The organism is Ruegeria sp. AK11, from assembly GCF_056541095.1.
The window spans coordinates 391,005-448,675 of record NZ_JBQFXU010000001.1; the positions used below are offsets into that span (position 1 = coordinate 391,005).

A 57,671-nucleotide genomic window follows, 5' to 3' on the forward strand; every position below is an offset into this window, starting at 1 on the left:
CGCGGCGGGATAACGGCGTGGGCACCCCGGTTTGCGATGGCATCGTGGCATTTGCGCGTGTCATACGCCCCGTCTGCGGTGACCGAGGCGATCTCGACATCGACCGGGATCTGGCTGAGTAGTTCAGGCAGCATGGGCGCATCACCGATGTTGTTACCGGTGATTTCGATGGCGCGGATCTCCAGCGTCTGTTCGTCAACGCCGATGTGGATCTTGCGCCAGAGACGGCGTTTCGCGCGGCCATGCTTGCGGGCATGCCATTCGCCTTGGCCCTCCGCCTTGAAGCCGGCGCTGTCGATCAGAAGGTTCAGGGAACCTTGCTAGCCGCGATAGGGTATGGAAACCGCCAGGGTCTTCTGGCGCCTGCTCAGCGTGCTGAAATCCGGCACCGACCAGTCGAGGCCGACCAGGCGCAGCAGGCTCTCCACGAAGTCCGTGGTCTGCCTGAGGGCCATGCCGAAGAGGACCTTCATCGTCGTCAGGCATGTCTGAATCGCAGCGCCGCTATACTGCGGCTACCGGCCTTGCTTACCGGTCGGCGGTGGTACCCAAACCATGTCCGGATCAAATCAGATCGCCAGGGAGCCACGTTGCTTGAGGGCTTCATTGTAGGCTGGCCAGTTCTTGGTCTTGTAGCTCGGCGGGATAGGTCTGCTCATGCAGTCCTGCTACCACGCTGGATTCACAAGATGAATCCCTCACCCAACCTTTGCGCAACAAAGCCAATCAACAGCTAAAAGAATATCTGACGGCCTCTTCTGACAGTTTGAGGTACGAACCTCAAAAAAATCTGGACATGAGGTGCGTACCTCAAATAGCCTTGGAAGTATGCCGCGATTCGCACATCCTCGATTGACGGCGCAAAAAGGGAGGAATGGATGACTTACACAAAACTGGCCTCGGCCAGCGCAATAGTCCTTGCCGCTACTACTCTTTCTACCAAGGCAAATGCTGAAGATCTGACGCTATGTTGGGCTGCATGGGACCCGGCCAACGCGCTTGTCGAACTATCAAAAGAATTCGAAGCAGAATCCGGCCACACGATGAACTTCGAATTTGTTCCCTGGCCAAATTTTGCGGACCGGATGCTGAATGAGCTGAATTCCGGTGGTAAGCTCTGCGATCTGCTTATTGGTGACAGCCAATGGATCGGCGGTGGCGCTGAAAATGGCCACTATGTCAAACTGAACGACTTCTTCGATGCTGAAGGCATCAGCATGGACGATTTCGCGCCGGCCACTGTCTACGCCTATTCAACTTGGCCCAAGGGCACACCCAATTACTATGCCCTGCCTGCGATGGGCGATGCGAATGGCTGGTTCTATCGCAAGGACTGGTTCGAAAATCCTGAAATCCAAGCCGCATACAAAGAAGCAACTGGTCAGGATTTACGTGAGCCTGAATCTCAGAAAGAACTATTACAGATCGCCCAGTTCTTTCAGGGTCGTGAGATCGACGGCAAGACAGTCTACGGCGCAGCTATCTTTACCGAGCGCGGCTCGGAAGGGATCACCATGGGTGTGACCGGAGCACTGTATCCTTGGGGCTTTAAATACGAAAACACCCCGGGCTCATATGACATGGAAGGCGCCGTAAACTCACCCGAAGCGGTAGAGGCGCTGGAATTCTATAAGGAATTCTACGAAACGGCGACGCCTCCGGGATATACCAACTCTTACATGGGTGAGAGCTTGGACGCCTTCAAGTCCGGTCAGGTCGCCATGGCCATGAACTGGTTTGCGTTCTTCCCAGGTCTCTATGCTGACCCCAATACCGGCGGTGACAAGATCGACTTCTTTGTGAACCCACCGCAAAATCAGGCAGGTTCGACGCTGGGCGGACAAGGTATCTCTGTTGTCAGCTACTCTGACAAACAGGACGCTGCACTTGAGTACATCAAGTGGTTCGCACAGCCTGAAGTGCAGGCCAAGTGGTGGGAGCTAGGCGGCTACTCGGCGCATAACTCAGTGCTGGAAGATCCTGGTTTCGTGGACAGCCAACCGTTTGCCGGTGACTTCCTGGAAGCAATGGCTGGGGTTCAGGATTTCTGGCAAGAGCCTGCCTATGCAGAACTCCTGCTGGCCATGCAGAAACGCATCCACGACTACGTCGTTGCTGATCAAGGTACAGCTCAAGAAGCTCTTAATCTTTTGATCGAAGATTGGACTGAAGTCTTCGAAGACGAAGGCAAGCTGTAGTCCGGACACAGGCAGGAGCGGGCGCAATCCCGCTCCACCTTCACCCGTGAGTCCTAAACCAACAAGAACTGGCAAAGAGATGTCTGACCGGACCGTAGATCGCGTTGCCCAGGCAACGCCCGAGCGAGTTGCGCGAAAAATCCGAGGGTTATCCGACCGCGCGATCGCCTGGATATTCATCTCCCCGACGATTTTTCTATTGCTGGCGATCAACATCTTTCCGTTGATCTGGACCATCCAACTGAGCTTTACCAACTACAAGGCCAACCGGATCGGGCGCGAAGTCAAAGATGTCGGGCTCAGGAATTACGAGCGTATTCTGACAGACTCGGACACCTGGCTAAATATGCAGGCGACGGCGCACTTCCTGTTCTGGACGATCTTTTTCCAGGTCTTGATCGGGTTTACTTTGGCCTGGTTGATCAACAAGAAATTCAAGGGCAACGATCTTTGGACCACGATCATCGTGCTGCCGATGATGCTGTCTCCTGCAGTCGTCGGGAACTTCTGGAAGTTCCTGTATCAACCTCAAATCGGGCTGTTTAACTACATCGTGTCATGGTTCACAGGCAAAGATCCATCGAGCTTTGAAATGCTGGGATCCGTTACTTTGGCCCCTTGGGCGATCGTTATTGTCGACACCTGGATGTGGACCCCCTTCGTGATGCTAATCTGTCTGGCCGGGCTGCGCAGCATTCCCGATTACATCTACGAGGCGGCTGAGATCGACAGGGCCAGCAAGCTGCGGCAGTTCTTTACGATCACCATCCCGATGGTCCTGCCGTTCCTGATGCTTGCCGTGCTGTTTCGAGGGATCGAGAACTTCAAGATGTTCGACCTGGTGGTTCAGCTAACCGGCGGAGGGCCCGGTTCTGTAACGGAACTCACCTCAATCAATCTCAAGCGGGAGGCGTTTGAGAAGTGGCGTACGGGCTACGCCTCGGCCTATGCGATCATCCTTTTCGTCACCGTGTTCGGCCTTGCGTCGATCTACGTCAAAGCCTTGAACAAGGTGAAACAGAGATGAGCAGTTTTTCCGTAACCGAACCTTCGAACCGTTCCAAGTGGATCGCCGGTTTTCTGGTCATCACTTATGCGCTGATCACAATGATCCCGCTGGTTTGGATTTTACTGACAGGTTTCAAGTCTCCAGCCGATGCGATCAGCTACCCACCCAAAGTGGTCTTTGACCCAACGCTTGAAGGGTATGTAAATCTCTTCACCACGCGCACGCGGCAGACGCAGGAGTTTTTGGAAGCGAACCCGCCGCAGAACTGGGCCGATGAGATCGTCCGCCAATACGACATGGTGATTGTCGGGCCATCAAAGTTTGGCGAGCGCTTTATGAATTCGGTTATCATCGGATTTGGCTCGACGTTCTTGAGTATCTTCCTTGGTACGCTGGCCGCCTATGCGTTCAGCAGGTTCAAGGTCCCGCTCAAGGACGACCTTTTGTTCTTTATCCTGAGTACAAGGATGATGCCACCGGTCGCTGTCGCCATCCCAATCTTCCTGATGTTCAGAAACCTTGGATTAAGCGACACGCATCTGGGGATGATCCTGCTGTATACGGGCGTGAATATTTCCTTGGCGGTCTGGTTGCTAAAAGGCTTCATCGACGAAATCCCAAGAGAGTACGAAGAAGCCGCGCTCATAGATGGCTACACGAGGTTTCAGGCGTTTTACAAAGTGGTGCTGCCGCAAGCCGCGACCGGCATAGCCTCAACAGCTATCTTTTGCCTGATCTTCGCCTGGAATGAGTACGCGTTTGCCGTGCTGCTGACATCCGCGAACGCGCAGACTGCACCACCGTTCATCCCAACCATTATCGGTATTGGCGGCCTGGACTGGCCTGCAGTGGCGGCAGGTGCCACGATCTTCCTGATCCCTGTCATGATTTTCACCATCCTGATGCGCAAACACCTGCTGCGTGGGATCACATTCGGAGCCGTGCGCAAATGAGCGAGTTTCTTACCGGATTGATGCGTTTTCGCCGGGGCCCATGGGAGATGATCGCGACCATCCTCATCGCTCTGGGTGTCTTCATGCTTATGCAGCCCTTTGTCCTTTGGGCCTTCACATATTCTTTCATCGTCACGCTGATCGGAACCGTCATGTTCATCATCGTCAGCCATTTCCCGGAGCAGAAATGGCCCAGATCGTAGTTAAAAACGTAAAGAAGATGTTCGGCGATTTCACGGCTGTCCGCGAAAGCTCGTTCACGATTGAGGACGGTGAGTTCTTCATGTTGCTAGGGCCATCCGGCTGCGGAAAGACGACGACGCTGCGGATGATCGCAGGCTTGGAACTTCCGACGTCGGGTGAAATCTACCTGGACGGCGAGGAGATCAGCCAGCGCCCCCCATCGGAGCGAGACATTGCCTTCGTGTTCCAGATGTTTGCGCTGTATCCGCACATGAACGTGCGAAAAAATATCAGCTACCCCCTGATATCGCAGGGCATGCCGCGTGCTGCTGTCAAAGCCAAAGTAGAAGAAGTCGCGGGAATTCTGGGGATCAAGGACATCCTCGATAGCCCGGTAGGTGGGTTGTCAGGCGGCGATAGGCAGCGCGTGGCGCTTGGACGCGCGATTGTTCGCGAACCCAAGGCGTTCATGATGGACGAACCTCTTGGTGCCCTGGATGCCGAATTTCGTGAGCACATGGCCGAAGAACTGCGCGCGCTTCATGATCGCATGGGGGCGACCACTGTTTACGTCACACATGATCAGCTGGAAGCCATGCAAATGGGGGACAAGATCGTGGTGATGAACAACGCTGTGATCGAGCAATTCGGCACACCTCAGGAAATCTACGACAAACCAGCTACGATGTTCGTTGCAGATTTTATCGGGTCTCCTTCGATGAACTTCCTGCCGTTTCAGGGAAAGGTCGCGCCTGGCTCGGAAACGGTGCGACTGAATGGTCACGACGAAGCCGTACCCACACTGTTGGAAGGGGCGGAAGGTGACTTGGTTTTCGGTGTTCGCCCTGAGCATGTTTTTCTGTCGGATGCCAGCGCCTACCGAGCCAAGGTCCTGGCCGCAGAATATCTTGGAACCACCCAGATCGTGACGCTGCAAAGCCCGAACGGAGAGCTGAAAGCCCGCATTGATGCGCGCGAAACCGTTAACCCCGGCGAGACGGTTGGCTTGAAGTTCCGCTCATCCGCAGTGACCCTTTTCGAAAATTCTACCGGACGCGCGTTGAGGTCCGCTCTGAACGACGAGGTACTAAGCAATGGCTGAAGTCGTTCTGGAAAACATTTCGAAGTCATTCGGCGAAATCAAAGCGGTGGATGATATCTCAATGACGATCCCCAACGGTGCCTTTGTGGTTTTGTTGGGTCCGACGGGCGCGGGAAAAACAACGACGCTGAGATTGATATCCGGGCTTGAGAAACTGGATTCCGGAACGGTGCGCATTGCCGGGCGTGACGTTGGGATAGATACACCTGCCCAGCGTGATGTGGCGATGGTCTTCCAGCAATACTCGCTGTACCCCCATATGACGGTGCGTGAGAACCTGTCCTTCCCTCTGAGGTCACCGATCCTGAAGACGCCAGAGGATGAGATCGCCAGGAAGGTCAACGAAGTCTCGGAGATCCTGCAGATCCCGCACAAGCTGGACAACAAAGCCACTGAACTGTCTGGCGGCGAAATGCAGCGCGTTTCAATTGGACGGGCACTGGTGCGCGATCCCCAGATTTTCCTGATGGACGAGCCGCTCAGCTCTTTGGACGCCAAGCTTCGGGCGGATTTGCGGGTCGAACTGAAAAGGATTCAGGCCGATCTGGGATCAACCTTGCTTTACGTGACCCACGATCAGGTCGAAGCCATGACAATGGCTACGCATATCGGCGTTTTAGAGAACGGCCGGTTGGTTCAATACGGGACACCCCGGGATATCTACGAAAACCCGGGCAGTGTTTACGTTGCCAGCAGGTTGGGTCTGCCGCGAATCAACATCCTGCCGTCCGAGTTGTTCGGAGGCGATCACAAAGGACCACAGATTGGTCTTCGCCCGGAAAACATCATTGAAGGCGAGGGCAGTGAAGCGCGTGTCATACGTGCCGAACATCTGGGCGACCAAACACGGCTGCACCTGGACCTGAATGGCCACCCGGTTGTCACCCTGATTGATGTTCATCAGGATTACCCCTCTGGAAAAATTATAAAAATTCGCCCCCATAACCCGTTGTATTTTGACGCGTCTGGCGCGCGCGTGAATTAAGGAGCAAAAGCATGGCCCAGTTCCTCAACACAAAAGAAACCCTGGTAACCGAGGCGATAGATGGCCTTTTGGCTTCCTCAGGCGGGCAGCTTACACGGCTGGACGGATACCCGCATATCAAGGTTGTCTACCGGTCGGATTGGGACAAGTCGAAAGTCGCCTTGGTTTCTGGCGGAGGGTCTGGTCACGAGCCCGCCCATGCAGGTTTCGTTGGCGCCGGTATGTTGACAGCCGCGGTCTGCGGCGAAGTTTTCGCCTCACCCTCGGTCGAGGCAGTTCTGGCGGGCATTCTTGCGGTCACGGGTGAGGCCGGGTGCCTGCTTATCGTCAAAAATTACACCGGTGATCGATTGAATTTTGGACTGGCGGCTGAACGCGCCCGTGCATTGGGCCGCAAAGTAGAGATGGTCGTAGTTGATGATGACATCGCCTTGCCCGACCTTCCGCAACCACGTGGCGTGGCAGGTACGTTATTGGTGCACAAAATTGCCGGAGCGCTTGCTGAAGGGGGTGCCGATCTGGACACCGTTACCAAAGCAGCAAGAAGTACCATAGCAAAGGTTGTCAGCATCGGAATGAGCTTGGACACCTGCACTGTTCCGGGCTCTCCAAAAGAAGACCGGATTGCCCCTGGCAAAGCGGAACTCGGCTTGGGCATCCACGGCGAGCCCGGTGTACAACAAGTCGAATTTTCAAATGCTGTATCGGCCATGTCCACAGTGGTGGCGAAACTAAAGCAAAGGGTGAGTTCAGGGGATTGTGTGGCGCTGGTCAACAACCTCGGCTCTACAACTCCGCTAGAAATGGCTGTCCTCACGCATGCGTTGTCTGAAACTGGTATTGCCCAGCATATCATTGGCCCGGCCCCCATGATGACTTCGCTGGATATGCACGGGTTTTCGGTTTCCATTCTGCCTGTGGATCAGGACGAATTGTCAGCTCTTGAAGCACCCGTTGATCTGGCCGCATGGCCCGGCGTCAATTCCATTGACCCGATCAAAGTAGCCCCGTTGCCTGATGGCCTGACTCCAATCGATCCAATCCCTTCGAACAATCCCACCACAAGGGAAACGATCACCCGGTTGTCTGAACTGCTCATTAACGCAGAGAAGAACCTGAACGAGCTGGACGCGAAATCCGGAGATGGCGATACAGGAAGCACATTGGCCACTGCCGCAAGAGCATTGCAAGGTAGCCTTGACCACATGCCGCTTGCTGATCTGACACAATTGTTCCCGGCATTGGGCAATGAATTGAGCCAGACTATGGGTGGTTCTTCCGGGGTGATACTCGCAATCTTCTTCAACGCAGCCGGAGATGCTTGTGCGAGCGGCGCGTCTGTCCCGAAATCCTTGATCGAAGGTCTGAATAGGGTCAGCCAGGTTGGGGGGGCCAAGGTCGGCGACAGAACGATGATTGACGCTCTGGCACCCGCACTTGCCGCTCTCCCGTTTGGCCTAACCGATGCGGCCAAGGCTGCTCGCGAAGGCGCGGACAACACGGCAAAAATTCGTCGTGCGAAGGCGGGTCGTGCAGCTTATGTTCCCGAAGAAAATCTAGTTGGACATAACGATCCGGGGGCTGAGGCCGTTGCCTTGTTATTTGAAGGCTTGGCGCGGGAGATTGAGGACTGAAGAACACGTGGAAAACCAAAAACAAAAACTAGAATTGGTGAAAAAGCCAACCGTCAACGACATCGCGCGCGTTGCGGGTGTCAGTCTGGCGACTGTTGACCGGGTCTTGAACAGGCGCCCCGGCGTGCGGGCAGTGACCGTGCAGAAAGTCCAAAAGGCGATTGATGAGCTGGGATATGTGCGCGATACGGCCGCGGCCAACCTAGCGCGAAACCGAGTTTACAACTTCCTCTTTGTTTTACCCGACACGGACAACGAGTTTGTTGAGGCAATCAGCAGTCGGATCGCAGAACAATCCCGTGACCAATTTATCGAGCGGACCCGCATTGCGATAAAGAAGGTCGCTCCGTTCGAGCCGCAAGAAATCGTCTACATTCTGGATGCTGTCGCCAGTTCGGATGTTGATGGCGTTGCCGTTTTCGGGCCTGAAACGCCTTCTGTCCGCGACGCCGTAAAAAGGCTCAGGGACAAAGGCGTTCCGGTGGTTGCGTTGGTGTCTGACTTGCCGAGTTCTGAGCGAGACCACTTTGTAGGAATTGATAACGTTTCGGCAGGGCGAACCGCAGCTCAGCTGATGGGACGATTTGTGCATCGTGACGGCAAGGTTTTGGTACTTACAGGATCCCGTTTGGCACGTGACCACCTAGAGCGCCGTCAAGGCTTTGATCTAGTTGTAGCTGAGGAATTTCCACACCTCGAAGTCGTAGCGTCTGTCGAGGGCCGGGATGACCCGGATCTGATTTACAAGATGATGCCCGAGATCTTTGAAACCTACCCGGATCTGGTTGGAATTTATTCCTCCGCAGCAGGCAATGCAGGACTGATTCAATTTCTTTCAGAAAACAAGCTCAGCAAAGATCTGGTGATCATAGCTCATGAGCTTACTCCGCTTAGTCGTGAGGCGCTTACGCTCGGTACATTTGACGCTCTTATCTCGCAAGACACTGGGCACATTGTTCGTTCAGCCGTCCGTCTGCTGCGTGCAACTTCAGACAAAGTGCCATTCAACAAAGCCCAGGAACGTATCCGTATCGACATCTATCTGAAGGAAAATTTACCGCCATAGAGACTCAGGTTTTGGGGAGGAAATTCAATGAAGACAATCAAAGGTCCAGCTTTGTTTCTTGCACAATTTGCCGGGGACGAAGCGCCGTTCAATTCGTGGGGCGCGATCACTAAATGGGCGGCTGACTGTGGATACAATGGCGTTCAGGTTCCCAGTTGGGATGGCCGGTTGTTCGACCTCGAACAGGCCGCATCCAGCGTCGGTTACTGCGATGAGTTCAAAGGCAAGGCCCAAGAAAATGGCGTCGAAGTCACCGAGCTTTCAACGCATCTTCAGGGTCAGCTTGTTGCCGTTCACCCAGCCTATGACAGTGCGTTTGATGGCTTTGCAGCGGAAAGCGTCAGAGGAAACCCTAAAGCCCGTCAAGAATGGGCCGTAGACCAGGTCAACAAAGCGCTGTCCGCTTCGAAAAATTTAGGCATTTCGGCACATGCGACATTCTCAGGCGCGTTGGCATGGCCATATGTCTATCCTTGGCCGCAGCGCCCTGCCGGTTTGATTGAAACGGCATTTGATGAGCTTGCGCGCCGTTGGGTGCCCATCCTGAATCACGCCGATGAATGCGGTGTCGATGTCTGCTACGAAATTCACCCCGGAGAGGACCTCCACGATGGTGTGACCTACGAGATGTTTCTGGAAAGGACGGGAAATCACCCACGGGCCTGCATGCTATACGACCCGTCGCACTACGTGCTACAATGCCTCGACTATCTGGACAACATCGACATCTACAAAGATCGAATTCGGATGTTCCATGTCAAAGATGCCGAGTTCAACCCGACCGGGCGGCAAGGTGTTTATTCCGGGTATCAAAGCTGGGTCAATCGGGCCGGGCGGTTCCGCTCACTGGGCGATGGTCAGGTGGATTTCGGTGCAGTTTTCTCAAAAATGGCCGCGAATGACTTTGATGGCTGGGCTGTGGTCGAATGGGAATGCTGCCTCAAACACCCCGAGGATGGAGCGCGTGAAGGTGCTCAATTTGTGTCAGATCACATCATCCGTGTGACCGAGAAAGCCTTTGATGATTTCGCCGACGGTGGCGCTGACGAAGCCGCCAATCGTAAAATGCTGGGGATTGAGTGATGGTCACAGGACGCAGTGAAGAAACCTCAGGACGCATTCGGCTTGGCATGGTTGGCGGCGGAAACGACGCCTTCATAGGGGGTGTTCATCGCATCGCCGCGCGATTGGACGACAAGTTCGAGCTGGTTGCCGGTGCTTTGTCTTCGACGCCAGAGAAATCTCTTGAAAGTGGTCAGGCATTGGGGCTCGAACGGGTCTATGAAGACTTCAAACAAATGGCGATTAGGGAAGCCCGACTGAAATCTGGGATCGAGGCAGTCTCAATTGTCACGCCAAATCACGTTCATTATGCAGCCGCACGTGAGTTCTTGAAACGCGGTATTCATGTAATTTGTGACAAGCCACTCACCTCGACCCTTGCCGATGCGAAAAAGCTGGTCAAAGCAACAGAAAGTGCGAATGCCCTATTCATTTTGACCCACAATTACACAGGCTATCCAATGGTTCGGCAGGCGCGTGAAATGGTTGCCAACGGCGACATTGGCAAGATCCGCGTGGTTCAGGTTGAATACCCACAGGATTGGCTGACCGAGCAGCAGGATTTCAAACAGGCGGAATGGCGAACCGATCCCGAACGCTCGGGCGCGGGTGGATCAACCGGTGACATCGGAACTCATGCATACAACCTTGCCTGCTTCGTGACCGGGCTAAAAGCGGAAAGCCTTGCGGCAGACTTGCAGGCCTTTGTGCTGGGGCGCAAAGTCGATGACAACGCCCACGTCTTGCTTCGCTTCAAAGGCGGAGCGCGCGGTATGCTGTGGTCTTCTCAGGTGGCTCCCGGCAACGAAAACGCACTTCGTTTGCGCGTCTATGGCGAAAAAGGTGGGTTGGAGTGGGCTCAGGAAGATCCCAATTACCTGTGGTTCACGCCATACAACGAACCAAAGCGTCTAATCACACGAAATGGAGCTAGTGCTGCTGATGCAGCCAACCGGTTGAGTAGAGTTCCTCCGGGACATCCCGAGGGATATCTTGAGGGGTTCGCGAATATCTATGGAGAGGCTGCTGAAGCGATCCAAGCTTTCCGAAATGGTATTTCACCTGACGCTTCGGTTGTTTATCCAACAGTCTATGACGGGCTCAATGGCGTTAAATTTGTGGCCGCGTGCGTGCAAAGCTCTTCAAGGAATGCGGCTTGGATCGACTTAGCTTAGAATCTGGTTGTGGGCATAGGGCAGACGGGGGTTGTCACGTTAACTTGCCGTTTGATGAAAGTGTCGCAAACTCTTGGAACGACCAAAGGAAAATACGAGCGAAAAACTCTAACTACAAACGGCAGGAAAATCGGGTTTCAGAGCAGGCCCAAAACCGAAGTTTTTTATCCCGGCCATGCAAAAGTCTGCGAAAACCTCATCAGCGCATCGAGAGCCGGCGAGTATTTTCGGCCAGGGACTGTAAAGGCCGCGATAGTTCTTGAAACTTCTGGCTCCACAAGCGGGCGCTGCAACAAGCCCGGCAGAGTAACCGAATACTCAGGCATGAAAGCAAAACCAATGCCTGCAGCGGTCTTGTCAGAAGAACTTTGCTTGAGCGGAGCAGGGCGGTTGCGTAGCTTTTTCCCATGACCAGACCTGCCTCATTCAAATACTTCAAAACCAGCCCCGAGATCATCCGCCTTGCGGTGATGCTGTATATTCGGTTTCCACTCTCGCTTCGAAATGTCGAAGATCTGCTGCACGAGCGAGGCATCGACGTGAGTCACGAAACTGTCCGATATTGGTGGAACAGGTTTGGCCCTATGTTTGCATCAGAGATCCGAAGAAAGCGTGATCAGCAACTCAGAGCCTTTTCAAAATCGAATTGGCACGTTGACGAGGTTTTCGTGAAGGTGAATGGCAAGCGGCACTATCTTTGGCGGGCTGTGGATCATGAAGGCGAGGTGCTGGAAGCCGTTGTCACCAAACGCCGAAACAAAGCTGCAGCGCTGAAATTCCTCAAGAAATTGATGAAGCCACATGGTTGCGCCGAAGAGACCGTCACAGATCGCTTCGCTTCCTACATGGCTGCGCTCAGAGAAATGGGCGCGCTCGAAAAACAACAGACGGGAAGGTGGCTCAACAACCGCGTCGAGAATTCGCACCTGCCGTTTCGACGACGCGAACGCGCGATGCAGCGTTTCAGGCGAATGCGAAGTTTGCAGAAATTCGCCTCCGTCCATTCCTCTGTCTACAATCACTTCAACCAGGAAAGATCGCTAGCCAGTCGAGACACCTTCAAGCTGACCCGCACCGCCGCTCTCGCCGAGTGGCGTCAACTTTGTTCCGGATAGGTTCGCGGTTTCCGCGGCAAACTGAGACTGGTTCGAATTCGTCTGACAGCACCGCCACTCATACCGTCTTTGTTCAGCGGTTTTTGCAGAGAATTGAACTGCCGTTCCGGTCAGATGCCGACAGCTTCCCGAGCAAAGATGACGCGATGCACGCGGGGTCCCAGTCATCCACTCAGTCCACGTGAAGTTCGGGTATGTTGGCCTGACTTCACCCTCTGCAAAACACATGGTCCGTGAAAACACACAGAAATTGCAAATAAGTTATATTGCGCCTACAGCTTTTGCCGGAGGCACGCATGAAACTGACATCCTATTCCAACTATGCGCTGCGGTCTTTGCAGCTGGCCGCGCTCAAGGCCCCAGATCGCATTCGCGTTGACGATGTCGTGCGGGTGCATGGCCTTGCCCGGCCGCATATCGTAAAAATCGTGCACGAGTTGGGTCGGGCCGGGTATCTGGAAACAGCACGCGGCAGAGGCGGCGGTTTCCGGTTGGCGAAACCGGCGGAACAGATCAAAATCGGCGATGTAATTCGCCTGACTGAAGGGCCCCTGGATGTGGTCGAATGCTTTAACCCTGAAAAAAACACCTGCCCTTTGATCGGGATATGTAAACTGTCTCAAGCGATCCAAAAGGCAACACGGGCATTCATGGCTGTGCTTGATGATCTGACGCTGGCTGACATCGCCTCAAACAGAAACGAGTTGTTGAACCGTATCGCGCCGATTGAGGAGGGCATCGTGGCACCCATGCGCAACGCAAGATGACAATTTTGGACTGGACTGAGCGATTTCACGGGACATGTCGCCTTCCGAAAGCTGTGCGGGATAGGTTGCGTACGGCGGCCCGTATCGTGCGGTGTCCTAAAGGTGGCCAGGTTTTCGGACCAGACAACGTCCCCGACAGCCTGTTGTTCTTGTATGACGGACGGATTCGCGTTTCTCAAAGTTCGGATTCGGGCCGTGAGATCGTGCTCTATCGGGTCGAGGCGGGGGAAGGCTGTGTACTGACGACGGCCTGTATGCTGGCAGAAGAAGCATATAACGCTGAAGGAATTGCCGAAACCGACGTAACGGCGGTGACCTTGCCGAAACATGCCTTCGATCGTCTGGTCTCGGAGGAAGACGCATTTCGCGAGTTTGTATTCGAGGCCTACTCGCGTCGGCTGATTGATCTGTTGCGGGTGGTCGATGACGTGGCATTCGGGCACCTGGATATTCGCCTGGCTGAACGTCTTCTGGTTCTGGCCGGGGGACGGGAAGACATTCAGGCAACGCATCAGCAACTTGCCAGCGAACTGGGCACCGCGCGTGAAGTTGTCTCGCGGATTTTGCAGGACTTTCAAAAGCGCGAGATGATTACCCAATCGCGGGGGCGCATTACGATAACCGACAAGGCGGCATTGGAACGCTTGGCGCAAAGCACCTGACCATTTCAGGAAATTTTCCGGTTTCGTGACTTTGTCACTGAAGTCAGGATTTCAAAGTTATATTTACTCCTCAACTTTTCATGCCGCCAAGGTGATTGCAGGTCTCACGCGAAGGCCGGATATGGGCTGGCAGAAACGGAGGAGACGAAGATGAATGAGCGCAAACCCGCCCGGACGTTCGGCGGCATTGCCATTGCGTTGCTAGTTGCTGCTTTGGTCGGCGCGGCTGGCAGTTACATCTTTCTGATGTCCGGGCCCGGGCATCGCCAGGGCATGGCCGGTGAACGGGCAGAGCATCGTCACGGTGCAGATGGGCAAGGCCACGACGAGGTCAACATGCCGGGGCTGCGGGGCGAGAACGCGACGCCCGAGGAAAGCGCCGAGCTGGCTGTGATGTTCCGCAATTTCGATACGATCACACGCGAGGTTGAAAACCTTCCCAACGGTATTCGCACTGTCACACGATCTTCCGACCCGGATGTCATGGATGCTCTGGTCTCCCATGTTGCCGGGATGATCGATCGGGTGGGCCGCAAGGATGATCCGATGATCATCATTCAGAGCCCGACCCTCGACATATTTTTTGAACATGGCGACAAGATCACCTCGGATATCGAAGTGACCTCTGAAGGGATCGTAGTGGTGCAAACATCCGACGATCCGGAAATAGCCAAAGCCATGCATATCCATGCGGCCGAAGTGAGCGCGATGGCGGATCGCGGCATGGACGCCGTCCACGAAATGATGATGACACGCGGCGGAAACGGGTAACGGATCCGCGCCAGTTAGGAGGCAAGATCATGAATGATCAGAAGTCTATCGAGATACACAACCAAAAGATGGCCGACGCGATAGCGACGCCGATTGGAAGCTACCCAGTGGATCTGAGCGTGAAGCCCGATGTCCAGGGTTTTTACGACGAGGCGACCGCGACAATCAGTTATATCGTTGCAGACCCGACCTCGAATGCCTGTGCGATTATCGACAGTGTCATGGACATCGATTATGCCGCTGGCCGCATTACGCTTGGCCATGCCGACATGCTGATTGCAGAGGTTGAAAAGAGGGGGCTCAAGCTGGAATGGATCATTGAGACCCACGCCCATGCCGACCACCTGTCAGCGGCGCCTTACATCCAGCAAAAGCTGGGCGGTAAGATCGGCATCGGTGAAAACATCAAGATCGTGCAAGACGTGTTTGGCAAGATCTTCAATGAAGGCACCGAGTTTCAGCGGGACGGCAGCCAGTTTGACGCCCTGTTCGTCGATGGCATGACCTACAAGATCGGCAACATGACCGCCTTTACCATGCATACGCCGGGCCACACACCCGCCTGCATGGTGCATGTTGTCGGGGATGCAGCCTTTGTGGGCGACACATTGTTCATGCCTGACGGTGGCTCGGCGCGGGCCGATTTCCCCGGTGGCGACGCGGGGACATTATTTGACTCGATCCACAAAGTGCTCAGCCTGCCGGACGAAACCCGGCTGTTCATGTGTCACGATTATGGTCCCAACGGGCGTGACATCCAGTGGGAAACCACGGTGGCCGAGGAGAAGGCTCACAACATTCACGTGGGCGGCGGCAAGACAAGGGACGAGTTCATCAAAATGCGGTCCGAGCGCGACGCGACGCTGGCAATGCCGACACTGATCGTACCCTCGATTCAGGTCAACATCCGGGCGGGTGGCATTCCAACGGACCAGGATGGGAACCAGATGCTCAAAGTTCCAGTCAACAAGCTCTGAACGCAAGAGGCACCCATGGACATCAGGAAGATATCAGGCGCAGTTTCGGTTTCACCGCAGATTACGCCAGGTGACATAGAGGCCATAAAAGGCGCGGGCTTTCGTGCCATCATTTGCAACCGCCCCGATGGCGAAGGTGCCGATCAGCCGACGTTCGAGGAAATCGAGGCAGCAGCGAAAAAACTGGGTCTCGAGGTGCGCTATGTTCCAGTGCAAACCGGTATCGTCAGGGATGCCGACGCCGAGGCCTTTGGCAATGCACTGACCGAGTTGCCGGGTCCGGTTCTGGCATATTGCCGGACCGGCACGCGCTCGGCCACTTTGTGGTCGCTGAACGAGGCGGCGCACAAGCGTCCGGTATCCGAGATTCTGTCAGCCACAAAGGTAGCCGGTTATGACATGAGCGGCGTTGCCCGCCGCATTGCCAATGGTGGGAAAACCCCGACCGACACGGGCGACGCATCCTTCGACGTGGTTATCGTGGGCGGTGGGGCAGGCGGTATCGCCACTGCGGCCAGCCTGCACGCGCGCAAATCCGACCTGTCCATTGCCATAATTGATCCGTCTGACGTACATTATTATCAGCCCGGCTGGACTTTGGTGGGCGGGGGTGTCTTCTCAGCAGAACAGACCGCCAAGACGATGGGGTCGCTGATCCCGCGCGGGGTGAAGTGGATCAAGGCGGCAGTTGCGGCCTTCGAGCCGCAGAACAATGCCGTAATTCTGGATGGCTGTCGCGTGGTGAAATACGACCGTCTTGTCGTGTCTCCGGGGCTCAAGCTGGATTGGGGCGCGGTCGAAGGGCTGGAAGAAACCTTGGGCCGCAACGGGGTGACTTCGAACTACCGTTATGATCTGGCGCCCTACACATGGCAGCTTGTCGAAGGGCTTAAGGAAGGCCGGGCGCTGTTCACACAGCCGCCAATGCCGATCAAATGCGCGGGTGCGCCACAAAAAGCGTTGTACCTGTCGGGCGATGCGTGGTTCCGGCGAGGCGTTCTGAAGGATATCGACATCCAGTTCATGAACGCGGGCGGCGTGCTGTTCGGGGTCAAGGACTATGTCCCGGCGCTAATGGAATATGTCACAAAATACGACGCCTCGTTGAATTTCTTTCACAATCTGGTGTCGGTAGATGGGACGGCAAAAAAAGCGACCTTTAAGGTCGCAGTGCCCGACACCGAGCCCGAGTTGGTCACAGTCGAGTTTGACATGATGCATGTCTGCCCACCACAGGTCGCGCCGGACTTTATTCGCGTGTCGCCGCTGGCGGATGCTGCGGGCTGGGTCGATGTTGATCAGGCGACACTGCGCCACAAGAGTTTCGACAATATCTGGTCGCTGGGTGACGTGATGAACGCGCCCAACGCCAAAACCGCTGCGGCGGCGCGTAAACAGGCACCGACCGTGGCCGATAATATCGTGGCAGACATTCAGGGCCGCGGCCCAGTTGCCGCCTATGACGGCTACGGTTCGTGCCCGTTGACGGTCGAGCGCGGCAAGATCGTTCTGGCCGAGTTTGCCTATGGTGGGGTGATGACACCCAGCTTCCCGAAACTCCTGATCGACGGAACCCAACCCAGCCGGTTGGCGTGGCTGTTGAAAGAGAAGCTGCTGCCACCGATTTACTGGTCCGCGATGCTGAAGGGCAAAGAGTGGTTGGCCAAGCCCGAACCACTGAAGGTGGCGACCGATTAACTCCTTTCGAAACTGACACCGGAAGAACCGGTGTCAGTTCTGGCCTGTCCCGCCTCCGCCAAATGTGCAACGGGCCGCCGCTTTTCAGGACGTGAACCTATGCAGAGCCTTTTACGTTTCCTTCCAATTCTGGACTGGGGTCGCCAGTATAGCCGTGCGTCGCTCTCGAATGATCTGATCGCCGCTGTGATCGTCACGATAATGCTGATCCCACAGTCCTTGGCCTATGCCTTGCTGGCAGGGCTGCCGCCCGAGGCCGGGATCTATGCTTCGATATTGCCGATAATCCTTTATGCGGTTTTTGGCACCAGTCGGGCGTTGGCGGTGGGGCCTGTCGCGGTTGTGTCGCTGCTGACAGCCAGCGCCGTGGGGCAGGTGGCCGAGCAGGGCACGGCCGGATACATGGTGGCGGCACTGACGCTGGCTTTCCTGTCGGGTGGGTTTCTGGTGCTGTTGGGCGTTTTTCGACTGGGCTTTCTGGCCAATTTCCTCAGCCATCCTGTCATCGCAGGTTTCATTACCGCATCGGGCATCCTGATCGCGACCAGCCAGTTAAAGCACATTCTGGGTGTCAGCGCCCATGGGCATACTCTGCCAGGGATGCTGGGCTCAATCTTCGAAAATCTCGGGCAAACCAATTGGCTGACGGTAATCATCGGCGTGCTGGCCACTGCGTTCCTGTTTTGGGTGCGCAAGAACCTCAAGCCCGCGTTGCGGCGCATGGGGGTGCCGCCCCTGCTGGCTGACGTGCTGACCAAGGCTGGACCAGTTGCCGCCGTGGTGGTGACCACGGTTGTCGTCTGGGGCTTCGGGCTGGATGCGCAGGGCGTCAAGATCGTCGGCGAAGTGCCTCAGAACCTGCCGCCGCTGACTTTGCCGGGGCTGTCCCCGGACCTCATCGGTGCATTGCTGGTGCCAGCGATCCTGATCTCGATCATCGGTTTCGTCGAAAGCATCTCGGTTGCGCAGACGCTGGCTGCCAAGAAACGCCAGCGCGTGGACCCCGATCAGGAGTTGATCGGTCTGGGCGCAGCCAACCTGGGCGCGGCATTTACCGGCGGCTTTCCGGTCACCGGTGGGTTCTCACGCTCGGTCGTGAACTTCGATGCGGGGGCGGAAACCCCGGCGGCAGGCATCTATACCGCTGGTGGTCTGGCGATCGCCGCACTGTTCCTGACACCGCTGGTGTACTTTTTGCCCAAGGCCACGCTGGCCGCGACGATCATTGTTGCGGTGCTGAGCCTTGTGGACCTGTCAATCCTGAAAAAGACCTGGGGATATTCGCGCGCCGATTTTACAGCGGTGGCCGCCACCATCGTCCTGACTTTGTTGGCCGGGGTCGAAACCGGCGTGGCCAGCGGCGTGGCAATTTCGATCCTTCTGCATCTCTACAAAACCTCGCGCCCACATGTGGCCGAGGTCGGGCTTGTGCCGGGTACGCAACACTTCCGCAACATCAATCGCCACAAGGTCGACACCGAGCCGTCACTGGTGACGCTGCGGGTGGATGAAAGCCTGTATTTCGTGAACGCCCGTTTCCTCGAAGACCTGATTCAGGCGCGTGTGACCGAGGGCTGCGAAATCCGCAACGTGGTTTTGATGTTCTCAGCGGTGAACGAAGTCGACTTTTCGGCCCTCGAAAGCCTTGAGGCCATCAACCACCGCCTGCGTGACATGGGCGTTGGTCTGCACCTGTCCGAAGTCAAAGGCCCCGTCATGGACCGCTTGAAACAATCGCATTTCCTCGACGACCTCAACGGGCAGATCTTTCTGGCCCAGTACGACGCTTGGCAGCGGTTGACCGCGCCGGAGAGGGTGAGAACGGCGGCAGAGTAACAGGAGCCGCCGCATTCAGATAAGCGCCCCTTGGGTTATGCTGATCGTGGTGCAGATCACCTCAGCGCATAACAAAGGGGTTCGACATCGGTTTGTCCGATGTATTCAGCCAAACGGTCTTGGTCCGCGTGTAATCGTGAATGGCCTCTATTCCCGCTTCCCTGCCATAACCGGATTGATTGAAGCCGCCAAAGGGCGCGATGGGTGAGACCGCGCGGTAGGTGTTGATCCAGCAGATGCCCGATTTCAGGCGGGATGAAACACGGTGAGCACGGGCGACATTTTCGGTGAAGATACCCGAGCCAAGCCCGAACGGTGTGTCATTGGCCAGTGTGATTGCCTCTTCCTCGGTGTCGAAGGGCAGCAATGACATGACGGGGCCGAACATTTCCACTTTCAGAGTCTCTGTCTCGGCACTGGCGCATTCCACCAGCGTTGGGGCCATGAAATGACCTGACCGATCCAGTGGCGCGCCCCCGAAACGAATACGGGCACCCTGTTCCCTGGCCTTGGCCAGTGTCGCCTGAATTCTGACAATCTGGGCATTGGTGCACAGCGGGCCAATATGGGTTTCAGGTTCCAATGGATCGCCGATGACTATACCCGTCATCTTTTCTTCGATTTTGGCGATAAGAGATTCCATAAGAGGACGATGGATCAGCCCGCGCGATCCTGCGACGCAGCTTTGACCTGAGGCGCCGAAATTGCCCGCGATCAGTCCGTTGGCCGCACCATCCAGATTGGCATCATCGAATACTATGATCGGGGATTTTCCACCCAATTCCAACGTGGTTACGGCAAAGTTCTCAGCCGAGTTGCGCACCACATGACGCGCCGTTTCCGGGCCGCCAGTGAATGCGATCCGGTCTACGTCAGGATGTCGGGTGAGAGGGATCGCACAGTTTTCTGCGTCCCCGGTAATGACGGAAACGACGCCGGGTGGGAATCCCGCTTTGTCGATCAAGCGGGCAAATTCCAGCATTGGGGCGGGCGCAACCTCTGACGCCTTCAGCACAACAGAGCACCCCGCGGCCAGAGCTGGCCCAAGCTTGGTAGCCGTGAGAAACATCTGCGCGTTCCAGGGGACAATTGCGACCACCACGCCAATGGGCTCGCGCCGCGTAAAGACATGCATGTCCGGTTTGTCGATCGGCAGGACCGCGCCTTCGATTTTGTCCGCCAACCCCGCATAGTAGCGGTAGTAATCGCCGACATATGCCGTTTGGGTCGCGGTTTCCGCCAGTAGCTTACCACTGTCCTTCGTCTCGATCTCGCCAAGGCGTCCTGCGTTCTGTTCGATCAGTTCTGCAAGCCGGAACAACAGTTTGCCACGTGCAGTTTGCGTCATGTCCCGCCACGCCGGATCATCAAGTGACCGGCGCGCTGCAGAAACGGCGCGCTCTACGTCTTCGGCTGCGGCACAGGCGAAACTGGCCCATTCCTCGCCCGTTGCCGGATTCAACGAGGCCATCACTTGCCCACGTGCCCCTTCGGTCCAAGCGCCGTCGATAAATAGCTGGTAATGTGGCTTCTGGTGCATTGCGGCCCCTCACTGAAACTTTGGCATTACATCGTCGATGAAACGGGCAAGCGAAGCGCGTTTGCGTTCGAAGCTCATGCCGCTGTCGATCCAAAACGAGTATTCATCATATCCAAGGTCTTCATAGCGTTTCAGACGTTCTGTTACCCCGTCCGCCGTGCCGATTGTCAGATCGCGCGCCAGATTTTCGGGTGCCATCATTGCGTTGGCTGCCATTTCTTCTTCGGTTAGCGCCTGAATCAATCCCTGTCGGACTGGTCGCTTGTTTTGGAACCACGCGCCGAAATAGTTGTAAAACCGGGACAAATCCCGCGATGCCTGATCCAGTTCAGCGTCATCGCTCCCGACATAGGTGTGGTGAAGCAGCATGATCTTGGGGCGCGCTCCATCGTGATTGGCGCAGGCGGTCTCAAAACGGGTCATCAGTGTTTCGATTTCTTCGATGCCTTGCCAGAGCGGGGTGACCTGAATGTTGAATCCGTTCTGAACGCCGAACTCGTGGCTGTTCGGATCCCGCGCGGCAATCCAGATGGGCGGGCCGCCAGGTTGAACCGGCTTTGGGGCCGAACTGGTGGCGGGAAACTGAAAGAACTCTCCGTTATGCGCGCAGTCGCCTTCCCACAATTTGGGCAGCAGAGGAGCGATCTCTCGCATTCGCTGACCAGCGGTCCATGCGTCCAGACCGGGCATAAGCCGCTCGTATTCATAAGAGTAGGCCCCGCGCGCTATGCCCAGCTCGATCCGGCCGCCGGTCATGAGATCCGCTGCGGCTGTCTCGCCCGCCAGTTTGATCGGGTGCCAGAACGGCGCGATCACAGTGCCGGTGCCAAGGCGCACGTTTTTGGTATGATGCGCGATGTCCACCAGCGACATCAGCGGGTTGGGTGCGATAGTGAAATCCATCCCGTGATGTTCACCAGTCCAGACCGCACGCATCCCTGCCTGATCAGCCATCTTGCACAGCTCGATGAACTCTTCATACAATTTCTCATGCGGCTCTTCGGGGCCCAGCCGTTCCATATGGGCAAAAAGGGAAAACTCCATTCTTCAGGTCCTTTCCGACAGGCTGTGCACATCGCCCCGCTGGGCGTCACCCAGATAAAGCGAGAAATTGCGGGTTCGGCTTTCCAGCGCAAAACGAGCCATCATTGTGGCGATGGGTGCTGACGCGTATGGCAGGGTCGCCAGTTCTTTGATTGCGATCTCCTGAAGCGTGCCATGCCGGGGCAGGGACGGCGCAGACGCAAGAATGTAAACATGATGCGTGTTGGCATCGTCATAGACGGAATACGCAACCCCAAGGCGTGCATCGACACCTTTAGCCGTCAGGTCTTGCACAAGGCTGTTTCGCAAATCTTGCCGATCTGACAGCGTGACTTGCGGCGGACGGAAACCGGCTTCTGTTCTCTCCAGCAAGACGTGCCCGTCCTGTTCGATGATTGCGCCGCAGACCACGTTTCGCCCGGATGGTTCCAGCGCGCCACGTTCCAGCCCGAGGCTGAAATACTGCCCGTTCGCATAGCCAAGCCCGGGGGCATCGTCCTGAGAATACGTTTCGACCTGACCGATCAAAACGCAATGGTCCCCGGCTTCGACAACCTGATGAGTACGGCAGGAAAACGTTGCGACTGCCCCTCTGATCAAAGGGACGTCGTGCGTATCAAAGCAGTGATCGACTTTGGCAAATCGATCACCTTTGAACCCGGCAAACGTATTGGATACATCTTCCTGCCCCTCGGCCAGAATGTTCACCGCGAAACGGGCGCAGGTTGCGAATTCGTGATAAGAAGACAGGTTTTTTCCCGGACAAACCAAAAGCAGCGGCGGGTCGAGAGAAACCGAAGTGAAGGAATTGGCCGTGAAGCCGAGTGGATTGCCTGTGTCATCGCGCGTCGTCACAACCGTCACACCGGTCATGAACCGTCCAAAAGCACGACGAAGGTCACGAGGATCAAGCGCGGTCATTGGCGCAGCTCACTCAGAAAGCTGGAAATGGCGGCGTTGACCTGAGGTGCATGCGTCATTGGCATCATATGTGCAGCGCCTTCAATGATTTGCGCGCGTCCGTTCATTGCGGTGTCCGCCATGGCGCGTGACATCTCCGGGGTCGAATTGGGTTCAAGACTGCCGGTTAGAAAAAGCGCCGGGCAGCTTAGTTTCTCCAACGCGTCGCGCTGAGGGCTCTGACTGTGGGCGAAGACGGAATAGGCCGTTTTATACGCAGCCGGGTCCATCGCCGTCAGCCAACTACGGCAGGCATCGCGCTCGGCCGAGGCGACGTCTCCGAACCATCGATGCAATGTGCTGGTGGGATCAGCGATCGTCTTGCCATCCAGCTGCGCCGCACGGTCGCGCACGGTCTGTGCCGCATTCGCGTCTCTCTCAAAAACCGCGTTCAATGCGACGATCCCACATACCCGGTCTGACGCTTTGGCGGCAAGATCCAGCGCGATCATGGTCCCCATCGAGTGGCCCACCAAAACGACCGGACCACTCAGGCAGTCCAGAACACCCCGTGCCGCTTCGGTGTACGCCGACAACCCCAACCTCATGTCAGCCAAAGGGCTGTTTCCATGTCCGGGCATGTCCGGAGCGGTCATGCAACCTTCAGAAGCCAGCCCGTCCAATTGCGCGCCCCAGGCTTCAGCCCGCAAGCCAACACCATGCAACAGAAGGATATTCTGACCCGAACCGGTCTGGATGGCCGCCAGCCCGCCGATCTCAGACCGCGGCCGGGTTGTCCAGGTCATGGCCCAAATCCTTAAGATCCTGATAGCGGTCACCGATACGGTGGTGCGGTCTGCCCGAGGTTGCTGCGCCTAATACGACCACAACTTCGTCATCGCGCGGTGCGTCAGAAATCGAGAACTGAATTGTCAGGTAGTGCGACCTCCGCCCAGCATCGTTTTTATCCATCAACGGCACCATGATCGGTGCGTTTGCCGGGCCACGTGTGTTGGTGAACGCCAGATAGGATTTCGCGCCGACGGCCTCTCGGTAGTGATTACCAAATCGCAAGGTGTGAATAAGGCCCGAAGCGTGCTCGACCTCACCATTCAGCCCGACCACAGCGGCTTTGCCATAGGCTTCGATTGCCTCTCCACTCCCGGCCAGTTTGATCATGCGTTTCGTCATCATCTCACCCAGAACAGGGCCATAGGCTTGTATCTCGGGTTTAAGGTCTTCCACAAACCGTCCTGCCCAGGGGTTGTGAACCACTGCGGCCACGGCAAACATGCGCCATGGGGTTTTGGCGGCTTGGAAGCCCTCGACAAGGACCTCCTCATCGTAGGTGACAATCTTACGTATTTCCGGTTGCATCAAAGCTCTCCTGTCGCGCTCGCAAACGTTAAAAACGGACAGGGTTTTTGACAAATGATTGAATTATGTGCTTTGCCATTAAAAAGACTAATGGACAGCTTGACCAAATGGGTAAATCTCTTCCACCACTGACCTGGTTCCGATCCTTCGAGGCGGCTGCACGAACGCTTAGCTTTACGGCGGCTGCCGAAGAGATTGGGTTGACGCAATCGGCGGTCAGTCAGCAGGTGAAATCGCTCGAAATGCGTTTGGGGACAGCTCTTTTTGTGAGGCACCCCAGAAGCTTGGCGCTGACGGATGCGGGGCGTAAACTATTGCCCGAGGTTGGCAGCGCGCTTGAAGCGCTTGCCGCGGCTGCCGGGCGCGTGGACGCCAGTGCCTCCGGAGACATCTTGACTGTCGCCACGTCTGTTAGCATCGCTCATTGGGTTATTGCCCCATACCTGTCAGATTTTACCAGACGCCATCCTGAAGTACGCGTTCGGCTTCTCAGTGCGATCTGGCCCGATGATTTCCACGCGTCTCACGCTGATGTTCAGGTTCGGTTCGGGTCAAAGAAACAGGTAGGGCATGGCGCTGTCCGACTGATACCTGACCGGCTGGTTGCTGTGAAATCCCCGGCAGTCGCAGGAGACGTGTTTGACCTGCCGCTGATCGAGGCTGTCGGGACATCAAGTGGGTGGGGCACATGGTTTGAAAAACAGGGCTTGCGCCGCCAACCCGGTGTTTTTGTCGATACATTTGGGATGGCCCTGCAACTGGCCGTTCATGGTAGCGGTGTCGCCTTGGTCAGCGAATTACTGACGACCCATGCGATTGCCGCGGGTCTGGTCGTACGCGTGGATGAATGTTCGGTGGACAGCAACGAAGGGTACTACCTTTCGTCCAACGCTGCCAATCCGGCTGCCCGGTTGTTTCACGACTGGCTGTTGGCGTTGGTTGCAGAACAGGCCTCGAATACCGTCAACGTCCCTGATTGACGTCAGACGTTGGTTGACAGTGTTCCACCGATGGGATCACGTCAACGGGCCTAAACTCAGGGGAGAAGTATGCAGGTCATCACCAATCCACATCGGGCGGGCCAAAAGCTTGCACCGTCTGCGCCGTATCCTTCTACAAATGCTGCCCGTGTTGAAGATTTGCTTTCTCAGTGCCCTGTCGCGAAAGAAACGCCATTGGTGGATGTTGGGAAACTGGCCCCTGTAGCCCAGCTTTGGGTGAAGGATGAGCGGGCGCGGATGAACCTTGGTTCGTTCAAAGCTTTAGGGGCGGCCTATGTAATTGCGCGTCATGCGGCCGAGAGGACAGGTGAGCCGGGTGAACAAACTCTGGCAGGCGCAACCTATGTGACCGCCAGCGCCGGGAACCACGGCATGAGTGTTGCGGCGGGTGCCAGAATTTTCGGTGCGAAAGCTGTTGTTTACATTGCTGAAACTGTGCCCGAAACCTTTGCGGAACGTCTCAAAGGCCAAAAAGCCGAAGTTGTTCGAAGTGGTGCTGACTATGCCGCCAGCATGGAGGCCGCGAGAATGGCTGCCGACGAAAACGGTTGGATATTGCTGTCGGACAGTTCGTGGGAAGGATATTATGACCTGCCATGGACGCTTATGGAAGGCTATCTGCAAATGGCGGCAGAGGCTGTCAGGCAGTGTCCCGAGGTTCCGACGCATATTCTGTTGCAGGCAGGCGTGGGCGGGCTGGCCGGTGCCGTTGCTGCCTATGCACGAAACATCTGGGGCGACGCACCGAAGATCGTTGTGGTTGAACCCGAAGCGGCACCCGCGTTGCAGGCCAGCATAGCCGCCGGAAAATGTGTTTTCGCGGATGGCCCTGACAGCATTATGGGGCGTCTGGACTGCAAGGAACCATCGTTGATCGCGTTAAACGGATTGGCTCGCGACGCAGACCTGTTCCTGACCCTGTCAGACGACGATGTGGCGGCAAAGCTTGACGCAATGGCAAAGGCCGGGCTGGCCACCACGGCGTCCGGCGGGGCAGGCCTTGCGGCAGTGATGAACGAAACCGCGCGGAAAGCCATAGGGATCGACGAACACTCACGCGTTTTGTGCTTTCTGTCGGAGATCGCGGAATGAGGGGGTTCGATCAGGCAGAATTCGAGGCGCGTACCAAACGCGCGCAGGAGTTGATGCGAGTCGCGGATTTATCGGCGCTGCTGCTGACGACAGAAACTGATGTGCGCTACTTTACCGGCTATCTCACCCGATTTTGGGAAAGCCCAACCCGGCCATGGTTTCTGGTCGTGCCTGCCGCGGGCAAACCGGTGGCCGTGATCCCTTCGATCGGGGCCGCGCTCATGGGGCAGACCTGGATCGATGACATCCGAACCTGGAGTGCGCCCGACTTGCAGGACGACGGTATCTCGCTTCTGGCCGACGTCCTGGCCGAACTGACACCCGTTTCGGGCAATATCGGGGTGCCGGATGGTCATGAGACACATGTGCGGATGCCTATGGCGGACATTGAACGCTTGCGCGGCGCTCTCGGTTCGCGTCGCATTACCGGTGATCAGGGTATCCTGCGCCGGTTGCGCATGGTCAAATCCGAGGCTGAAATTGCGAAGATCCAAACAGCCTGCGATATCGCTGGACGCGCGTTCGCCCGCGTGCCCGAGGTTGCCCGCGCAGGAGTGCCTTTGGACATGGTTTTTCGCCGGTTCCAGATGCTCTGCCTTGAGGAAGGGGCCGATTGGGTGCCGTATCTTGCAGGCGGGGCAGAGCAGGGCGGTTACAGTGATGTAATATCACCTGCAACTTCGGCGCCGTTGGAACCTGGCGACGTGCTTATGTTGGATACAGGTCTGGTTTGGGATGGCTACTTCTGTGATTTTGATCGCAATTGGTCCGTCGGCCCAGCCCGGCCCGAGGTGAAATCAGCGCACGCCAGACTGGTAGAAGCCTCGGATGCCGCGCTCGAGATCGCACGGCCCGGTGCTACTGCCTCGGATTTGTTTCATGCCATGAACACGGTTCTGACCAAAGAGGCCGAAGGCACAGATGCGGGGCGGTTGGGTCATGGGTTGGGGATGTCACTGACAGAGTGGCCGTCCCTTATCCCGGCAGACCAGACCGTGCTGGAACCCGGCATGGTTTTGACGTTGGAGCCGGGCATCGCCGTTGGTACAAAAATACTTGTCCATGAAGAAAACATTGTCATCACCGAAGGCACCCCACGTTTTCTAAGCCCACGCATCGGGCCAGAGGTGATCGAGATATGACCCGGATCCATTACGCCCTTGATGAAGACGATCCCAAGTCCACCCCGCTTGGTCTGATCGTGTTGCAGACAGATGAAACGTTGGAGCCTGAGTTCAGTTCGTATTTTTCGGACCACAAGTATCCAATCTACGTGACGCGAATTCCCAGCGGGATCGAGGTGACGACGGAAAGCCTTGCGGAAATGGAGAAGGCGCTGCCAGCCGCCGCCGCATTGCTACCCAGTGCGCGACCTTATCGCGTTGTCGGGTACGGATGCACGTCTGCAAGCTCGGTTATCGGGTCCGACCGAGTGGCAGAACTTGTCAAACAAACATGCCAGACCGCCGAGGTTACAAACCCTTTGCGTGCGGCAACGGCCTGTGCGCGACACCTGGGCGTTTCGAAATTCGCGCTGCTGTCGCCCTATATTGAAGAGGTAAACCTTCCCCTGCGCCGGGCCTTTGCCCAAGGTGGAGTGGAGATGGATGTTTTTGGGACATTCGGGGAATCAGAAGAGGCCAAAGTTGTTCGGATTTCGGTGCAATCCGTCATTGACGCTGCCACAAAACTGGGCTCGGACCCGTCGGTTGATGCGGTTTTTCTAAGTTGCACAAACCTTCGCACGCAACAGGCTATTCCCGAGATTTGCGCGCGTATCGGCAAACCGGTTCTGTCCAGTAATCAAAGTCTTGCGTGGCATATGCGTGCTCTGAACGAAGCTGGGTGAGCTGTTAAATCCCGATATTGTGTAACAAAATCAGGATTCACTGTTGCAATGTGAACATCGCTTGGTCTTAACTAACGGCTACAGATCAATGAAATCCGCAGAAGACGGATAATCATTTGACGTAACAGGGGGTCTTGTGGCCGATACAATGAACGACGCCGCGTTTGTCGAATTCCAACGCGTACAGAAGTCTTATGACGGCGAGAACCTCGTCGTAAAAGACCTAAACCTTGCAATGCCCAAAGGTGAGTTTCTAACAATGCTTGGGCCGTCAGGCTCGGGCAAGACGACTTGCCTTATGATGCTCGCCGGATTTGAAACCGCCACGCATGGTGAAATCCTCTTGGGCGGCAAGCCCATCAACAATATCCCGCCGCACAAGCGCGGTATTGGCATGGTTTTTCAGAACTACGCTTTGTTCCCGCATATGACGGTGGCCGAAAACCTGTCGTTTCCACTGGAAGTCCGTAAACTGGGCAAGTCGGAGAGGGATGAAAAGGTCAAGCGCGCACTGGATATGGTTCAGATGGGCGCCTTTGGTGGCCGACGTCCTGCTCAGCTGTCGGGCGGGCAACAACAGCGGATTGCTCTGGCTCGTGCCTTGGTATTCGAACCCGAACTGGTCTTGATGGACGAGCCATTGGGGGCATTGGACAAGCAGCTGCGTGAACATATGCAGTTCGAAATCACGCGTCTGGCCCATGAGCTTGGGATCACAACAGTCTACGTGACCCACGACCAGACCGAAGCGCTGACCATGTCAGATCGGGTGGCTGTATTTGATGACGGCCGCATTCAACAGCTGGCGCCGCCTGATCAGCTTTACGAAGAGCCGGAAAACAGTTTTGTCGCGCAATTCATTGGTGAAAACAACACGTTGGAAGGTGTTGTTAAATCAATTGACGGCGACACTTGCGTCGTACGTCTGGATGATGGCTCGGAAATCGACGCGGTTCCGATCAACGTCCACAGCGCAGGCGACCGGACCAAAGTTTCGATCCGCCCTGAACGTGTGGAATTCAACAAAGACCGACTGCATGCTGACGCGCATACTTTGAAAGCAAGGGTCGAAGAGTTCATTTACATGGGCGACGTATTCCGGTTCCGCATGTCCGTTGCCGGAAACAACGAATTCATCGCCAAAACTCGAAATGCGCCTGACGCCGTACGCCTGACCCCAGGTCAAGAGATCGAGATCGGCTGGCTGGCACAGGATTGTCGTGCGCTCGACGCATAGACCAAACCGCGCGGGACAAGCGCGGTTAAGCTGAGGGACCGGCCGGTGAAAACCCGTGCATCGGCTGACCACCACATAAAACGGGATGAACTGGGAGTAACACATGAAACCAACCAAGATCATGCTCACTGCGGCTGCGATTGCGACGGCTGCGGGCACTGTTTCAGCCGAGGAGATGACCATCGTTTCCTGGGGCGGTGCCTATTCAAAGTCGCAGTTGAAGGCGTATCACGAGCCCTATTCGGAAAAGACCGGCATCACCATTCTGAACGATGACAGCTCGGCCGAAGCCGTTGCCAAACTGCGCGCAATGAACGAAGCGGGCAACATCACATGGGATGTGGTAGATGTTGTGGCCGCTGACGCGATCCGTCTTTGCGACGAAGGTCTGGCCCTCGAGATCGATTTCGACAGCCAGTTGGCCGCAGCTCCGGATGGCACGCCCGCCTCTGAGGATTTCGGCGACCTGCTGGTCAGCGACTGCTTTATCCCGCAGATCGTCTATTCGACCACATTCGGCTACCGCACTGATCTGGTCGGTGACACCCCGCCGACCGACATCTGTGCAGTGTTCGATCTGGAAACCTATCCGGGCAAACGTTCGCTGGAGAAGCGTCCGATCAACAACATGGAATGGGCGCTGTTGTGTGATGGTGTCGCCAAGGATGATGTCTATGACGTTCTGGCGACTTCGGAAGGTCAGGATCAGGCCTTGGCCAAGCTGGGCACCATCAAAGACAGCGTTGTCTGGTGGTCTGCCGGTGCGGACACGCCACAACTGCTGGCTGACGGCGAAGTCATCATGGGTTCGACCTATAACGGCCGTCTGTTCAGCGTGATTGAAGAGCAGAAACAGCCGGTTGCAATGCTGTGGGACGCGCAGGTGTTCGATCTGGATGGCTGGATCATTCCTGCCGGTCTGAGTGATGAGCGCAAGCAGCGCGCGCTGGACTATATCATGTTCGCAACCGACACTCAGCGTCTGGCGGATCAGGCCAAGTACATCTCGTACGGTCCGGCCCGCGCCTCGTCGGCTCCGCTGGTTGGTCAGCACGCCGATCTGGGGATCGACATGGCCCCGCATATGCCGACCGATCCGGAAAACGCCAAGAACACGTTCTTGTATAACTACGAGTTCTGGGCGGATTACCGTGATGACATCGACGCCAAATTCCAGGCGTGGCTGGCGCAATGAGCGTCTGATTTCATGACACAGTCGGGGGCGGTGCGCCGCCCCTGAACCAAGACAGATCCAAGGGGCTCCAATGACTGACGCAAGCCAAAATGCCGGACCCATGCTGGCAGCGGATGGAACACCGCTCAAGCTATCGCTGGCACGCTCGTTGCGGCGGCAAAAGCTGCGTGCCTTGCTGTTGATCGCTCCTTTGCTTCTGTTCGTTCTGTTTTCCTTTATTGTTCCAATAGCTGCGATGCTATTCCGTTCAGTAGAAAACAACATCGTCTCTGACACTCTGCCTCTTACCGTCGAGGCGCTTCAAAACTGGGATGAACAGTCTGGAGAATTGCCGGGCGAGGGCGTGTATGATGCCTTTGTGCGGGACATGATTGTTGCGATTGACAATAAAGAGCACACACGGCTTGGTTCGCGTTTGAACTACGAAGAAACCGGTATGTCTTCGATGTTCCGCAAGTCAGGTCGTCAGATCAAGAAACTGGATCCTGAAACGGATGGTCCGTTTAAAGAGCAACTAATAGATATTCACGACGGATGGGGCGATACACAAACGTGGCGCGTGATCAAAACCCATTCGCCGAAGATCACCAACGGGTATTTTCTGAACGCGGTAGATATGCGCAGAACCCCCGACGGCGCGCAGGCACAACCCGAAGACAAGCAAATCCTTGTTAAGCTGTTCGGTCGAACGCTGTTTATGTCTCTGGTAATAACGGGTGCCTGTATCCTGCTGGCTTATCCGGTCAGCTATTTGCTGGCGACGTTGCCGATGCGTGTCTCAAATCTGCTGATGATCCTTGTGCTTCTGCCGTTCTGGACGTCACTGTTGGTGCGGACGTCGGCGTGGAAGGTGATGCTGCAACAGCAAGGCGTGATCAACGAAACGCTGGTCTGGCTGGGGTTAGTGGCTGACGATGCGCGACTGGTGATCATCAATAACCAGATCGGTACGATCACCGCAATGACGCATATCCTGCTGCCATTCATGATCCTGCCCATGTATTCGGTGATGCAGACCATTCCGGAATCCTACACGCGTGCCGCGAAATCCATGGGTGCGACCAACTGGACGACGTTCTGGCGCATCTACTTCCCTCAATCCATTCCGGGTATCGGCGCGGGTTCAATCCTCGTGTTCATTTTGGCGATTGGCTACTACATCACGCCTGAAATCGTGGGCGGTACCAAAGGTGTCTTCATCTCGAACCGGATCGCCTATCACATCTCGTCCTCACTGAACTGGGGACTGGCGGCGGCGCTGGGAACGATACTTCTGGCGGTCGTTCTGCTGCTCTACTGGGTCTACGACAAGATCGTGGGCATTGATAACGTGAAGCTGGGATAATCGACATGGCCGCACTTACTCCGATATCCCGTAAACCTATGTCGATGGTTCTGCCCAGCGTTGCATTGGCCGGAGCGTTCGCTGGTATCTTTGTCGGCGCCGGAAACGGCTCGGTCCTGCTAGGGATCGTGGGCGGTGCCATCGTGATTGCCGGACTGGCATGGACTTACATCAACATTCTAAAGAATGAGCAGTTGGCCCGCTGGATCAATATCCTCGGCTTTGGCATCGCGGGCTTTTTGATGTCCGGCCCAATGGGGGGAGTACTTGGCCTGCTGGGGGGCTGGTTCTTCGCCTGGTTTACTTATTGGTTGTACGAAGGGCGATACCGGCGCAAGCTGTTGCCGTACCTGACCGCGCAGCAGGTGTTTTACCACTACCTGTTCCGGGTGATCTGCGGTGCAATCTTTGTCTTCCTGATCACACCGATCCTTGTGGTCTTGCCGCTGTCGTTCAACGCACAGGACTTTTTTACCTTCACGCCCGAGATGTTGCGGCTTGACCCTGAAGGGTATTCGCTGAAGCACTACCGCGATTTCTTTACCAACAATGAATGGCAACGCAGCTTCAAGAACTCGCTGATCATTGCCCCGATTGCCACAATCATCTCGGTCTCGCTTGGCACCTTGGCGGCCATTGGCCTCAGCCAGAGCCACGTCCCCGGCCGCCGTGCTATCATGGGAATCCTGATTTCGCCGATGATCGTTCCGCTGATCATCTCGGCCACTGGCATGTTCTTTTTCTACAGCGATATCGGTCGGTTCCTTGAAGGGACCCTGGGCATGAACAAGAACTTTGTGGGCTATCTGAAAGTCATCCTGGCGCACGCCGTACTGGGTATCCCGTTCGTGATCATCACTGTGACCGCCACGCTTGTGAGCTTTGATCGTTCACTGACGCGTGCGGCTGCCAACATGGGGGCAGGGCCGGTGCGGACCTTCTTCAAGATCCAGATGCCGCTGATCCTGCCGGGTGTGATTTCGGGTGGTCTGTTCGCCTTCATCACCTCGTTCGACGAAGTTGTGGTGGTTCTGTTCGTGGGCTCGGCCAGTCAGAAGACTCTGCCGTGGCAGATGTTCACGGGCCTGCGGGAACAGATTAGCCCGACCATTCTGGCGGTTGCGACGATCCTTGTGGTTCTGTCGATTGCGTTACTGACCACGGTTGAGTTGCTGCGTCGTCGGTCCGAACGTTTGCGGGGGCTTTCACCCGCTTGACGGAGCATTCTGTCTGATCTAACGATTCTCGTGTTCATCTCCGCTGCGATGGCGTCGCGGCGTTTAAGGGGATGATCGGCTCTCGGACCCCGAGACCGCCTGTCCTGAACGCCGGGACATGTGGCCGGGATTTGTCGCCCGGCAAAGATGAGAGACCAAGTGATGACCGACACAACAAAACGCCCCGAATTCTTTACCTGTCACAATGGTGACAAAGCGCCTTTGCCGTTCAGCAAGGGTGAGTATGATCGCCGTCTCAGCAGGCTTCGCAGCATTATGGCCGCACGTGATATTCCTGCGGTTCTGCTGACATCAATGCAAAATATCGCCTACTACTCGGGCTTTCTGTATTGTTCCTTTGGCCGTCCGTATGGCTGCGTGGTCACCCAAGAGGCCTGCACCACCGTTTCGGCCAACATCGACGCCGGGCAACCGTGGCGCCGGTCAGTCGAAGACAACGTGATTTATACTGACTGGAAGCGCGACAACTATTGGCGTGCGGTTGCAAGTCTGATCGGCAACGCCAAGCGGATCGGCATTGAAGGCGACCACATGACGCTGGCCGCCCGCGACACCGCCCTGCGGATGCTGGGTACCCCCGAGCTGGTTGACATCGCGCCGGATACAATGACCGCGCGCATGGTCAAATCCGCTGAAGAGATTGAATTGATCAAGGGTGGGGCTCGCACCGCGGATGTTGGCGGGGCGGCGATCCATGCCGCCATCCGTGAAGGCGCAACTGAGATCGAGATTGCCATGGCGGGCCGTGACGCAATGGAAGAGGAAATCGCGCGCGCTTATCCAGACGCCGAATATCGCGACACCTGGGTTTGGTTCCAGTCCGGGCTGAACACCGATGGCGCACATAACCCGGTTACAAAACGCGCTCTGCAAAAAGGCGATATCCTGTCGCTGAACACTTTCCCGATGATCTCAGGCTATTACACCGCGCTGGAACGTACCCTGTTTCTGGGCGAGCCGGACGCTGACAACCTGCGCCTTTGGAAGGCCAATGTGGCGGCCCATGAACTGGGCCTGAGCCTGATCAAACCCGGTGCGACCTGTTCAGGCATCACCGCCGAGATCAACCGTTTCTTTGCCGATGAGGGGCTGCTGCAATACCGCTCGTTCGGGTATGGCCACTCGTTCGGCATTCTCAGCCACTATTACGGGCGCGAGGCCGGTCTGGAACTGCGCGAGGATATCGACACCGTGCTGGAACCTGGCATGGTCGTTTCAATCGAGCCCATGCTGTGGATCCCCGAAGGGCAACCCGGTGCAGGGGGCTACCGCGAGCATGATATTCTGGTGGTTGGCGAAGATGGGGCCGAAAACATTACCGGCTTCCCATATGGGCCCGGCCACAACATCATCGGTGCCTGATACAAAGAAAGGGGAATATACGTTCCCCCTTCATTTTTCGCGACCGGCGCGTTCGTGAAAGATGAAACCCAGGAAATTCAACAATAGCTGCGCAGCCAGAATCTGCGTGCTTTCGCTGGGGTCATAGGCTGGTGCCACTTCGACAAGGTCGATGCCGACGACATTGCCGCGTTTAGCGAGGCCTTGAAGGATTTCCAGTACGTCATAATACAGAAATCCGCCATGGCTGGGTGTCCCGGTCCCCGCCGCGATAGAGGGGCAAAAGGCGTCGATATCTATTGTCACATAGTACCGAGCACCTTCAGGAATGCGTTCAAGAACGCCCCCGGTTCCCAGCTTTCTCACCTGACGCACGGACAGGATGTCTGATCCACGTGCGCGTGCGTCCTCGTATCCTTCCTTGGCGGTTGACGAGACGTTCCGAATGCCCAACTGGGTCATCCCCGAGACATAGTCTTTCTCGATCGCCCGTCGCATGGGGTTGCCGTGGCCATTGGTGACACCGTGACGCTCGTCCACGAAATCCAGATGCGCATCGATTTGAACCACGTGGATCGGGCCATTTTGTGCACAATCATATTCAAACGCGGAAATGCAGGGAATGTTGACAGAGTGATCGCCGCCGATCACAAGCGGCAGCGCCCCGGCGAACAGAATTTTGCGAACACCATAGGCGATGTTTTCGTGGCTGACCTCGGTCTTTGTGTGGACGATATCTGCATCCCCCAAATCCACGATGCGCACGGAACTGTCCAGATAGGTAGCATCGTCTTCGTGGTCATAAGCACCGGCATGTCCAAAACTGAACAGGGTCGAAGCCTCGCGCACGGCCCGAGGGCCGAATCTTGCCCCGGCGCGCCATTGGGTGCCGAAATCAAAGGGGGCACCTAGGACACAAACATCCGCATCAATTTTGTCCCAATCCTCGACATACGGAGATTTTCCAAAGGTCGATATTCCAACGAAAGGTAGGTTCAGTCGTCCTGACGCATATCCATGATCCTGCATTATCAATCCTTTCGCTGGTCATGCCGCCTTGCGTGCAATTGAACATGAGAAGGCGGTGCAATGAAATTAATTTTCTTCGATCAAACCATGTCTGGCGTTCAGACAGGTCTGATCCGGTGCATTCTTTCCGTTTAGCTGTTGGTCGTTTCGCCACAAACGAAAATTCAGAGGGGCAAGCTGTGGTCCCGCAAAATCGTTCACGGCAGCGCGTGATTTTGCGAGCGATACACAGGCCCGGCGAAACGCTGTTGTCATGGGCGCAGGTGTTCTATTTCCGACGGCTCATACATTACACCTGCCGCACAAGTTGCGAGCCGGGCGCAATCGTTGGCGGTGCACTGTTCAGGGCGTCACGCGCGAAACCGGCGGCAGCTTTGTATTTGGCCATGAAACTGGCCCTTTCAGCCAAGGGAATGACCGTTTCAATATCGTCGAACACACCGGCACAGCGGTCGTTGACCAAATTCAACAGGCCAAAAGGCCCGGCACCCCGATTGCGAAGGACAAGGTCTGACACCGGACCGCACAGCGTGTCATCATAAGCCACCAGCGCGGTTGAACCCACGCCATGCTTGAGCAAGCTGGCCCCCAAAACGCGGGCGTCCATGATCGCCTGGCTGGCCCCATTCGAACCGGTGGGGTACATCGGATGGGCGGCGTCTCCGATCAAGGCAACCGGCCCGTCAACCCACGTTTCAACCGGATCGCGGTCGATCATCGGGTTTTCGTATGTCACACCCGCACCGCGGATCAGAGCTGGAACATCCAGCCAGTCATAGGTCCATCCGTCAAAATGGTGCGCAAAATCCTTGGCCTCAACCTGCCGGAACCATCCGGTTGCCGCATGCGCGGCCGGGTCATCGTGGGTGACTTCGGCAATCCAGTTTATCAGCGCCAAGCCGGTTTCGGGGTCGGGGTGCGAGATCGGGTAGATCACCATTCGTTTCTTATGCGTACCCAGTCCGACAAAGGAGGAACCCGTGCGCACAGGCTTTGCCAGTGTTGTGCCGCGCCACATGACGGCACCTCCCCAATGGATCGGAGGTTGGCTTGGATGCATTTGGGCGCGGATGGCTGAATGGATACCGTCGGCACCGATCAGAATGGCACCGGTTTCGCGGTTAGCCCCCTCGTCAGTTTGCAGCCGCACTGTAACCGTCCCGTCCGCATTGATCTGGTACCCAGTGGCCCGAGCGCCAAGGCGTACGGCATCCGGGCCTGCGCGTTCGACAAACCGCTTGTAAAGCGCCATGTGAAACGCGCCGCGATGCACCGCGTATTGCGGCCAGTTGTAACCGGCAAAAGTTCCGCGCGGTTCCGAATAAATCTCATGCCCATTCAAACCAACAAGCGCCCATTCCCGCGCTGGGACGCCGAACCCGTCCAAGTCCCGAGCCGTGAAACCCAGATCGTACAACTCACGCACTGCGTTGGGTTGCAGGTTTATCCCAACACCCAGCGGGCGCGGGTGCCGAACGCTTTCAAAGACGGTGCAGTCGATGCCAATCTGATGCAGTGTCAGCGCCAGCGACAACCCGGCAATACCACCGCCCGCGATCAGCACTTTTGGATCTGTCATGTTGCCTGCCTTTCTGTCCGACTGGCGATGGGTATTGGTTGTCGATAATCCGTGCGTGTGGATCAAGCCTCAACCGCAAATGCGTTTGATCCGTTCCGGGGATGGGTGGAGGCTCGCGGCGTTGCGCAGCCGCGCCCGCAAGCAGATCAGAGCGGTATCAATCGTCGTTTGCATGAACCCATGCGCCATCGCCGCGCTGTCACCATGTTTCAGCTTTCTGCGAGCGGATTGCCAAGTGTCCAGTGCGTCCGAAATCGCATTGCATGTCCAATGCTCGGCTTCTTGTGAAACAAATTCGGCAAAGGCGTCGCCCGCAGGCCCTGCGGCCAGACGTGTTGCCAGCATACGCGCGTGTATGCCGTTGGCCCCTTCGTAAATCGAGGTAATTCGGGCGTCACGATAGGTCTGCTCCAGCCGGTATTCGCGCAAATAGCCATAGCCGCCCAGAACCTGCATACCCAATTCGGCGGCCTTGATACCGGCGTCGGAGCAATAGACCTTGGCGACCGGGGTCAGAAAATCGACCAGGTCAGGCGATGTGCCCCGTTCCATGGTGACAAATGCAAGATGTGCAAGACTGCGGCTACTGACCGCCAGCCAATCGATTTGATCCAGCATGCGGCGGATGTCGGCATGTTGATCCAGTGTTGCCGGTTGACCGTCGGGATTGCGTCCCTGTACCCTTTCACTGGCATAAGTACTGGCAATGTCATAAGCCCGCGCGGCGTGCGCGACGCCCTGTAGGGCGACATCAAGCCGGGCGTGGTTCATCATGGTGAACATGGCCATCAGACCTTCACCCTCGGCCCCAATCAATTCGGCTTTGGCACCATCAAATGCCAGCTGGCACGTGGGCGAGGCATGCAGGCCCATCTTTTCCTCGATGCGCGTTACGGTAGCTTGGTTGCGGCTGCCGTCTGTGCAGGAGCTGGGGCATAGAAACAGCGATAAACCTCTGACGCCGTCATCGGACGTGCGCGCAAGCACAAGATGCAGGATGTGATCGCTCATGTCCTGGTCACCGCCAGAGATAAAGATTTTTCCGCCCGTGACCTTCCAGCCATCCTCGGCAGGTTCCGCCCGGCAGCGCACGCGTGAAAGGTCAGATCCGGCCCCGGGTTCGGTCAGGCACATGGTGGCCAGAGTTTCACCCGAGGCCAGAGACGGAATGTACCGGTATTGCTGATCCTCTGTGCCAAAGCGCAACAAGGTACGCACCGCGCCCGGAACCAACCCCGTAACCATCTGAAGGCTGTGGTTTGCGCCCGAAAAAACCTCGGACGTGATGGCCAGCATCAAGGCTCCAAGCCCTTGACCGCCATATTCCTCAGGCACGGTGAGAGAGGGCCAGCCCTGTTCCGAATACGTGGCATAAACTTGGGCAAAGCCAGCCGGCATGGATACGCGACCGTTTTCCAGCGTGCATCCCTGCCTGTCTCCCGGCTCGTCCAGCGGGGCAATTTCACCTTGTGCGAAGGCGGCAAAATGTTCGCCGATCTCACCAGCCAGGTCAGCGTCCCAGTCTGGAAGCTCGGTAGCCCGGGCTACGTGGTTCAACGTGAATAAGATGTCCGTAAGCGGGGCTTCGAATGGCTTCATGATCATATCACCCGACAGCTGGTAAGTTCGGCGGTCACGACGCGGCCCGGTTCTGGCGGTTTGGCACTGTCGAATCTCAAAGTGACTGGGTAGGGACGCGATGGGGCAGGGGGCAGCATCACGGGGTCAGTCCCAGCAGGCGCGCGGCATTGCCTTTGATGATGTCCGGGCGCAGTTCGTCCTTGATATTGATCTTCTCGAAATCCGACAGCCAGCGTTCAGGAGTGATCATTGGCCAGTCGGACCCAAACAGAACCTTTTTCCTGAGGATCGAGTTGCAGTATTTCACCAGGATCTCGGGGAAGTACTTTGGTGACCAACCGGACAGGTCGATATAGACGTTGGGCTTGTGCTGCGCCACGGACAGAGCCTCTTCCTGCCAGGGAAATGACGGGTGGGCGAGGATAATCTTCATATCCGGAAAATCGACGGCGACGTCATCCATGAACATCGGGTTCGAGTATTTAAGCCGCATTCCGTTACCGCCGCGCATGCCCGAACCGACACCGGTCTGGCCCGTGTGAAACAGGGCGATGCAGCCTTCCTCGGCGATTGCCTCGTAAAGGTCATAAGCCATACGGTCATTGGGGTAGAACCCCTGCATCGTCGGATGAAACTTGAACCCTTTGATACCAAATTCGCGGATCAGGCGGCGCGCCTCGCGTGCGCCCATCTTGCCCTTGTGCGGATCGATTGACGCAAACGGGATGAGCACATCGTCATTTTCCGCCGCCAAAGCGGCAACTTCTTCGTTCTTGTAGCGCCGATAGCCGGTTTCCCGCTCGGCATCGACCGGGAAGATCACAGCGGCTATGTTTTGCTCGCGATAGTGCTGTGCAGTTTCGGGAACCGTAGGCGGGTGGCTCCACGGAGCGCCAAAGTAGTTGGCCATGGTTGCCTGCAGGTCGTCATAGCCGTCATCCGAGTGGCACCCGCAGGGTTCTTCAGCGTGGGTGTGAATGTCGATTGCGCGAACCTTGGTGATATCGACCATCTGTTCGTTCCTTTCTCAGATCTTTACGATTGCCGGGTCGGCGTCGTCATAAAGACGCTCAAGTAAATTTTGCCGCCGTGTCAGTATTTTGCGGAAATTGAGGTTCCCCTTGGCGGTCATTTCGCCCTCGGGCATCGAGGCGGGCTCGCTAAGGACAATGGCGCGCCCGACCCGTGTGGAACTGCCCGATAACTCGCGGGCGCGCTCTGTCAGGCGGCGGTGGATTTCGCCTTGCAACGGTGCGCAGCGGTAGGCGCCACTGTCGTCGCTCAGGTCAAATCCTTCCCGCTTCAGCTCGGCAACATCGGGAAAGACCATGACGCCGATCTCATTTCTGTCGGCACCTGTAATGACCAAGTCTGAGGCAAGGGGCGCAAGGCAGGTCAACAAGTCCATCCGCAATTGCGCGGCACGCACCCATGTACCGGACAGCAACTTGAAATCTTCAGAAATCCGGCCATCGAATTTCATACCTTTGTTTACGTCCTGCGGGTCGATGAACCGCATGGCGTCGCCGGTAATGAAAAACCCTTCTTCATCGAAAACACTGGCCGTCTTTTCGGGTTCGTTGAAATACCCGGGCATCACGTTTGGCCCTTTGATGCGCATTTCGCACCGCATGTCTTCATCCGGTATCAGCTTGAGTGTCACGCCGTTCATCGGAACGCCAACAACCCCGGAACGATCAATGGGCTCGGACTGCATCATTGTGGCGGGCGCTGTCTCGGTCAGTCCCCAGGATGAGGTCATCAGCGGTATCTCACCTTTGACACCCAGCGCCATCTGTTCAAATCCAGACCAGATGTCCTGTGGCAGTGAAGCGCCCGCGTAAAAAATCAGATCAAGTTCTTCGAAGAACCGCCGACGCAAATCGCCATCCCGCTGCAATGCGCCCAGCAGCATGCCGTAACCTACGGGAACATTGAAGCTGAGCGTGCCGGTGACCATGGACAGGTTTTCCAGCGTCCTCTCAAACAGACCGGCTACCGGTTTGCCGTCGTCGATGTAGAAGCTTCCGCCGTTGGCGAGCATCATGTTGAAGTTATGAGATCCGCCAAAGACGTGGTTCCATGGCAGCCAATCGACCACACGGGGCGGACGCGTGCGCAGAAATGGCAACCCGTCGGCCAGCATGGTCTGGTTCACGCACATCATGCGTTGGGTCGTGATGACCCCCTTCGGGGCCGAAGTTGAACCGCTGGTCATTAGGATCTTGGCGACGGAATCGGGGCCAACCAGTTCATAGGCTGCCTCCAGATCGACACTGACATCCCCTTTGAGAAGTTCGTCGAACGCTGTGACCTGACTGTTTCTGCCTTGTCGGCTGGCTACGATTTCGACCCCTTGAAGCGCATCCAGTTCCAGCGCCTCTCGGTATTGATCCGCATCGACGACATAGGCCTTCTTCGGGCGCACCAGTTCGATGGCATGGCGCAGGCGGCCATGTGCACCGTGGATCAAGGCGTATTGTTCGGCCACAGGCGCAGTCGGTACGCCAATGTACTGAGCAGCCAGGCTCAGCAGACCATGATCCAAGCCGTTGCCGCTCATGATCAGGATCGGTGTGTCAGGCCCCATCCCACGCGCCAATAGCGAGCTCGCGATTGCCCGCACCTTTTCAAGCGTGGTCGCATAGCTTTCCTTGCGCCATCCTGCGCCGCTGCGTTCAGCAATGAACGTGCGGTCAGGCGCGTCCGAGGCCCAGGCGTGCAGCCAGACACCGGTTTTGTCGACGACAGGACCAAGAGTGTGGTTCGATTTCAGCAGGATGGAACCGTCGGCCCGATCTTCGCGCGAAACAGAATGCACCAGGTATTCCGATGTGCGTTGCATGATCAGCCCCTTTTCCTCGCTTTTTCGATCGTCCTGAGGGCATCGAAAACGGTGGTGATGGTTGCGTCATCCAAACCGGCCAGCAGCTTGCCTTCGTGGGCGGTAACCGCGGCGACGGCCTTTTCATATAATTGCCTGCCCGCCAGTGTCGTCCTTAGCGCATAGGCGCGCCGGTCGGTCGGTACCCGGTCGCGGACGATCAGTTCCCTGCGCTCCAGTTCATCAATGATGACGACAAGGTTCGGGCGCTCGATATCCATTGCGTCAGCCAGTTGGGACTGCCGCAAACCGGGGTTATCGACGATGAGAACCAGTGCCGTATACGTCAGCATTCGCAGACCAAAGGGACGCAGAGTTGTTGTCAGGTCTTCCTGCACCACATTGAAGGCCCGTTTCATGCGATAACCGACAAACCCCCGCAGCGTGGCATCGCTGATCGTGTTAGGCGCGCCGTCTTCTGGCGTGTGTTCATGTTTCTTTTTCATGTGTTCACCTGAAGTTCGGGGCGCGCTTTTCAAGAAAGGCCCGCAGTCCTTCCTGCGCATCTGGTGTTGTTTGCGACAGGGCCGCGGCCAGCGATTCAGTAAACAGTCCGTCGTTCTGCGACATTTCATTGATCCGCGCGACCGCCTGAATCATCAGATAGTTTGACAGTGGCGCGTTTCGGGAAATCTTACCTGCCAGCTTTTGGGCCAGCACTAAAGCCTCGCCTTCACCCACGCTATAATGTGCCAGTCCCAGCGATACCCCTTCATCGGCACCATATTTGCGGCCGGTCAGCATCATCTCGGTCATCCGATCGGCCCCCAGCAGGCGCCCAACCCGCGCGGTCGCACCGCCACCGACAAATATTCCGCGCCGGCCTTCGGGAAGCTGAAAGATCGTCGAAGGTTCAGCGATGCGAACATGTGTTGCCGCTGCAAGCTCCAGCCCGCCGCCGATCACGGCGCCAAACATGGCCGAGACAACCGCAAGCCCACCCAACTGGATCTTGTCCATGACACTGTGCCAGTGGCGGGAATGGTGCAGGTTTTCCTCGGCGGTACGATGAACATGCTCGGACAGGTCCAATCCGGAACAATAATGCCCTTCAGTTCCAGTCAGGATCACCACGCGTACGTTCTTGGGTGGAGCTGAAAAGAAATCATCCAGCGCGCCTAACAGTTCCTCGCACATCGCGTTTCGCTTGTCAGGGCGGTTCATGGTCAGGGTCGCGATGGATCCGTTGACCTCAATGTTCAGGATTTGGCTGTCCATGGGGAACTCCTTACCGGGGCGGCAGACGAACGGCGCCATCAAGTCGAATAGTGGTGCCATTCAAAAACGGGTTTTCAACGATCTGTTCGGCGAGCATTGCGAACTCACGCGCTTCGCCAAGGCGGGCCGGGAAGGGAATGTTCGCAGTGATCTTGGCACTGACCTCTTCCGGCAAGCCTTCCATCATTGGCGTGTGGAACAGGCCAGGTGCGATGGCCATCACCCGAATCCCCGACTGCGCGAGCTCCCGTGCGGCAGGCAGGCACATCGAGGCGATTGCCCCTTTGGATGCGGCATAAGCGGCTTGACCCAATTGACCGTCCTGCCACGCAACCGACGCCGTGTTGATGATCACACCGCGTTCACCGTCAGCCAACGGGTCGAGACCGGCCATGTGTCTCGCCGCGTGGCTCATGACGTTGTAGGTGCCAAAAAGGTTCACGCGCAGAGTTTTCTCGAACACGTCGAATGACAGCTTGCCTTCGCGCCCGACGATCCTGGCCGCCATGCCGACGCCCGCACAACTGACAGCGATTCTGGGCGCCGACCCGAAATGGGATACTGCCGTCTCAAACGCGGCACTGACGGAGGCCTCGTCACTGACATCGGCTTGCAGGGCAAGGCCACCAATTTCGTCAGCGACTGCCTTCGCACCGTCAGCATTGAAATCCAAAACGGCAACCTTTGCTCCGCTGGTGGCGAAATGCCGTGCCGTTGCAGCGCCCAACCCGCTTCCGCCGCCGGTGACCAGCGCGACACATCCACTTAACTGCATGGTGCTCTCTCCAATTTAGTATGCTCAATCATTGTTGTATCTCATACCTATTTTCGGATGGGCCTTCTCCGGACCGCTGTTGGTGTCTAAGCTAGGGGATCAGGAACAGGGTAATGGCTGGAAACAGCACCAGGATCATGACCCGAATGATGTCAGAGGTGACGAACCACATCACTGCCTTGTAAGTTTGGGTCATCGGGGTTGAACGATCCATAGCGTTGATAATGAACAGATTCATTCCGACCGGAGGGGTGATCAGCCCGACCTCGACAACGATCAGAACCAGAATACCGAACCAGATGGCCACATGTTCGGGGCTCATGCCGAAATCCAGTGCGCTGATGACCGGAAAGAAGATCGGGATTGTCAGCAGGATCATTGACAGGCTGTCCATCAGACACCCGAAGATCAGATAGAACACCAGGATCAGGCACAACACCATCCACGGGCTGAGCCCAAGTCCAACGACCCAGCCAGACAGTTCCTGCGGTACCTGAGTGAGCGCTAGGAAACTGTTATACAGCCCTGCGCCCAACACGATGAAGAAGATCATCGCCGTGCTTGAGGCCGTGGCAATGATGCTTTCGACGAAGACCTGCCAGTTCAGATTGCCCGAGATCAGAGCGATCAACCCGGTTCCCGCCGCCCCCACGGCTGCGCCTTCGGTTGGGGTGAACCAGCCAAGATAGATGCCACCAACAACAAGGCCAAAAACCAGCAGGACAGGCCAGACATCCAGCAGTGCCCGTACGCGTTCAGGATATGGGATCGCTTCGCGGGTGCCGGCGGCGTCAGGATACATGCGCACATAGATCGAAATCGTGATGATATAGCCGAGCGCTGCCAGAATGCCGGGGACAAAGGCCGCGAGAAACAGCTTGGCGATATTCTGTTCCGTCAGGATCGCATAGATCACAAGGATCACCGAAGGCGGGATCAGAATGCCCAATGTGCCGCCAGCAGCAAGCGTTGCGGTCGAAAACCCGCCGGAATAGCCGTAGCGGCGCAGTTCGGGCAGCGCGACACGGCTCATCGTCGCGGCGGTGGCCAGGGAGGACCCGCATATTGCGCCAAATCCGGCACAAGCGCCAACTGCCGCCATGGCGACGCCTCCTTTGCGGTGGCCCAACCAGCTTTCAGCCGCTTTGAACAAGGCCGAAGACATGCCCGACAATGTCGCGAACTGCCCCATCAGCAGGAACATCGGAATGATCGTCAGCGAATAGCTGGAGAAGGTAGAGTAGGTTTCGGTTTTAAGCTTGGCCATGAACATGCTGGTGCCACCCATGGCAAAATACAGCCCGCCAATCCCGCACAGCAACATGGCAAGGCCAATCGGTGCGCGCAGGAAAATCATTATAAGAAGTACGGGAAAGGACACGTAGCCCAGTTCGAGCATGGTCAATGTGCGGCCTCCCCGCGATAGGGCAGGATATGACGCCCGGTGACAAGCTCGATGACCTGCGCGACGGCGCAATAGACAGCAACAAGTGATGCGACAAGGGCGGCAACAAAGCTTAGCCCATAGGCCCACCAAACAGGAAATTGCAGCAGAAAGGTCGTTTCACCATAGTCCAGCTTGTTTTGCATGCCGACAAACAGGCGCCATGTAATCAAAAGGATGACAAGCGACAGGACGATTTCCCAGAACGTGATGATCACCTTGTTCACCTTAGCCGGAAGGGCGTTTGTGAATACATCGACCGTGGCGTGAGAGCCGTAGAGCTGGCAGATCGGCAGGAACGAGAATATGGCGAATGCAACGCCGGCTTCGACCAGTTCAAAATCGCCATTCACCGGCCCGACGCCCGATGCAATCAGCGCATTTGCCGCTGCTTCCGACAGTGACGTCAGAATGTCCGAGTGACCCAGCGTGTTCAAGCCGCGCCCCAGCACGCTGACACAGGTCAGCAGGACCAGCGCAGTCAGAACCACACCGCCGAGAACGGCCATGAAGCGCGCGATGCGCTCAACCAGTTTCTGCATGATCAACTCCAAAGGGATTGCTCTCCCAGCGGGAAATAGCGCCGGAAGAGCGACCGGATCAGTTGCCGGAGTATTGCGAAATCAGTTCGAGCGCGCGGGCGCGCAAGCCGGTTCCGTCCAGACCTTTTTCATCCATCTCGGCGATCCAGGCGTCAGTGGTCGGCTGTGATGCTGCCTTCCATTCCGCAACCTGTTCCGGGCTCAGGGTGATGATGTTGTTGCCGCGTTCCATCGCTTGCTTGTGTGGCCCGTCATCATCGGCCTGCATCTGCTTGCCTGCGAAGGCCGAGAATTCAGCGCCCGAGTTGGCGTCGATGACGGCCTTCAGATCATCCGGCAATGCATCCCAGCGGTCCTTGTTCATCGCGAAGATGAAGGTGGTGGTATATAGCGTGTCATCGCCAAAGGTCGTGTGGTTTCCGACCAGTTCGTTGACCTTCAGGGCGCCGGTCACTTCCCAGGGAATCACAGTTGCGTCGATCACGCCTTTAGACAGCGCTTCAGGTACCGCGGGAACAGGCATGCCAACCGGGGTCGCCCCAAGCGAGCTGAAAAGGCCGTTCGTTACGCGTGTCGGTGCGCGCAGCTTTACACCGTTCAGATCTTCGATGCTTTCGATCGGCTCCTTTGAATGGATCAGACCGGGCCCGTGCACCCAGAGCCCGAGAACTTTGAATTGCTTGAAGTCATCGTCCATCATAGTTTCTTCGGCCAGATCCCAATAGGCGCGTGAGACGGCTTCTGCATTCGTCATGGTGAACGGCAGTTCGAACACTTCGGTCCGGGGAAAGCGGCCCGGTGTATATCCGGACACCGTCCAGACAATGTCGGCCACACCATCAATGGCCTGGTCGATCAGTTCGGGGGGTTTACCCCCAAGCTGCATGGACGGAAACCTTTGAATTTCGATCCGGCCATCCGAGTCCGCTTCGACCTTGTCGGCCCAGACATCCAGAACGTTCTTGGGTACGTTGGCTTGTGCTGGCAGGAACTGGTGCATCCGCAGTGTCACTTCGGCCGCAATGGCAGTGGTTGACATGGCGCCAAAAGCAATCGCCGCCACTGCAGATTTGAGTATGGTTCTGCGCAAGTTGGTCATGGTCTCCTCCCTAGATGACCTATGAGTATCATCCCCTGTTCATGATTGCTCATATTAGTTATGTTTTATAACGATTTTGATCCACTTTCTTAGTGTTTGGTTTCAGGTCCTTTTCGGAAAACAGAATGCTCACACATGTGAACCTTTTCGTCGAAACGCTACGCAACAGACAGGTTATGCGCGGACGCCAAGTTATCCTCTCAGGATTACATTGCCCTCGGTTGGCTCAAAGGTAAATTGAGATTTCTTAGATTTTAGTTTCTGTTTTCGGTAACTAAAGCGCGAAAACGGTGGATTTGCTTTCCCTGTTTCAATTGGACCAGCGCCCGCGGTGGAATTCAAGACCGTGTGTTATCGTCGGTGACAGCTTCAACTGCCTTGCCTGCGAGCTTCAGGAAAGTTTCGCGTTCATTCGGAGTTAGCCCTTCGAGGATCTCATTTTGCAGGTCAATTACGACTGGCGCAGCTGCCGCTAGGATGTCTTTTCCTTTTTCGGATAAGGTGACCTCTCGCGCGCGTCTGTCACGTTGACTGACCGAGCGTTTGACGTAGTTTTTCTGCTCCAGCCGGTCGATAACCCCGCCGATTGTTGCGCGGTCATAGGCGATTTTCGCTGCGACTGTCGCCTGATCAATGCCGGGTTCGGCGCGAATTGTTTCAAGTGCTGCGTACTGAACGGATGTAAGGTCGATCCCGGCCTCCTGCATCCGGACCGAGAACACGTGGGTTGAAATCTGATTGAGTCTGCGGATGAGGTGACCCGCCATTCCGTAAATACTCATTCAAAACCTCCGAAATCACTTTACGCCGTCACTTTTTCAGAACTACCGCGGCAATTAGTGAGTGTACATATCTTTGTTGACAGGAATTAGTAAGTATAGTTATTAAGCTTGCGTGAACCTGCGGAGGAGGGGACAATGCAATATTACGTTGATGGATTTCGTCCGGGTGATCCGGATATCAAACCGGCTGCGTTCGGTCACCACAACCACCCCACAACCCTCCCCGAAAAGGTTGATGTTCTGATCGCGGGTTGTGGACCGGCCGGGCTTTGCCTTGCGGCGCAACTGGCCGGGTTCGCCGAAGTTTCGACAATGATCGTGGATCAAAAGCCGGGTCCGATGGAGAAAGGCCAGGCGGACGGTGTCAACGTCCGTTCGATGGAGATGTTTCAGGCGTTTGGTTTCGCTGAGAGAGTGAAGCGCGAAGCGTATTGGGTCAACCAAACGGCATTCTGGACGCCCAATCCCGCATACCCGGACCACATCCGCCGGGCGGGCACGGTGCAGGACGTGGCCGACGATCAATCCGAGATGCCACATACCTTGATGAATCAGGCCCGGATTCATGAGCTGTTTCTGGACGTGATGAGAAACGCTCCAACGCGGCTGCAACCCCATTACGGGCTTCGTGTCAGCGATTTGACGATTGATACCGGTTCCACGGATCACCCTGTCAGGGCAGAGCTTGAACGCCTGGGCGAAAATGGCGACGTGGTTGAACGGCTTACAGTACGTGCGAACTATGTCGTAGGCTGTGACGGTGCACGCAGCAAAGTGCGCAGGGCTATCGGGGGTAAGCTGCAAGGCGACGCAGCACACCAGGCGTGGGGCGTTATGGACATATTGGCGAATTCCGATTTTCCCGATTTGCGGCGGAAATGCCTTGTTCAATCGGCTTCGGAAGGAAACGTTCTGATCCTTCCGCGCGAGGGCGGATACTTGTTCCGAATGTATGTCGAGCTTGACAAGCTGAACCCGGATGAGCGGGTCGCCAACCGCAATCTGACGGCTGACCATATCATCGCTGCCGCGAACCGGATCATGCGTCCTTTTTCCATCGACGTAAAAGAAGTCGTTTGGTGGTCGGTCTACGAGATTGGGCATAGGTTGACCGACAAGTTCGACGATGTCCCGCAGCATGAAATTGCAACACGCACCCCGCGCGTGTTCACGGCGGGCGACGCCTGCCACACGCATAGTCCCAAGGCAGGTCAGGGGATGAACGTGTCGATGGGCGATACTTTCAACCTGGGCTGGAAACTGGTGCATGTGCTGATGGGAAGGTCAAAGCCTGACCTTCTTCACAGCTACTCGGCCGAGCGTTTGCAAGAGGCCAAAAGACTGGTCGAAACCGACCATAGATGGGCCCGGATCATGAGTGCGCCACCGGGCGAGTCAGAGCTTGACGGCACCGACATGCCCCGATTTCAAAAACAGTTTATTGAAAATCTGGAATTCACTGGCGGGCTTTCGGTTCACTATGGGCCTTCGGACTTGGTCGCCGAACCGGTTCACCAGCATCTGGCGCGTGGGCTGGTTATAGGCAAGCGATTTCATTCCGCACCAGTTGTCCGGCTTGCGGATGCCATGCCTATGCAATTGGGACATGTGGCCGAAGCGGATGCGCGTTGGAGGCTCTATGCCTTCGCTGGACAGGGAGACGCAGGTACGCAAGGCGGATCGATCCATCACCTTTGCGAGGCTTTGCAAAGCGATCCGAACTCTCCTCTGCGACGGTTTGCGCGCCCATACGAAGACATCGACGGTTTGATAGACCTTCGGGCCATCTTCCCGCAGGATTTCAAATCGCTGAATTATGAAGATATGCCGTCTCTTTTGAAACCCGAGAAGGGCAGGTACCGCCTGCGCGACTTCGAAAAGGTTTTTTGTGTTGATCACAAAAGGCGCGAAGACATCTACGAAATGCGCGGAATTGACCGGATAAAGGGCTGTATGGTCGTCGTCAGGCCGGACCAATATGTGGCGCATATCCTGCCATTAGAGTGTCACGCTGACCTGTTTGACTTCTTCTCCAGGCTGTTTGTTTCGGGCGGCGGTTGATAAGTGCGACGTCTTAGACCGCAATGGACAGAGGCTCCGGGGGGAGAATGGATTGTTGCATCGGTGCATGGTTCGGCAAGATTACCGCCTGGGCAAATCTGGATTGGCGCTTGAAGCCGCCCGTGTCGCAGGAAGGCTCTCTAGCCAGTCAGCTAAGCGCGGGTATTTCAGGACGCGTTTAACGCGGCCAGAACCTCGGTGCTCACCACAACACCGTCAGCCTCGGCTGCCGCCCGTTTGGCCAGACGCCCATCACCCGGAACACGGGCGTTCCCATTGCCGACAATTTCTGCGCAAATGCGCGCGATATATTGATTGAAGTCCGCGTTGCCGAACCGCGTCGGATCAATCGCTATCAGTGTCGCACCGCCTTTGATGTTAAGGGCTCCGAACGTCTCGCGTTCTTGATTGTCCACGGAAAGGGTTCCACCAGCCAGGGCGGCACCCAACACCTCAACCATGAAAGCGATTGCGGCGCCCTTGTGCTCGCCAAAAGGTAACAGGCTGCGGGTTTCCAGGATGGCGTTCGGGTCCGTACTGGGTTGGCCGTCAGGATCCAGCCCGGAGGGGCGGGGCAGGTCGTGCCCCTCGGCTGCGGCCATGCGGATATCCATCAAAGCAACCATTGAAGACGCCTGATCCCAGACTATCGGCGCACCGTCCTCGCGCGGGCAGGCAAAAGACATCGGGTTGGTGCCAAAAACCGGGCGCACCCCGCCTTGCGGCACCACCATGGACAATGAGTTGATCACGGCGAAAGCTACCAGACCAGCCTCGGCCAGCGGTTCGGTGTCAAACCGCAACGCGCCCAGATGGTGGCAATTTGCGCAGGTGAACGCGGCAATGCCGTATTCCTGCGCCATTTCGATCAACGTGTCGCGGGCTTCTGCTGCGGCGACCTGATAATATCCGTTATCGGCATCACCGCGCAAAACGCCCGGGGCAGCCTTTTCTACCTTGGGTTTCGCATTGCCGTTTGCATAGCCCGAGGTGAAGCTTTGGACATAGACCGGTAGCATACGCAATCCGTGGCTGCGCGGTCCGTCCCGCTCGGACCGGGTAACAATGTCGGCCAAAATATCGCTGCCCTGTGCATTAACTCCGGCAGAAACAAGTACGGATTTCGCCAGCGCCCGAACCTCGGCAAGAGTAAGCGTTTTGGTCGATTGTTCGGTCATCATTTCAAATCCAGTCTTTTTACTTCAGGGGTTAGGCACGCGCACGCGCGTTGGTGGGATCAACGGCGCAAGTATCGATCACCTCGGCATCGCGCATTTCGTAATGGACCAACACCTGCATCCTTGTACCCGGCGCGGTCATATCGTTTGGTACAAGTGCCATCGCTATGTCGTGGTTGCAATAATAAGAGAACCCACCCGACGTAACGCGCCCGATCAGTTCACCGTTTGCATAAACACCCTCATCGAACATCACCGATGTTTCGCCAAAGGGAAGCTTCAACGTGACCAACCGTTTGTGATTGCCCTCGCTTCTCTGCTTCTCCAGCGCCGCTTTTCCGATGAACTCGCGCCCCTCGGTGACGACAAACCGATCAAGGCTGGCCTCATACGGTGTCATGTCCTTGCAAATCTCGCGGTTGATGGCGCGATAGGACTTTTCAAGGCGCATGGACTCCAACGCCTCAAGCCCGAAGGGTTTTACACCGGCTTTCAAAAGCAGGTCGACAAGGTGTCGGTTATACCCGACAGGATGGTGCAGTTCCCAACCCAGCTCGCCTGTGTAAGATACCCGAAGCAGGTTTACGTCTTTGGCATAGCCCGCTTCACCCTTTTGCGCAGAGAGCCAGGGAAAAGCAGCATTCGACAAATCGTTGTCGGTCAGCGGTTGCAAAATCTCGCGCGCCTTGGGACCGGCCAGAGCGATCACACCCAACTGTTCCGAAACGTCTTCAAGGATAACCGATTGATCTTGTGGTAACAGACGTTGCAGCTGATCCCAGTTATAGGCGCGCCAATTCGGGGTCGAGACCAGATAGAAATCATTCTCGGCATAGCGGACAACTGTGTATTCTGCATCCATGCCACCATTGGGGTTTAGCAAAAGCGACAGGCTCATCCGGCCCACCTTGGGCATTTTGTTTGCCATCAGACCGCCCAGCCACCGCGCTGCGCCGGGTCCGCGTACAGTAAACTTGGTCATCGGCGACATCTCGATGAACCCGGCCTTTTCGCGGGTGGTACGTACTTCCTCCTGAACGCGTTCCATGTGGTTGGTGCGGCGGAAAGAATGTTCGGGGATCGCCTCTTGCGGCGATTTGGCGAACCAGCGCGGGAATTCATAGCCGTTGAAGCTGGTCCAGACTGCGCCGTGCGCCGTCAGCAGATCGTAAGACCCCACGGTTTTCATCGGACGCGCGTTCGGGAAATCTTCGCCGGGGATATGCGCGTTCATATGTGTGCCCCAGGTTTCGCGAACCTTATCCATGGTCCAGCGTTTGGAGGCGTAGTCAGAGAAACGGCGCGGGTCCAGTTCCGACATGTCCATGCCCGGATCACCGTCGACGATCCAGCGGGCCAGACGTTCGCCCACGGTGCCGCCCCACAGAATGCCACCGGGCATCCCTTCGGCCAGCCACAGGTTTTTGTACCCCGGCGCTGGCCCGGCAAGTGGCAATTCGTCCGGCGTCATTTGGAAGGGGCCGCGCGTGTTCGCCTTGATGCCCACCTCGCCAAGCACTGGCACCCGTTCGATTGCCCGTTCCCATTGGGTTTCCACGGCATCGAAATCCTCGGGCAAGAGGTCTGCGCCAAAGTCAGGTGGCACGCGGTCTTCGGCAAACAGTTTCAGGTCCTTGGTGAATTCATAGGGCCCGAACTGAATGCCACCGACATCTTCGCGCAGATATGCGCCGTAATCCTCATCCCGCAGGATCGGGAACTCGGGCAAACCCTGCGCGCGACGTTCCTTGAGCAGTGGAACGGTTTCCGTGGTCCAGTACTGGTGAACGATAGGAATGCAGGGCAGGTCCAGCCCAACGCGCCGGGCATTTTCACGGGCATAGTTGCCGGTGGCAAAAACCAGATGCTCGCACGTGATCTCTCCCTGATTGGTGGTCACTTTCCAATGACCGCTTTCCAGCTTTTCATACGCCTGTGCTTCGGTGTTCTGATAGACTGTGGCGCCCGCATCCCGCGCCAGCTTTGCCATTGCCATGGTGATGTCGGCCGGGTTCACATAGCCGTCCTCGGTATGCAGGATACCGCCGCGAATATGCTCGGACTGGTTCAGAAGGGGATGAACATCGGCAATTTCCGCGGGCGTCAGCAGTTTGCAGGGCACACCTGCAGCCTCGGCAATCGAGATATATGACTGGAATTCATCCCAACGTTTCTGGGTGTTGGCAACGCGCAGCTGACCCACTTTGCGCAAGCCTACCGACGTACCCATCTTCTGTTCGACTTCTGAATAGATGCGGATGGTTTCCATCGTCATCTTCGACACGTTATGGGACCGCACGAAGGTGACCAGCAGACCGGCGGCATGCCAGGTCGAGCCTGAGGTCAGTGTGGTCCGTTCCAGCATCACCGCATCGCTACAGCCGTGCTGTGTCAGACCGTACAGAATGGACGCGCCCACACATCCGCCGCCAACGACAACAACTTTGGCATGTGATTTCATTCGCCGATTTCCTTCTTGCGACTGATCATGGTGTCAGAAGCTCTGCCTGCCCGAAATCAGTAAGATGAGAACATTCCGAAGTTTTTACGGAAACATGTTGCCAGACAATCGCAAAAAATTTCTCCCGCGGCTTAGTTCAGGTCACCTCTTATCGGGCACCTTCGTATTGGTCGCTGTCTGGGTCCGGGTCATTCAGTGCTGTCCAGGACGACATCATTTTTATATTCCTTGTCTTGTTTCACCTTGTGATGTTAGCGCAAACTGTGCCAGTGAAACCTGATGCCTTTGCAAAACTGGGTTTCTGTTGCCTCAGTATTGCGGCTTACAAATGGGAGGAGCAGGTGTATCTCGGTCTTGATTTGGGGACGTCAGGTCTTCGGGGAATTGTGGTCAGTGAAGACGGTGACGTCGTTGCCGAGGCCGAAGCGAGCGTGAACACATCGACACCGCATCCGGGCTGGTCAGAGCAGGAACCTGCGGATTGGGTTGAAGCGTGTCAAAAGGTCGTTGCCCAGTTGCAGGGGCAAAACAGCGCTGCGTTTTCGGCAGTGCGGGGCATAGGTCTGAGCGGGCATATGCATGGCGCAACGCTTCTGGACCGAAATGGTAGCGTATTGAGGCCCTGTGTCCTTTGGAACGACACAAGGTCTGCCCGTGAAGCTGCCGAACTGGATGCGCTTTCCGCGATGCGATCGATCACCGGAAACATCGTTTTTCCCGGCTTCACTGCGCCCAAGCTGGAATGGATGCGCAGGCATGAACCTGACGTTTTTGAAAAAACCTCCAAAGTCTTGCTCCCCAAAGACTATTTACGCTTCTGGCTGACCGGAGAATACATAAGTGAAATGTCCGACAGCGCGGGTACAGCGTGGTTGGACGTCGGACGTCGGAAATGGTCGGAAACAGCGCTTGAGCTCAGCCACATGCGTCGGGATCAGATGCCCGAACTGGTCGAAGGCAGCGCCGTCGGGGGCGAGCTGAGGGCGGAGATATTGCAGCACTGGGGCCTGACCGGACCCGTAGTCGTTGCGGGCGGGGCAGGCGACAACGCCGCGGCTGCCTGTGGTATAGGAAGTATCGCCGAAGGCCGCGGTTTTCTATCGCTGGGAACGTCCGGTGTGCTGCTGGTTGCCAAGGACAGTTACGCGCCCGCACCGGAAACGGCGGTTCACTGCTTCTGCCACGCGGTGCCGGAGCGCTGGATCCAAATGGGCGTCATCCTGTCGGCGACCAACAGCCTGAACTGGCTGTCCCGGAATCTCGGCCAATCCGTTGGTGCACTCGCATCGGCGTTGCCGGATACCGTCACCGGGCCGTCGAAGACCAAGTTCCTGCCATATCTGTCGGGGGAACGTACCCCTCATAATGACAGCGCTATCCGGGGGGCGTTTATGGGGCTGGATATTGCGTCGGATCCAGAGGATCTTGCACAGTCCGTGATGGAAGGTGTCTCGTTCGCGCTGCGAGATTGCCTTGAGGCCCTCAGGAGCACGGGAACCAAGCCTGAAAGCCTGATGGTCGTCGGTGGGGGCGCACGATCCCGTTTCTGGGTCGAGACGCTGGCAACTGTTCTGAACATCCCGCTTGCCTTGCCTAAAGGCAGTGAATTCGGAGCCGCCATAGGCGCGGCACGCCTTGCTGCCTGTGCAGTAAAAGATGCAGACCCGGCGGAACTCATGACATCGCCAGAAATCTCTGAAATTGTTCAGCCGCGCGCGGGGTTATTCGACGCCTATGAGGCTGAATATCAAAGATACCGCCAGTTTTATGCGGCACTATCCCCCTTGTCTGCGCCATGATGAAGGGCGTCACTTCCCTACCCATCGAACAGGTTGTTCTGGAAGATGGTGCGATGTCGGTTTCCCTGCTGAGCTATGGGGCGATCACACAAGGGTGGTGGATCGGTGAAACGCCCTTGATCCTGGGCTATCCAAACCCGCAGGAATACTTGGCGGACCCGTATTACATAGGTGCAATCGTGGGTCGCGTCGCCAATCGGATCGGTGGCGCAAAGTTTAATATGCGGGATGCCGCTTATCGCTTGACGGCGAATGAGGGGGAAAACACGCTGCATGGCGGTGCGCTCGGGCTGTCGCGCAGCCACTGGATTATCAGGAAGACCAAGTCGAACCGTGCGGTTCTGTCCTTGACGTCACCTGACGGCGCTGACGGTTTTCCCGGAGAAATCAGGTTCGTGATTCATGTCGAGCTGGCTTTTCCACGGCTGACTTACACGATCACCGCATGGCCGGACCGGCCTACGCCGATCAGCATTGCGCAGCACAATTACTATACTCTTGGGTGCCAAAGCGGTATTCTTGGCAACCGTTTGACCCTGAATTCCAAGCGGGTACTGGAACTGGACGACAGCTCCATTCCGACAGGCGTCGTGAATGAGATCGAAAACCAAGGGCTGGATTTCTCATCCGTGCGCGTTATCGGTGATGAGGGGCGTGGCCTTGACCACTACTTCGTGTTTGAAGAGGCGGGCAAATTAAATCGACCGGTTGCAACGGTTGAAACACCGTCAGGTTTGCGCATGAATGTTTACTCTGATCAGCCCGGCGCGCAGGTCTATTCCGCGTCGTACCTGTCTGATCCTTTCACACCATGCGCAGGGCTTTGCATTGAGCCTTCCGGTTACACGGACGCTGTGAACCACCCCTTGTTTCCGTCCGTCATCTATTCTCCGGACCGTCCGTATAAACAAGTTCTGACGTTGGAAATCCCAGAGGATCAGGTATGAAAGTTGCGATATCGGTATACGCTCTAGCCCTTTGCGTGACACTACAGGCGGCGCAGGCGCAAGACCTCGGGCCGCTTCCTCAATTTGTAGAACCGGATCTTGCCAAGGTCGAACTGGGGCAGTTGCTGTTTTACGACCCGATCCTGTCGGGGAACAAAAACATCAGCTGCGCCACTTGCCATCATCCTAAACTGGGAACGTCAGATGCGCTGTCTCTGGGTATCGGCGAGGGCGGTGTGGGGCTGGGGGCCGCGCGCAGGCTTGATCAGGAAAACAGGCCCGAGCAGCGCATTCCCCGAAATGCACCAGGGCTGTGGAACCTTGGGGCGCTGGAATTCACCACCTTCTTTCATGACGGGCGTCTTGAGGCAGACCCGTCCCAGCCTGACGGGTTCCGAACGCCCTTGGGCACAGATATGAGGCCGGGCTTCCAATCTGCACTGGCCGCGCAAGCAATGTTCCCGGTCTTGTCGGCTGACGAAATGGCCGGCCACTATTCGGAAAACGAAGTGAGCAAAGCCGTACGTCTTGGTTTGCTGACCCAAAAGGACGGCGCATGGGACCTTATCGCGGCGCGTGTTGCCGCAATCCCGGAATACAGGGCGCGCTTTGACCAGCTCGCGCCCGGAGAAGAGATTACTTTTACCGCAATCGCCAATATCATTGCCGATTTCATCGCCTTTGAATGGCGCGCTGACAACAGCCTGTTTGATCGCGCGATGCAGGGGAAAGAAGCGCTGCCCGAGCAGGCACAGATGGGGCTCGACCTTTTTTACGGCAAAGCCGGGTGCAGCACCTGCCATTCCGGCTGGTTCCAGACGGATCATGGATTTCATTCTATCGCCATGCCGCAAATCGGGCCGGGAAAAGCCGCCCGGTTCGAGAACCATGTTCGCGATGACGGGCGATTGCGTGTGACGGGCAATGCGGATGACGCCTTCACATTTCGCACGCCATCCTTGCGCAATGTGACCCTTACGGCACCCTATGGTCACAACGGAGCTTACGCGCGGCTTGAAGATGTTGTCCGTCATCATCTGGATCCGGTCGCAGCTTTGCGCAGCTATTCGGTCGAAAAAGCAGCGTTGCCAGAGTTTCCGGGCGCGGAAGATCAAAAAGCCTTGCTCGACCCCACGCTGACCGAGGCGATTGCAGTGTCGAATGATCTGGCCCCAATCAGCCTGAGTAATGATGAAGTAAACGCCATTTTGAGCTTTCTCAGCACATTGCTAGACCCGGCGGTCCGGCTGGGTGTGCCAGCGCATGTTCCCAGCGGTTTGCCCGTTGATCAATGATCAGCGGTCGATGCGAAGCACTTGGTTGCTTCTGAAGGTCTGCCAATCACCAACCGTGCCGTCTGGCCAGATAACCCGCAGCTCCAGTTCGTCCGCGTTGCCCAGACCAAAGTGGTGAAGCCCAGAGATGCCACTTGCGTGACCACCGCCAATGGTCACTTCCCGCGTTTGGACTCTGTCGGAGGTTTTGACTTCGATGAAGCTGCCGACAGCTGCGCGGTTGGGACGATCCTGGCCAAGATCAACCTGAACCCAGTTTCCAAGCTGTTGTTCGTTCTGAAATATCTCAAGCTCTGACCCGCGATTGACCACCACCAGATCAAGTGATCCATCCCCATTCAGGTCGGCCAAGGCCCCACCGCGGGACTTGCCCATGGAGGCGACACCCGCCGCTGAGGCAGCTTCGAAAAACTGGCCATTTGCGGATTGCAGCAACAGGTTGTTGGGGTCGGTTTGCGCCGCATCGGGCATCTGTTCGACATTGCCCTTGGCGACAAATATGTCGTCGCGCCCGTCGTTATTGACGTCGCCGAACTGCGCATGCCAGCCGGTTGAGGGGCGACCATCGCCACCAACATGCGGCCTGTGCGCCGTTGTCCCCCGGTCATAAGTCGCGTCGCGCCATGTCGGTCCCTCGGCCGTGGG

The 57,671-nt window shown here is 56.6% G+C and carries 50 protein-coding genes and 1 pseudogene (2 of these 51 cut by a window edge); 30 read left to right on the forward strand and 21 right to left on the reverse strand.

Annotated features, from left to right (window positions below):
- Positions 1-659, reverse strand: a pseudogene (locus tag ACR0D9_RS02050) (IS5 family transposase) (it extends 277 nt beyond the left edge of the window).
- A gap of 219 nt (positions 660-878) precedes the next feature.
- On the opposite strand from ACR0D9_RS02050, the gene ACR0D9_RS02055 reads away from it, so the two are divergent.
- The 17 genes from ACR0D9_RS02055 (at position 879) to ACR0D9_RS02135 (ending at position 19,193) form a co-directional block, all read left to right on the forward strand.
- A complete protein-coding gene (locus ACR0D9_RS02055) occupies positions 879-2,198 on the forward strand; it encodes an ABC transporter substrate-binding protein (protein ID WP_209504400.1) in 1,320 nt (439 codons plus the stop codon).
- Positions 2,199-2,277: 79 nt separating this feature from the next.
- Positions 2,278-3,225 carry a carbohydrate ABC transporter permease gene (locus ACR0D9_RS02060; RefSeq protein ID WP_170332156.1) on the forward strand — a complete coding sequence of 316 codons (948 nt, stop codon included), beginning with the start codon at positions 2,278-2,280 and terminating at the stop codon, positions 3,223-3,225.
- Positions 3,222-4,160, forward strand: coding sequence for a carbohydrate ABC transporter permease (locus tag ACR0D9_RS02065; protein ID WP_010442361.1), 939 nt, complete (start codon positions 3,222-3,224; stop codon positions 4,158-4,160). Before ACR0D9_RS02060 ends, ACR0D9_RS02065 begins: the two co-directional genes overlap by 4 nt.
- A complete protein-coding gene (locus tag ACR0D9_RS02070; RefSeq protein ID WP_480537507.1) occupies positions 4,157-4,363 on the forward strand; it encodes a hypothetical protein in 207 nt (68 codons plus the stop codon). Before ACR0D9_RS02065 ends, ACR0D9_RS02070 begins: the two co-directional genes overlap by 4 nt.
- Positions 4,348-5,445, forward strand: coding sequence for an ABC transporter ATP-binding protein (locus ACR0D9_RS02075; RefSeq protein WP_209597607.1), 1,098 nt, complete (start codon positions 4,348-4,350; stop codon positions 5,443-5,445). Before ACR0D9_RS02070 ends, ACR0D9_RS02075 begins: the two co-directional genes overlap by 16 nt.
- Positions 5,438-6,430, forward strand: a complete 993-nt coding sequence (locus tag ACR0D9_RS02080) for an ABC transporter ATP-binding protein (protein WP_209504397.1) — start codon at positions 5,438-5,440, stop codon at positions 6,428-6,430. The genes ACR0D9_RS02075 and ACR0D9_RS02080 overlap by 8 nt, the downstream gene beginning before the upstream one ends.
- An 11-nt stretch (positions 6,431-6,441) precedes the next feature.
- Positions 6,442-8,064: a dihydroxyacetone kinase subunit DhaK gene (locus ACR0D9_RS02085; RefSeq protein ID WP_480486159.1), complete on the forward strand. Its 1,623-nt coding sequence runs from the start codon at positions 6,442-6,444 to the stop codon at positions 8,062-8,064.
- Positions 8,065-8,071: 7 nt separating this feature from the next.
- The gene (locus ACR0D9_RS02090) at positions 8,072-9,130 is read left to right on the forward strand and encodes a LacI family DNA-binding transcriptional regulator (RefSeq protein WP_480486158.1); all 1,059 of its coding nucleotides are present in this window, start codon (positions 8,072-8,074) and stop codon (positions 9,128-9,130) included.
- A 27-nt stretch (positions 9,131-9,157) separates the two neighbouring features.
- Positions 9,158-10,213 carry a sugar phosphate isomerase/epimerase family protein gene (locus ACR0D9_RS02095; protein WP_480481740.1) on the forward strand — a complete coding sequence of 352 codons (1,056 nt, stop codon included), beginning with the start codon at positions 9,158-9,160 and terminating at the stop codon, positions 10,211-10,213.
- Positions 10,213-11,367, forward strand: a complete 1,155-nt coding sequence (locus ACR0D9_RS02100; protein WP_209504393.1) for a Gfo/Idh/MocA family protein — start codon at positions 10,213-10,215, stop codon at positions 11,365-11,367. Before ACR0D9_RS02095 ends, ACR0D9_RS02100 begins: the two co-directional genes overlap by 1 nt.
- Positions 11,368-11,774: 407 nt before the next feature.
- Complete coding sequence (locus tag ACR0D9_RS02105) at positions 11,775-12,482, forward strand: IS6 family transposase (protein WP_480537508.1); 708 nt, start codon at positions 11,775-11,777, stop codon at positions 12,480-12,482.
- A 296-nt stretch (positions 12,483-12,778) separates the two neighbouring features.
- Positions 12,779-13,249: an Rrf2 family transcriptional regulator gene (locus ACR0D9_RS02110; RefSeq protein ID WP_480537509.1), complete on the forward strand. Its 471-nt coding sequence runs from the start codon at positions 12,779-12,781 to the stop codon at positions 13,247-13,249.
- Positions 13,246-13,911, forward strand: a complete 666-nt coding sequence (locus ACR0D9_RS02115) for a Crp/Fnr family transcriptional regulator (RefSeq protein WP_480486152.1) — start codon at positions 13,246-13,248, stop codon at positions 13,909-13,911. The genes ACR0D9_RS02110 and ACR0D9_RS02115 overlap by 4 nt, the downstream gene beginning before the upstream one ends.
- 150 nt (positions 13,912-14,061) lie before the next feature.
- Positions 14,062-14,682 (forward strand): hypothetical protein, encoded by a 621-nt coding sequence (locus ACR0D9_RS02120; RefSeq protein ID WP_480537510.1) that lies wholly within the window; start codon positions 14,062-14,064, stop codon positions 14,680-14,682.
- A gap of 92 nt (positions 14,683-14,774) precedes the next feature.
- Positions 14,775-15,659: an MBL fold metallo-hydrolase gene (locus tag ACR0D9_RS02125; protein WP_480538228.1), complete on the forward strand. Its 885-nt coding sequence runs from the start codon at positions 14,775-14,777 to the stop codon at positions 15,657-15,659.
- A gap of 15 nt (positions 15,660-15,674) precedes the next feature.
- A complete protein-coding gene (locus ACR0D9_RS02130; protein WP_480537511.1) occupies positions 15,675-17,357 on the forward strand; it encodes a bifunctional protein tyrosine phosphatase family protein/NAD(P)/FAD-dependent oxidoreductase in 1,683 nt (560 codons plus the stop codon).
- Between the two features lie 99 nt (positions 17,358-17,456).
- Positions 17,457-19,193: a SulP family inorganic anion transporter gene (locus tag ACR0D9_RS02135; protein ID WP_480537512.1), complete on the forward strand. Its 1,737-nt coding sequence runs from the start codon at positions 17,457-17,459 to the stop codon at positions 19,191-19,193.
- A 61-nt stretch (positions 19,194-19,254) separates the two neighbouring features.
- On the opposite strand, the gene ACR0D9_RS02140 is transcribed toward ACR0D9_RS02135, so the two are convergent.
- Genes ACR0D9_RS02140 through ACR0D9_RS02160 form a run of 5 tightly spaced genes read right to left on the reverse strand, consistent with a single transcriptional unit; the run spans position 19,255 to position 24,054 of the window.
- Positions 19,255-20,733, reverse strand: coding sequence for an aldehyde dehydrogenase (locus ACR0D9_RS02140; RefSeq protein WP_480537513.1), 1,479 nt, complete (start codon positions 20,731-20,733; stop codon positions 19,255-19,257).
- Between the two features lie 9 nt (positions 20,734-20,742).
- Positions 20,743-21,777 carry an LLM class flavin-dependent oxidoreductase gene (locus tag ACR0D9_RS02145; protein WP_480486144.1) on the reverse strand — a complete coding sequence of 345 codons (1,035 nt, stop codon included), beginning with the start codon at positions 21,775-21,777 and terminating at the stop codon, positions 20,743-20,745.
- Between the two features lie 3 nt (positions 21,778-21,780).
- The gene (locus ACR0D9_RS02150) at positions 21,781-22,698 is read right to left on the reverse strand and encodes a flavin reductase family protein (RefSeq protein ID WP_480481720.1); all 918 of its coding nucleotides are present in this window, start codon (positions 22,696-22,698) and stop codon (positions 21,781-21,783) included.
- Complete coding sequence (locus tag ACR0D9_RS02155; RefSeq protein ID WP_480481718.1) at positions 22,695-23,483, reverse strand: alpha/beta fold hydrolase; 789 nt, start codon at positions 23,481-23,483, stop codon at positions 22,695-22,697. Before ACR0D9_RS02155 ends, ACR0D9_RS02150 begins: the two co-directional genes overlap by 4 nt.
- Positions 23,455-24,054, reverse strand: coding sequence for an amino acid synthesis family protein (locus ACR0D9_RS02160; protein WP_480481716.1), 600 nt, complete (start codon positions 24,052-24,054; stop codon positions 23,455-23,457). Before ACR0D9_RS02160 ends, ACR0D9_RS02155 begins: the two co-directional genes overlap by 29 nt.
- Before the next feature lie 107 nt (positions 24,055-24,161).
- Here ACR0D9_RS02160 and ACR0D9_RS02165 point away from each other — a divergent pair, with 107 nt between their 5' ends.
- The 9 genes from ACR0D9_RS02165 to ACR0D9_RS02205 all read left to right on the forward strand — a co-directional run bounded on the left by ACR0D9_RS02165 (position 24,162) and on the right by ACR0D9_RS02205 (position 34,373).
- Entirely contained in the window at positions 24,162-25,034 is an 873-nt protein-coding gene (locus ACR0D9_RS02165) for a LysR family transcriptional regulator (protein ID WP_480537514.1), read from the forward strand.
- A gap of 69 nt (positions 25,035-25,103) precedes the next feature.
- On the forward strand, positions 25,104-26,147 hold the full coding sequence (locus ACR0D9_RS02170) for a pyridoxal-phosphate dependent enzyme (protein WP_480537515.1): 1,044 nt from the start codon (positions 25,104-25,106) through the stop codon (positions 26,145-26,147).
- Complete coding sequence (locus ACR0D9_RS02175; RefSeq protein WP_480537516.1) at positions 26,144-27,289, forward strand: M24 family metallopeptidase; 1,146 nt, start codon at positions 26,144-26,146, stop codon at positions 27,287-27,289. The genes ACR0D9_RS02170 and ACR0D9_RS02175 overlap by 4 nt, the downstream gene beginning before the upstream one ends.
- The gene (locus tag ACR0D9_RS02180) at positions 27,286-27,996 is read left to right on the forward strand and encodes a maleate cis-trans isomerase family protein (protein ID WP_480481708.1); all 711 of its coding nucleotides are present in this window, start codon (positions 27,286-27,288) and stop codon (positions 27,994-27,996) included. The genes ACR0D9_RS02175 and ACR0D9_RS02180 overlap by 4 nt, the downstream gene beginning before the upstream one ends.
- Positions 27,997-28,132: 136 nt before the next feature.
- Positions 28,133-29,233, forward strand: a complete 1,101-nt coding sequence (locus tag ACR0D9_RS02185) for an ABC transporter ATP-binding protein (protein ID WP_480486135.1) — start codon at positions 28,133-28,135, stop codon at positions 29,231-29,233.
- A gap of 103 nt (positions 29,234-29,336) precedes the next feature.
- Positions 29,337-30,428 carry an extracellular solute-binding protein gene (locus ACR0D9_RS02190; protein WP_480481704.1) on the forward strand — a complete coding sequence of 364 codons (1,092 nt, stop codon included), beginning with the start codon at positions 29,337-29,339 and terminating at the stop codon, positions 30,426-30,428.
- A 70-nt stretch (positions 30,429-30,498) separates the two neighbouring features.
- Positions 30,499-31,773 (forward strand): ABC transporter permease, encoded by a 1,275-nt coding sequence (locus ACR0D9_RS02195; RefSeq protein WP_209504364.1) that lies wholly within the window; start codon positions 30,499-30,501, stop codon positions 31,771-31,773.
- Between the two features lie 5 nt (positions 31,774-31,778).
- Complete coding sequence (locus ACR0D9_RS02200; protein ID WP_480537517.1) at positions 31,779-32,990, forward strand: ABC transporter permease; 1,212 nt, start codon at positions 31,779-31,781, stop codon at positions 32,988-32,990.
- Between the two features lie 162 nt (positions 32,991-33,152).
- Positions 33,153-34,373 (forward strand): aminopeptidase P family protein, encoded by a 1,221-nt coding sequence (locus ACR0D9_RS02205; protein ID WP_480486131.1) that lies wholly within the window; start codon positions 33,153-33,155, stop codon positions 34,371-34,373.
- A gap of 30 nt (positions 34,374-34,403) precedes the next feature.
- Here the strand turns inward: ACR0D9_RS02205 and speB are convergent, their stop codons facing one another.
- From speB to ACR0D9_RS02265, 12 genes are all read right to left on the reverse strand, one after another.
- Positions 34,404-35,381 (reverse strand): agmatinase, encoded by a 978-nt coding sequence (speB, locus tag ACR0D9_RS02210; protein ID WP_480486129.1) that lies wholly within the window; start codon positions 35,379-35,381, stop codon positions 34,404-34,406.
- 289 nt (positions 35,382-35,670) lie between these two features.
- On the reverse strand, positions 35,671-36,960 hold the full coding sequence (locus ACR0D9_RS02215; protein WP_480486127.1) for a flavin-dependent oxidoreductase: 1,290 nt from the start codon (positions 36,958-36,960) through the stop codon (positions 35,671-35,673).
- Positions 36,961-37,029: 69 nt separating this feature from the next.
- Positions 37,030-38,559: an acyl-CoA dehydrogenase family protein gene (locus tag ACR0D9_RS02220; RefSeq protein ID WP_480486125.1), complete on the reverse strand. Its 1,530-nt coding sequence runs from the start codon at positions 38,557-38,559 to the stop codon at positions 37,030-37,032.
- 118 nt (positions 38,560-38,677) lie between these two features.
- Positions 38,678-39,553, reverse strand: a complete 876-nt coding sequence (locus tag ACR0D9_RS02225; protein ID WP_209595748.1) for an amidohydrolase family protein — start codon at positions 39,551-39,553, stop codon at positions 38,678-38,680.
- 15 nt (positions 39,554-39,568) lie between these two features.
- The gene (locus ACR0D9_RS02230; protein WP_480537518.1) at positions 39,569-41,386 is read right to left on the reverse strand and encodes a feruloyl-CoA synthase; all 1,818 of its coding nucleotides are present in this window, start codon (positions 41,384-41,386) and stop codon (positions 39,569-39,571) included.
- Between the two features lie 2 nt (positions 41,387-41,388).
- Positions 41,389-41,871, reverse strand: coding sequence for a MarR family winged helix-turn-helix transcriptional regulator (locus ACR0D9_RS02235; RefSeq protein WP_480516475.1), 483 nt, complete (start codon positions 41,869-41,871; stop codon positions 41,389-41,391).
- Between the two features lie 4 nt (positions 41,872-41,875).
- Complete coding sequence (locus tag ACR0D9_RS02240) at positions 41,876-42,643, reverse strand: crotonase/enoyl-CoA hydratase family protein (protein WP_480516477.1); 768 nt, start codon at positions 42,641-42,643, stop codon at positions 41,876-41,878.
- Between the two features lie 10 nt (positions 42,644-42,653).
- Positions 42,654-43,418 (reverse strand): SDR family NAD(P)-dependent oxidoreductase, encoded by a 765-nt coding sequence (locus ACR0D9_RS02245; protein ID WP_480537519.1) that lies wholly within the window; start codon positions 43,416-43,418, stop codon positions 42,654-42,656.
- Positions 43,419-43,509: 91 nt separating this feature from the next.
- On the reverse strand, positions 43,510-44,823 hold the full coding sequence (locus ACR0D9_RS02250) for a TRAP transporter large permease (RefSeq protein WP_209504353.1): 1,314 nt from the start codon (positions 44,821-44,823) through the stop codon (positions 43,510-43,512).
- A complete protein-coding gene (locus ACR0D9_RS02255) occupies positions 44,820-45,404 on the reverse strand; it encodes a TRAP transporter small permease (RefSeq protein WP_480486114.1) in 585 nt (194 codons plus the stop codon). The genes ACR0D9_RS02250 and ACR0D9_RS02255 overlap by 4 nt, the downstream gene beginning before the upstream one ends.
- A 58-nt stretch (positions 45,405-45,462) precedes the next feature.
- The gene (locus ACR0D9_RS02260) at positions 45,463-46,503 is read right to left on the reverse strand and encodes a TRAP transporter substrate-binding protein (protein ID WP_480476338.1); all 1,041 of its coding nucleotides are present in this window, start codon (positions 46,501-46,503) and stop codon (positions 45,463-45,465) included.
- A 338-nt stretch (positions 46,504-46,841) separates the two neighbouring features.
- Complete coding sequence (locus ACR0D9_RS02265; RefSeq protein WP_480486113.1) at positions 46,842-47,285, reverse strand: MarR family winged helix-turn-helix transcriptional regulator; 444 nt, start codon at positions 47,283-47,285, stop codon at positions 46,842-46,844.
- A 135-nt stretch (positions 47,286-47,420) separates the two neighbouring features.
- On the opposite strand from ACR0D9_RS02265, the gene ACR0D9_RS02270 reads away from it, so the two are divergent.
- Positions 47,421-49,346: an FAD-dependent monooxygenase gene (locus ACR0D9_RS02270; protein WP_480537520.1), complete on the forward strand. Its 1,926-nt coding sequence runs from the start codon at positions 47,421-47,423 to the stop codon at positions 49,344-49,346.
- A gap of 167 nt (positions 49,347-49,513) precedes the next feature.
- Here ACR0D9_RS02270 and ACR0D9_RS02275 read toward each other — a convergent pair whose 3' ends face one another.
- Both ACR0D9_RS02275 and ACR0D9_RS02280 read right to left on the reverse strand, forming a co-directional pair.
- A complete protein-coding gene (locus ACR0D9_RS02275) occupies positions 49,514-50,524 on the reverse strand; it encodes an Ldh family oxidoreductase (RefSeq protein ID WP_480537521.1) in 1,011 nt (336 codons plus the stop codon).
- A 31-nt stretch (positions 50,525-50,555) separates the two neighbouring features.
- The gene (locus ACR0D9_RS02280) at positions 50,556-52,985 is read right to left on the reverse strand and encodes a GcvT family protein (RefSeq protein ID WP_480537522.1); all 2,430 of its coding nucleotides are present in this window, start codon (positions 52,983-52,985) and stop codon (positions 50,556-50,558) included.
- Positions 52,986-53,326: 341 nt separating this feature from the next.
- On the opposite strand from ACR0D9_RS02280, the gene xylB reads away from it, so the two are divergent.
- Genes xylB through ACR0D9_RS02295 form a run of 3 tightly spaced genes read left to right on the forward strand, consistent with a single transcriptional unit; the run spans position 53,327 to position 57,026 of the window.
- On the forward strand, positions 53,327-54,784 hold the full coding sequence (gene xylB, locus ACR0D9_RS02285) for a xylulokinase (protein WP_480537523.1): 1,458 nt from the start codon (positions 53,327-53,329) through the stop codon (positions 54,782-54,784).
- A complete protein-coding gene (locus tag ACR0D9_RS02290) occupies positions 54,784-55,731 on the forward strand; it encodes an aldose epimerase family protein (protein WP_480537524.1) in 948 nt (315 codons plus the stop codon). Before xylB ends, ACR0D9_RS02290 begins: the two co-directional genes overlap by 1 nt.
- The gene (locus tag ACR0D9_RS02295) at positions 55,728-57,026 is read left to right on the forward strand and encodes a cytochrome-c peroxidase (RefSeq protein ID WP_480486101.1); all 1,299 of its coding nucleotides are present in this window, start codon (positions 55,728-55,730) and stop codon (positions 57,024-57,026) included. Before ACR0D9_RS02290 ends, ACR0D9_RS02295 begins: the two co-directional genes overlap by 4 nt.
- Here ACR0D9_RS02295 and ACR0D9_RS02300 read toward each other — a convergent pair whose 3' ends face one another.
- Positions 57,027-57,671, reverse strand: partial view of a CRTAC1 family protein gene (locus tag ACR0D9_RS02300; protein WP_480481615.1) — the 3' portion only. The gene runs 867 nt beyond the window's last position; only the last 645 of its 1,512 coding nucleotides appear in the window; its start codon lies beyond the right edge, outside the window; it ends in the stop codon at positions 57,027-57,029.

Coding starts and splice junctions, on each gene's coding strand:
- ACR0D9_RS02100 (WP_209504393.1), top strand. CDS start 10,213: ATGGTCACAGGACGCAGTGAAGAAACCTCAGGACGCATTCGGCTTGGC.
- speB (WP_480486129.1), bottom strand. CDS start 35,381: ATGCAGGATCATGGATATGCGTCAGGACGACTGAACCTACCTTTCGTT.
- ACR0D9_RS02120 (WP_480537510.1), top strand. CDS start 14,062: ATGAATGAGCGCAAACCCGCCCGGACGTTCGGCGGCATTGCCATTGCG.
- ACR0D9_RS02140 (WP_480537513.1), bottom strand. CDS start 20,733: ATGCACCAGAAGCCACATTACCAGCTATTTATCGACGGCGCTTGGACC.
- ACR0D9_RS02295 (WP_480486101.1), top strand. CDS start 55,728: ATGAAAGTTGCGATATCGGTATACGCTCTAGCCCTTTGCGTGACACTA.
- ACR0D9_RS02260 (WP_480476338.1), bottom strand. CDS start 46,503: ATGACCAACTTGCGCAGAACCATACTCAAATCTGCAGTGGCGGCGATT.
- ACR0D9_RS02145 (WP_480486144.1), bottom strand. CDS start 21,777: ATGGAGTTTTCCCTTTTTGCCCATATGGAACGGCTGGGCCCCGAAGAG.
- ACR0D9_RS02255 (WP_480486114.1), bottom strand. CDS start 45,404: ATGCAGAAACTGGTTGAGCGCATCGCGCGCTTCATGGCCGTTCTCGGC.
- ACR0D9_RS02270 (WP_480537520.1), top strand. CDS start 47,421: ATGCAATATTACGTTGATGGATTTCGTCCGGGTGATCCGGATATCAAA.
- ACR0D9_RS02240 (WP_480516477.1), bottom strand. CDS start 42,643: ATGGACAGCCAAATCCTGAACATTGAGGTCAACGGATCCATCGCGACC.
- ACR0D9_RS02235 (WP_480516475.1), bottom strand. CDS start 41,871: ATGAAAAAGAAACATGAACACACGCCAGAAGACGGCGCGCCTAACACG.
- ACR0D9_RS02245 (WP_480537519.1), bottom strand. CDS start 43,418: ATGCAGTTAAGTGGATGTGTCGCGCTGGTCACCGGCGGCGGAAGCGGG.
- ACR0D9_RS02080 (WP_209504397.1), top strand. CDS start 5,438: ATGGCTGAAGTCGTTCTGGAAAACATTTCGAAGTCATTCGGCGAAATC.
- ACR0D9_RS02225 (WP_209595748.1), bottom strand. CDS start 39,553: ATGGTCGATATCACCAAGGTTCGCGCAATCGACATTCACACCCACGCT.
- ACR0D9_RS02110 (WP_480537509.1), top strand. CDS start 12,779: ATGAAACTGACATCCTATTCCAACTATGCGCTGCGGTCTTTGCAGCTG.
- ACR0D9_RS02220 (WP_480486125.1), bottom strand. CDS start 38,559: ATGAAGCCATTCGAAGCCCCGCTTACGGACATCTTATTCACGTTGAAC.
- ACR0D9_RS02070 (WP_480537507.1), top strand. CDS start 4,157: ATGAGCGAGTTTCTTACCGGATTGATGCGTTTTCGCCGGGGCCCATGG.
- ACR0D9_RS02085 (WP_480486159.1), top strand. CDS start 6,442: ATGGCCCAGTTCCTCAACACAAAAGAAACCCTGGTAACCGAGGCGATA.
- ACR0D9_RS02195 (WP_209504364.1), top strand. CDS start 30,499: ATGACTGACGCAAGCCAAAATGCCGGACCCATGCTGGCAGCGGATGGA.
- ACR0D9_RS02180 (WP_480481708.1), top strand. CDS start 27,286: ATGACCCGGATCCATTACGCCCTTGATGAAGACGATCCCAAGTCCACC.
- ACR0D9_RS02150 (WP_480481720.1), bottom strand. CDS start 22,698: ATGACCGCGCTTGATCCTCGTGACCTTCGTCGTGCTTTTGGACGGTTC.
- ACR0D9_RS02215 (WP_480486127.1), bottom strand. CDS start 36,960: ATGACAGATCCAAAAGTGCTGATCGCGGGCGGTGGTATTGCCGGGTTG.
- ACR0D9_RS02275 (WP_480537521.1), bottom strand. CDS start 50,524: ATGACCGAACAATCGACCAAAACGCTTACTCTTGCCGAGGTTCGGGCG.
- ACR0D9_RS02135 (WP_480537512.1), top strand. CDS start 17,457: ATGCAGAGCCTTTTACGTTTCCTTCCAATTCTGGACTGGGGTCGCCAG.
- ACR0D9_RS02170 (WP_480537515.1), top strand. CDS start 25,104: ATGCAGGTCATCACCAATCCACATCGGGCGGGCCAAAAGCTTGCACCG.
- ACR0D9_RS02055 (WP_209504400.1), top strand. CDS start 879: ATGACTTACACAAAACTGGCCTCGGCCAGCGCAATAGTCCTTGCCGCT.
- ACR0D9_RS02065 (WP_010442361.1), top strand. CDS start 3,222: ATGAGCAGTTTTTCCGTAACCGAACCTTCGAACCGTTCCAAGTGGATC.
- ACR0D9_RS02165 (WP_480537514.1), top strand. CDS start 24,162: ATGGGTAAATCTCTTCCACCACTGACCTGGTTCCGATCCTTCGAGGCG.
- ACR0D9_RS02190 (WP_480481704.1), top strand. CDS start 29,337: ATGAAACCAACCAAGATCATGCTCACTGCGGCTGCGATTGCGACGGCT.
- ACR0D9_RS02290 (WP_480537524.1), top strand. CDS start 54,784: ATGAAGGGCGTCACTTCCCTACCCATCGAACAGGTTGTTCTGGAAGAT.
- ACR0D9_RS02115 (WP_480486152.1), top strand. CDS start 13,246: ATGACAATTTTGGACTGGACTGAGCGATTTCACGGGACATGTCGCCTT.
- ACR0D9_RS02265 (WP_480486113.1), bottom strand. CDS start 47,285: ATGAGTATTTACGGAATGGCGGGTCACCTCATCCGCAGACTCAATCAG.
- ACR0D9_RS02160 (WP_480481716.1), bottom strand. CDS start 24,054: ATGCAACCGGAAATACGTAAGATTGTCACCTACGATGAGGAGGTCCTT.
- ACR0D9_RS02280 (WP_480537522.1), bottom strand. CDS start 52,985: ATGAAATCACATGCCAAAGTTGTTGTCGTTGGCGGCGGATGTGTGGGC.
- ACR0D9_RS02230 (WP_480537518.1), bottom strand. CDS start 41,386: ATGCAACGCACATCGGAATACCTGGTGCATTCTGTTTCGCGCGAAGAT.
- ACR0D9_RS02060 (WP_170332156.1), top strand. CDS start 2,278: ATGTCTGACCGGACCGTAGATCGCGTTGCCCAGGCAACGCCCGAGCGA.
- ACR0D9_RS02095 (WP_480481740.1), top strand. CDS start 9,158: ATGAAGACAATCAAAGGTCCAGCTTTGTTTCTTGCACAATTTGCCGGG.
- ACR0D9_RS02205 (WP_480486131.1), top strand. CDS start 33,153: ATGACCGACACAACAAAACGCCCCGAATTCTTTACCTGTCACAATGGT.
- ACR0D9_RS02130 (WP_480537511.1), top strand. CDS start 15,675: ATGGACATCAGGAAGATATCAGGCGCAGTTTCGGTTTCACCGCAGATT.
- ACR0D9_RS02200 (WP_480537517.1), top strand. CDS start 31,779: ATGGCCGCACTTACTCCGATATCCCGTAAACCTATGTCGATGGTTCTG.
- ACR0D9_RS02075 (WP_209597607.1), top strand. CDS start 4,348: ATGGCCCAGATCGTAGTTAAAAACGTAAAGAAGATGTTCGGCGATTTC.
- ACR0D9_RS02105 (WP_480537508.1), top strand. CDS start 11,775: ATGACCAGACCTGCCTCATTCAAATACTTCAAAACCAGCCCCGAGATC.
- ACR0D9_RS02175 (WP_480537516.1), top strand. CDS start 26,144: ATGAGGGGGTTCGATCAGGCAGAATTCGAGGCGCGTACCAAACGCGCG.
- ACR0D9_RS02155 (WP_480481718.1), bottom strand. CDS start 23,483: ATGACCTGGACAACCCGGCCGCGGTCTGAGATCGGCGGGCTGGCGGCC.